Genomic DNA, 56611 nt, shown 5'->3' with positions numbered 1-56611 from the left:
GCCAGGGTTTCGTCGAACATGTTCTGCTCGTCCGAAAACAAAATCGGGCTGGCCTCCTGAAACTGCTTCTGGTCCGCAGCGGACTCGAAACCGATCTCCACCCCACCGTCCAGTTCGTAATCCTGAATCTCGCTGATGCCATCGGCGAGTGGCCAGAGGTGAGCATCCTGCTGCCGGGAAAAGTGGTGCTGGATGTACAAGCCCAAGCCCGGAAGCCGCGAGCACAGCGGGCCGTGGACGTCGCGCCAGTAATGGGCGAACACGTCATGGGGCACGCGCTCCCGTCGTTTGACGGTCGTGTAGCTGTTGATCTCGATCATGGGGCACCTGTCAGTCGGGAAATGTTCAGTCGTAGTGATCGGATGCAGGTGCCGCTGCAGGGTTCAACGTTTTTACCGGACGTCGTCGGCAGGCCTACTCGGAAGCGACCTGCGTGACGCGAATCTCCGTCAGCCCGAGCTGGCCGGCCTGTTCGATGATTTCATCCGGTTCGGCATCGGCGTTGGGCATGATCAGGCTGTTTTCGCTGTCGCCGAAATGCAGCTCAAGCAGGTGCATCGCGGCGTCGCTCGCTGACAGTTTCGGCTGATTCAGGTCGAAGCGATGATTGCGGGGTTCAGCGTTGAAGCGGTAGTCGACTGAATAGATGGGCATGCATGGCTCCATAGATGAGAAACGCTGGTCGGGTTACTTGCCGTTTTGTTTGTGCCTGACGTACATCACCGCCGTGCCACTGGACGCGGGTCTGGCTTGCAGCTCGAACGCCTGCGGGTAGCCCTTGATCAGGTCGCTGAGCTTTTTGTAGCCATGGGTGCGCGGGTCGAATTCCGGTCGCAGCTTGGTGATGTTGGTGCCGAGGGCGCCGAGCTGCACCCAGCCATCTTCGTCGGCGATGTCGTCGAGGATTTTTGCGATGAAGCTGATGGGCGCCTTGGGCCGTTTTGCCGTCTCGGTCGCTGCGGGTTTGGCCATTTCTGACTGCGCGGGAGCGTCGAGCGTTTGCTCTGCGCTGGCAGCGGCAATCACCTCTTCGCGGAGCAGTTCGATGTAGATGAATTTGTCGCAGGCCGCCACGAACGGTCGCGGCGTCTTCTCTTCTCCGAAGCCGATCACCGTCAGGCCTTCCTCGCGCAGTCGCGAGGCCAGGCGAGTGAAATCGCTGTCGCTGGAGACCAGGCAGAAGCCGTCGAAGCGGCGCGTGTAAAGCAGGTCCATGGCGTCGATGATCAGCGAGCTGTCGGTGGCGTTCTTGCCTTTGGTGTAGGCGAACTGCTGAATGGGCTGGATCGAGTGGTCGAGCAGGACCTTTTTCCAGCCGCCGAGCTGCGGCCCGGTCCAGTCGCCATAGATGCGCTTGACGCTGGCGACGCCGTATTTGGCGATTTCTTCGAACAGGCCTTCGACGATGGCGGCGGGGGCGTTGTCCGCATCGATCAGAACGGCGAGGTGTTTTTGAGCGTGGCTGGAGGGGTTCGTGGCCATGGATCTTCCTTGGCAGGGGAAAGCCACACCATACCTGCAAATCCTCATCGCAAACAGGCAACCCATTCTGTCTGCTGCGGCTCGGTTGTTCATTCATCGAGCCGCTGGCGACGTCGGACTAGTCCGGCACGGGCGTGGGCAAGTCTGTGCCGCTGTGCCAGGCGTGGAGGTTGGCCATGACCAGATCGGACATCGCCTGCCGGGTGTCCCACGTGGCGCTGGCCATGTGCGGCGTGAGCAGGACGTTGTCCAGATCAAGCAGCGCATCGGCGGGGTGGGGCTCGTTTTCGTAGACGTCCAGCGCCGCGCCGGCCAGACGGCTTTCGGCGAGGGCCCGGGCGAGGGCGTTTTCATCGACCACGCTGCCACGGCCGACGTTGATCAGGTAGCCCTTCGGTCCCAGCGCCTCCAGCACCTGCGCGTCCACCAGATGATGGGTGCTGGCGCCGCCACCGACGGCGACGACGAGAAAATCCACCGCCGCAGCCAGTTCAACCGCCGACGCGTAATAGGTGAACTCGACGTCCTGAGGCCGGCGCCCGGTGTAGGCGATCGACATGTCGAAGCCTTGAGCGCGACGGGCGATGGCAGCACCGATGCGGCCCAGACCAATGATGCCCAGTCGCGACCGGCTGACCTTGCGGCTGAAGGCGATGGGGCCATCTGCCCAGGCGCCCGAGCGGGTGAAACGGTCGGCCACCCGCAGGTTGCGCGCGATGCCCAGCATCAAGGCCATGGCGAAATCCGCCACGTCTTCGGTGAGCACATCGGGGGTGTGGGTGACGCGGATGCCACGTTCCCGCGCCGCCGCCACATCGACGCCGTCGTAGCCCACGCCGAACACGGCAATGACTTCCAGCGCAGGGAGGCTGTCGATCAACTGGCGGCTAACGGTGGATTCGCCATTGGCGACCATGGCGCGGATATCAGCGGTCGATTCGTCGACGCCGGTGCCGTCCTGATCGGCTTCCACCACTTCGTAGGTCGCGTTCAGCGCGTCATCGAGCATGGCCGGCAAGCGGGCAATTTTAAGGAGCCTTGGCTTCATCTAAACCTCTTGGGACAGGCGCCGCAGCGGGAGCAGTTGCGCGGGCGGTGACCGGTGCGGCACGGGGCGCGCGGGCCAGGAACAGTCCCAGCACACCGCCAGCGACCAAAGCTGCGGAGACCAGCAGCAGCGCGTAGTCGTAGCTTTGCGTGGCGTCCTTGATCCAGCCCATGACGGGCGGCAGGCCAAGGCCGGCGATGTTGGCGATAGAGTTGATCAGCGCGATGGACGCCGCAGCGGCAGCACCCGACAGGTATTCGGTGGTGGTCGCCCAGAACACCGGCGTGGCGGCCCAGTTCAGACCGACCGCCACCACCAGCAAGCCGTAGGCCAGCCACGGGTTGCTGGTCCACACTGCCAGCGCCAGCAGCACACCGGCCGCCATGAGCGGCAGCGCCAGGTGCCAGCCGCGCTCGCCCTTGCGGTCGGAATGGGTGCCGTTGAAATACATGAACACGCAGGCAAACAGGAAGGGCAGCGCGGACATGACGCTGACGGTGAACGATTCCTGGCCGGACACCGACTTGACGATCAGCGGCAGGAACAGCGTGATGCCGATGGTGCCGAACGCCTGCAACAGCCAGAACAGGCTCAACAGCCAGACCTGACGGCTGCGAAACGCGGTCTGCCAGGCGGCATGGTGGGAGATCGGCGAGCTCGCTTGCTCGGCAGCAATGGTCCGGCTCAGCCATTCCTTCTGATCGGCGTGCAGCCAGTGGGTGGTCTGCGGCGAATCCGGCAGGTAGCGCAACACAACGATCCCGAGGATCACCGCCGGCAGGCCTTCCAGCAGAAACAGCCAGCGCCAGCCGCTGACGCCGAAATACCCGTCCAGGTGCAGAAATGCGCCCGACAGCGGCAGGCCGATCACCGACGCCAGCGCGGCGCCGATGTAGAAGAACGACATGGCTTTGGCCCGATCGGTCTTCGGGTACCACTGCGACAGGTAGTAAATGATCCCCGGCGTAAAACCGGCCTCGGCGGCGCCCAGCAACAGGCGCATGCCGTACAGCTGATTGGCGCTCTGCACGAAGGCCATGCCCGCAGCGACGATGCCCCATGTGATCATGATCCGCGCAATCCAGCGCCGCGCGCCGACCCGCGTGAGGATGACGCTGCTCGGGACTTCAAGAAGGATGTACGTCAGAAAGAACAGCCCCACTCCGATGCCATACATGCGAGCGGTCAGGCCCAGCTCGGCATTCATCTGCAACGCGGCGACGGAGATGTTCGACTTGTCGATGTACGCGACCATGTACAGCAGCATCAGGAAGGGGATCAACTTGAGGTTGAGGCGCTTCATGGTGCTGACGTGCAGGCCCGAATCCATTAATGGCTGGGGCATGGGATTTCCTGTTGTTTTTATATAAGGAGCTGCGGGAAGCGAAGACGTCCCACCATAGACGACATATCCTGATACCTCAATATGTGATTATTCGTCCCATATAGTGGGATCTCTCGAGTTGAGGCTGATCCGAGATCTCGAGCCATGCTCTAAACGTGTTGGAGTCAGCTTGCTCACGAACGGGCCGGGACATTGGGCCACTTTCTCTGCGGACTGAAGATAGCTTTCGCGAGCAAGCTCGCTCCCACAAGATCGAGGAACGGCTTGAGATTTCGAGTGATGGGCAAGGCGTGTGGGAGTGCTCCCACGGGATCGCGGAACGGCTTGGGATTTCGAGTCATGCGCAGGACCTGTGGGAGTGAGCTTGCTCACGAAGGGGCCGGTACATTTGGCCACTTTCTCTGCGGACTGAAGATAGCTTTCGCGAGCAAGATCGCTCCCACAAGATCGCGGAACGGCTCGAGATTTCGAGTGATGGGCAAGGCGTGTGGGAGTGCTCCCACGGGATCGCGGAACGGCTTGAGATTTCGAGTCATGCGCAGGACCTGTGGGAGTGAGCTTGCTCACGAAGGGGCCGGTACATTTGGCCACTTTTTCTGCGAACTGAAGATGGCCTTCGCGAGCAAGCTCGCTCCCACAAGATCGCGGAACGGCTTGAGATTTCGGGCCATGCGCAGGACGTGTGGGAGTGAGCTTGCTCACGAAGACGGCATTTCAGCCGCTGAAGATTTAGCGGTGGTTGAGGGCGTTCTTGTTCAGGAAGCGGCCGGGATGATCCGCAGCAGGCAAGCGACATGCGTCATAACGGCCAAACAGCTTGTAGCGGTTCAGCGCGATTTTGTCGTACAGCCAGTCGCGCAAAACCCTCGGGAAAATCCGCGCCAGGAGCAGCCAGTGCCATCGGGCGGGCAGGTGGGCCAGGATCTTGAACATCGCGTCCGAACGCACATAAAAGCGGTCGTTTTCCACCAGCACGATGGTGTTGAAGTTGTCCTGGGGCAACCCGGCCCATTTCAGCAGCGCCTGACCCTCGGGCGACTGCACGGCCGCCAACGTCAGGCGGTGCTCGCGGTCCTGGCTGATGATGAAGGTCGCCCAGCCATTGCACAGCTTGCAGGTGCCGTCGAACAACACGACGGCCCGGCCGGTGGCAAGCCCGGAGTTACCGTTGGGCTTCACGCGAAACCCGTGACAGCATGGGGAACGTAAGGCGCTTCAAGGCGTTTCACTTCATCATCGCTGAGCACCAGTTCCAGCGCCGCGATCGCATCGTCCAGATGGTGCGGCTTGGAGGCACCGACAATCGGTGCCGACACGCCCCGCTGGGCCAGCACCCAGGCCAGCGCGACCTGCGCCATGGGCACGCCGCGCTCGCCGGCAATCTGCTCGACCACATCAATGACGCGGCCATCTTCGACTTCCGTCGCCTCGTAAAACGACTGGCCAGAGATGTCGGTTTTCGTGCGTTCGGTTTGCTGACCGTGGGGCCGGGTGAGCCTGCCACGGGCCATCGGGCTCCAGGGCATCAGGCCGACGCCCTGATCCAGGCACAGCGGAATCATTTCGCGCTGTTCTTCGCGGTACAGCAGATTGAGGTAGTTCTGCATGGACACGAAGCGGCTCCAGCCATGGGCTGTCGCGACCTGCTGAGCCTTGGCGAACTGCCAGGCGAACATCGACGACGCGCCGATGTAGCGCGCCTTGCCGGCCCGCACCACCTCGTTCAGCGCTTCCATGGTTTCTTCGATGGGGGTGTGATAATCCCAGCGATGAATCTGGTACAGGTCGACGTAATCGGTGCCGAGCCGCGTCAGGCTGGCGTCGATGTTGGCCATGATGGCTTTTCTCGACAGGCCCTGTTCGTTGGGTCGCTTGGAGCCTTCCCACATGTTGGCCGGAAAAAACACCTTGGTCGCGATGACGGTTTCTTCGCGACGGGTGAACTCCTTCAGCAGCTTGCCGACGATGACTTCCGAGGTGCCCGCCGAATAGCTGTTGGCCGTGTCGAAGAAGTTGATGCCTTGCTCGACGGCATGCTTGATGATCGGCCGGCTGGCGTTTTCATCCAGCGTCCACGGGTGCGTGCCGGCATCCGGGTCGCCAAACGTCATGCACCCCAGGCACAGCCTCGACACGTCCAGACCCGTGGAACCCAGCTTTACAAACTTCATGCTTTACCTCCGAAATCATCTGATGCCGCCATCAGGCGGCTCAATGTTGCGATTCCGCGGATGCCATTAAGTTCTGAATTGCATCACCAGACCGTTCAGGCCCACCGCCAGTTGCGACAGTTCATTGCTCGCCGCCGAGGTCTGATGGGCGCCGGCAGAGGTCTGCAGTGACAGGTCGCGGATGCTAGTCAGGTTGCGATCGACTTCCCGCGCGACCTGGGCCTGTTGTTCAGTGGCGGTGGCGATGCTGACGTTGCGCTCGTTGATCAACACGATGGCAGTTTTGATTTCGGCGAGGGCACGACCGGCGGCACCGGCCACGTCCAGGCTGACCCGGGCGCGCTCGCTGCTCTGGCCCATGGCCGTGACCGCCTTGTGTGTGCCGCCCTGAATCGAGTCGATCATCTTTTCGATCTCGGCGGTGGACTGCTGGGTGCGGTGGGCCAGTGCCCGCACTTCATCGGCCACCACCGCGAAACCACGTCCGGCTTCGCCTGCGCGGGCCGCTTCGATGGCCGCGTTGAGGGCGAGCAGATTGGTCTGATCGGCGATGCCGCGGATCACGTCCAGCACGCCGCTGATGTTCTGCACTTGGCCGGCCAGGCCATTGATCTCATCCGCTGTGCTGCCGACCGAGTCATGCAGCTCGTTGATCGCCGAGATGGTTTCGTTGACCCGCAGGCGGCCCTGTTCCGCCGAGTCGCTGGAATCCCGCGCCGCCGTTGAGGCCAGGGAAGCGTTGTGGGCGACTTCTTCCACCGCTGCGCTCATCTGATTGATGGCGGTGGCGGCCTGATTGATTTCGTCATTCTGACGCTGAACCCCGCGCAGGGATTCTTCGGTCACGGCGGTCATTTCTTCAGAAGTCGAGGCCAGCTGATTGGACGAATGGCCCAGCTCCGAGAGGGTGTGGCGCAGGTTCTGCTGCATCACCGACAGCGCTTGCAGCAGGCGGCCCGGCTCATCGGAACCGTCCACTTGAATCGGCTTGCTCAGGTCGTTGGCAGCGATGTTCTCCGCGACGGCCAGGGCCTTGGCGATGGGCGCGACCAGGCTGCGGGTAAACAGCGCAGCCAGGGCGAGGGTGGCAGCGAGGGCGATCACGATGGCGCCAATGATGACATCGCGGGACTGAGCGTAACTTTCATCTGCCGCGACATCCGAGTCCTGCATTTTCTGGTTGCCCAGGTCGGCGATGGTCGCGATGTCCTTAGCGAGGGCGTCGGCCGCGCGGGTCTGTTCCCCGGACGGCTCGGTCAGCGAAACGATGATGTCATCCCGTTTTGCGCCACGGCGTCGAGAAAGCGCGTGTGCACGGCGAGGTAGGCCTGCATGTCGCGCTCCATCTCGCGGTAGGCGTTCAGGCCACGCTCGGTGATCAGCAATGACCTCAGGCCCTGCACGTCTTTCTCCAGTTCGGCACGGCCCTGACTGACGCGCTTCATGGCGGCGTCGGTGCTGGCGGGGCTTTGTGCGGCGCGCAGGCTGGTGTTGCCGAGGCGGATGGTCAGCAGGTCATTTTTGATGTCGGCGATGGCGAGGAGGGTGGGCAGCACGTTGTCCTGCAGGGCGTCGCGGGCGTCTTTCAGCCTGGACGATTGCATCAGTGAGAACAGTCCGACGGCGGCGATCAATACGGCGAAAAAGCCGAAGCAGATCAGCGAGCGGGGAGCAATGTTGAGGCGTCTGAGGTTCATCTGGGGGCTGTCCGTAGAAAGAGGAATCCCCCTGTTATCGACCTGAATCGGTTCAGCTTGATGGCGGATTATCCTCTTTTTGGCAGAAATGCAGTGTCTGGGCCATCCTTTTGGATGGATTCGGTTGCCGTCGCAGGCTCGGACGGCAACCCCGTTATGTCAGCCTCGTGTCGGGAAGGCGTCATTTGTCTCGACGTAAATGGATGGCGCACACGCTGGCCTTCCCGGCTAAAGCCGGTCCCACTAGCACAGCGCGTATCGATAGTGGGACCGGCTTCAGCCGGGAAGGCGTCGGATGGCACGCCGCGAAATTGATGGTGCTCGCGCTGGCCGATTCCCGGCTGAAGCCAGTCCTACCAAGCAGCAGCGCGTGTATGCTTTCGGCCGCGCCCTGCTCGAGTACGTCCCATGCTCCATAAAAACCTCATCCGCCGACTCGACCTGATTACCCTCAAGCTCTTCGTGGCGGTGTACGAAGAAGGCACCCTGACCCGGGCGGCGGCGCGGGAGGCGATTGCGGTGTCGGCTGCGAGCAAGCGGCTGATGGAGCTGGAAGAAGTGCTCGGCATTGGCCTGTTCCTGCGCAATGCCAAGGGCATGCTGTTGACCGCAGCAGGCGAGACCATGCTGCACCATGCCCGGCGGATGCTCTCCGATCTGGAAAAAATGGGCCTTGAACTCGACGAGCACCTGCAGGGCATGCGCGGTTATGTGCGCATGCTGGCCAACCTCTCGGCCATCATTCAGTTCTTGCCGGAAGACCTGCACGCTTTCGTGGCCACTCATGAGTTGGTCAAAGTCGATCTCGAAGAGCGGCCCAGTAACGGCGTCGTGCAGGGCTTGGTCGACGGTGTCGCGGACATCGGCATCTGCTCTGAAGACACCGACACTCAGGGCCTTCACAGCGCACCGTATCGCCGCGACGAACTGGTCGTCGTGATGCGTGACGATCACCCGCTCGCCGGGCTGCAACAGGTGGCGTTCGAGGACACCCTCGGCAGTGACTACATCGGCTTGCACGCCGCCAGCTCCATCAACATGCGTACCCAGAACGCCGCTCGCGCCCACGGCAGGCCGCTGCGGGTGCGCATCCACGTGCCGGGTTTCGACGCCATGTGCCGGATGGTCCAGGCCGACATGGGCATCGGCGTACTGCCGCGCAAGGCGTTCGACCTGCTCGGTCCGTCGCTGGGCCTCAGGGCCGTAGGCTTGAGCGATGCATGGGCCCGGCGCACGCTGATTCTGGTGGTGCGCGACACCGCGGTGCTGTCGCCGGTCAGCCAGTTGCTGTTCGAGCATCTGCAGAGCCACGGAGGCTGAGCGTTCGCGTTTTGCGAACGGTCGTTGCCAACTGACGGTTGGATTTGCCGAACCCGGTTCCTCTAGTCTTGGCGACAAATTCCAAGAAAGACTCGAGGTAACCGCTATGACAGGCCCCCTTCAAGGCGTGCGCGTCATTGAAATCGGCACACTGATCGCTGCACCCTTTGCCGCCCGCCTGCTGGGCGAGTTCGGTGCCGAGGTGATCAAAATCGAATCCATGGGGCAGGGCGATCCGCTTCGTAAATGGCGAAAGCTGCACGAAGGCACCTCGCTGTGGTGGTACCTGCAGTCGCGCAACAAGAAATCCCTTTCGCTGAACCTCAAATCTCCCGAAGGCATCGACATCGTCAAGCGGCTGGCTGAAAGCGCGGACGTGCTGATCGAGAACCTGCGGCCCGGAGCCCTGGAAAAACTGGGTCTGGGTTGGGACGTGCTCCACGCGCTGAACCCCAAACTCACCCTCGTGCGCATTTCCGGCTACGGTCAGTCCGGTCCTTACCGCGACCGTCCCGGGTTTGGCGCCATTGGCGAAGCCATGGGTGGCATCCGCTACACCACCGGCACGCCGGGCTCGCCACCGGCGCGGGTCGGGGTCAGCCTGGGCGATTCGCTGGCGTCGATGCACGCGGTGATGGGCGCGCTGATGTCGCTGTTGCGGGTCAAGACCGGCCAGGGCGATGGTCAGGTGGTCGATGTGTCCCTGGCCGAAAGCGTGTTCAACGTCATGGAAAGCCTGGTGCCGGAATACGACATGCTTGGCCACGTCCGTGAGCGCAGTGGCGGCGCACTGCCGGGCATTGCGCCGTCCAACACTTACCCGACCGCCGATGGTGCCTACGTGGTCATCGCCGGCAACAGCGACCCGATCTTCAAGCGCCTGATGCAGACCATTGGCCGCGCCGATCTGGCCGAGGATCCCGAGTTCGCCCACAACGACGGCCGCGCCGCCCAGAGCGACATGCTCGACGGGGCGATCAGCGCGTGGTCGTCGGCCTTGCCCATCGACAACGTGCTCAAGGCGCTTGAGGCGGCCGAGGTGCCGGCGGGGCGGATCTACAACGTCGCGGACATCGTCGCCGATCCTCACTACCAGGCGCGCGGGATGATTCTCGACGCCGATCTGCCGGGCGGGGCCACGGTGAAGATGCCGGGCATCGTGCCGAAACTCTCGGAAACCCCAGGCTCGGTGAACTGGCAAGGCCCTGCGCTGGGGCAGCACACTGACAGTGTGCTCGGCGAGCTGGGCATGAGCGCCGATGACATTGCGCAGCTCAAGCACAGTGGGGTGGTGCAATGATCACCGACTTTTCCCAGCGCCTGATCGTGCAGGAAGTGTCGCCGCGCGACGGCTTGCAGATCGAGCCGACCTGGGTGGACACCGCTGACAAGATCGCCTTGATCGACCAACTTTCTCTCGCCGGTTTCAGCCGAATCGAAGCCGGTTCTTTTGTTTCTCCCAAAGCCATTCCGGCCTTGCGTGACGGGGATGAGGTGTTTCGCGGCATCCGGCGCCAGCCCGGTGTGATCTACGTCGCCCTGATTCCCAACCTGCGCGGTGCCCAGCGGGCCATCGAGGCGGGTGCCGATGAGCTGAATCTGGTGATGTCCGCCAGCCAGACCCACAACCGCGCGAACATGCGCATGGGTTGCGAGCAGTCCCTGGCGGGCTTCGCCGAGGTGGTCTCGCTGGCCTCGGGCACTGGGCTGAGCCTGAACGGCTCCATCGCCACCACGTTCGGTTGCCCGTTCGAGGGCCGCATCGATGAAGACCGTGTACTGCAGATCGTTGATGCCTATCTGGCGTTGGGCATGCACGGCATTTCCCTGGCCGACACCACCGGCATGGCCAACCCCCGTCAGGTGTTTGCGCTGGTGCAGCGCGTGCTGACCCGTGTCCCGGCATCGGCGCTGACGCTGCATTTTCACAACACCCGCGGCCTGGGGCTTAGCAATGTCCTCGCCGCTTACGAAGCGGGGGCGCGGCGCTTTGATGCCTCGCTGGGCGGTCTCGGTGGCTGCCCGTTTGCGCCGGGTGCATCGGGCAATATCTGCACCGAGGACTTGGTGAATATGTGCGATGAGATGGGCATCGAGACAGGCATTGACCTGGCGCATCTGCTCACGATGTCCCGCCGCTTACCGGAGCTGCTGGGCCATGAAATGCCGGGGCAGGTGGCCAAGGCAGGGCGCAACCGTGATCTTCACCCGGCGCCGGAAAATCTGCCCGGCTGACGCGGCGCCCGTCCCGGTTTTCCCCCACAAACGCGCGCACTTCGCTGCGTGCGCGTCCAGACAACAAAAACAATAGGGCTCTCTCAGAGAGTCCATCTGGAGTATTGCAATGACCGTCTCTGTTCTGACCCCGAACAGCAGCCTCGCCGAGGTTGTAAGCGCCGAAAAGGCACTGATCCGCAAGGTCGCCTGGCGTTTGATGCCGTTGATCATGGTCTGCTACCTGTTCGCGTTTTTTGATCGCATCAACATCAGTTTCGCCAAGTTTCAGCTGCAGACGGATCTGAGCCTGAGCGACACCGCGTACGGGCTGGGGGCGAGCCTGTTCGTCATCGGCTACGTGCTGTTCGAAGTGCCGAGCAACATCATGCTGTACAAGGTGGGCGCCCGGCGCTGGATTGCCCGCATCATGATGTCGTGGGGCGTTGCCACGGCGCTGATGGTCTTCGTCACCGCCGAATGGCAGTTCTATGTGCTGCGTTTCATCATCGGCGCCATGGAAGCGGGTTTCGCACCGGGCGTGCTGTTTTACCTGACGCTCTGGTTCCCGCAGACCTACCGGGGTCGCATTACGTCGATTCTATTCTTGGCGTCGGCCTTCGCCGGGTTGCTTGGCGCGCCGGTCTCGGGGCTGGTACTCGGTCATATGGACGGCGTGATGCAATTGCGTGGCTGGCACTGGCTGTTCCTCCTCGGTGGGCTGCCTTGCATTGCCCTCGGTTTCGCTGTGCTGAAGCTGCTCAAGGACCGTGTCGCGGATGCCCACTGGCTGACCGACGACGAGAAGACCTACCTCTCCAGCCGCATCGCCGAGCATGAGCCGAACAAGCAGGGCGGTTCGCTGCTGACCGCGCTGAAAATGCCGGGCTTCCTGATGCTCGGGCTGATTTATTTCCTGATTCAGGTGGCGTCCTACGGCCTTAACTTCTGGGCGCCGCAGCTGATTCGCAGCGCCGGCGTCGAAAGCCCTGTGATCATCGGGCTGCTCACGGCCATTCCGTATATCTTCGGCGCCGTCAGCATGATCGTTGTCGGACGTCTCTCGGATGCCAGCGGCGAACGCCGCAAATTCGTCTGCGGGCTGATGGTGCTTGGGGCCATCGGCTTCTTCAGCGCGGGATTTTTTGCCCAGCACACCAGCCTGCTGATCGTCTCCCTGGCCATGCTCGGTGGCGGGATCGTCGCCGCCATTCCGGCATTCTGGACCCTCCCGCCCAAGCTGTTGGCGGGCGCAGGTGCCGGCGCTGCGGGCGGTATCGCGCTGATCAACACCCTGGGGCAGTTTGGCGGCATCGTCAGCCCGGTGATGGTCGGCGGGATCAAAGACCTCACCGGCACCACGACGCCCGCGCTTTACGTCATCGGCGTGAGCAGCCTGATCGCGGCTGGCCTGTTAATGTGGGCATTGCCGCAGAAGCTGAGAACGCTGGACAAGAACGAACACTGAGGTCCGTCAGGACTGCCTGACGGTCGACCTCATTAGCCCACGGAGCGCACGCAATGATTGATCACCTCGACCATCTGGTCCTGACCACCATCGATGTTGAGGCCTGCAAGGATTTCTACGTCCGCGTCATGGGCATGCAGCTGGAAACCTTCGGCAGCGGCCGCCTGGCGTTTCGCTTTGGCAACCAGAAGATCAATGTTCACGAGCGCGGTCACGAGTTCGAACCCAAGGCTCACCTGCCGGTGCCCGGCGCGCTGGACCTGTGCTTCATCGCCAGCCAGCGCCTCGACGCGGTGATCGCGCACTTGCAGGCGCAGGCGTGGCCTATCGTGGAAGGGCCGGTCCAGCGCACCGGTGCCACAGGCCCGATTCGTTCGGTTTACGTGCGTGACCCCGATCTCAACCTGATCGAGATTTCCGAACTGATGGGCTGACAGCGCTGGTCGATCCCACAGATCTTCATCCACCTGTAACGGCGGCGGCGTCTTTTTTGATGAGCGTTCGGTTGCCCGTCAGGGTTTCGTGTCAGCCCTTCGGCTCTTTCGTCCCCAGTACATCACGAATGCTGTCGACCACGTTGCTGTCCTTGATCACGTCGTTGAGCCAGCCTTCCAGCGGCATGTTGCCCCATTTGATCGCGCGTTCGATCAGGTACGGCACCGGGCTCTGCGGCTCGGTCTGTTTGAAGAACTGGGCGACGCCGGCGAGCATGGTGAAGGCTTCGTCGCGGGTCAGCGGCGTGGTGCGCAGTGGCGCCGACGCGGTGTCTTTCACGGTGATGGTCATGGCAGGCCCCGCAGCAGGTTGATCGGCCGGTTCGGCGACAGGTTCGGCGGTCGGCTGGGCAGGCGCGGGATTGATTTCCACGCCACGGTCCTTGAGCAGTTTTTCAGCCAATTGCGCGGCGCGGGAGAGGATCTCGCTCAAACCGGCAAAGCTTGGCGCCTCAACACCGAACAGGCGATCGGCCGTGGCTTGCAACTGCCGGCAGGCCTGCAGGCTGTCGGTGATTTCCGATGCCTTGCGCAGAAAGTGCTCGGTGTCGGTCAGCACCACCGAACGCTGGAAGATTTCCGCGTTGATCTTGCCTTCGTCCAGTGCGACGCGCATCGCCTGCGGATTCTGCAGGGCCAGGTTTTCGATGTGCCGGGATTCGTCGTAGCGCAGCAGGCCGAACTGATCGCCCTGGGTGATCGGCAGCCCGCCGACCACATCGGCCAGGGTGGTTTTCAGCCAGGCCAGGCGTGCCGCGCGCTCTTCCAGGCCTTCGTCCAGCGCCGGGTACAGGTCATCCCAGAAGCGCTCAAGAATCCGCTCGGCCAGGGTCAGGCCGAAGGTGATGCCGAGAAAGTGGTATTTGTGCGCCAGGGCTTCACTGAGCCAGGCGACCAGCATCAGATCCTTGCTCTGCTGAGCAAGGCCTTGTGCAGCCAGGGTGATCGTCAAGTCCCAATCCGAGGATTTCAGATCGGTCTGCCAGTCACCCTGGGTCAGGTAATCAGGGTCCGCTCGACGAGCTTCCTTGACGTTGTCGAACAGCTTGGAAAAGCTCAGGTCTTCGCCGCTTCCTCCATTGATCGGCGCTGTCAGTTCGGTCAGTGAAAGGTCGTTGAGAAATTCAGACATGGTCAACTCGGGATAAGAAAAAAGAACACCGCGCCGATCCAGCCGACGCGGTGTTGAATACGGCCCGCTGCGCCAGGCAACGGACCGCTGTGACTACTCGATCAAGCGAAAACCTTGTTCGCAGTACGGTCCCAACCGCCAGTGACGTTACCGCCACCCTGGCCATCGGCACGGCTCTGCTGGGTGTACGTGGTCTTGATGCGAGCGAAGTTGAAGCTGATTTCTTCGATCGGCAGGTCGCTGACGGCTTTGTCTTCGCCATCCTGACTGCCACCGGCAACGGCCTTGACCGACGACACCACAACCTCTTCCAGGTTGATGGTCAGGTAGGTCAGCTTGTCGCCGCCCGCACGGTTGACGTTCAGCTGGATCTTGGCGATGTGAGTGCCTTTGCAGCACGCTTCGAACAACTTAGCAGACGCTTTGTCGACTGCTTTGCGGATGCTGAAATCGCTCAGTGCGACACGCTCGGAGGACGCACCGCCCGAAGAGCTGGCAGTCGCCGACGTCGCTTGGGTGGCGCCGTACTCGTAGCCGAGTACTTCGATCCAGTCCTTGTGCTTGTCATCCAGAACTTCGCCTGGAATGCCGTCGATCTGAATATATGCGTCAAATGCCATTTCTTGATTCTCCTTACTTACAGGTTGAGGCTAGCCGCCCAGCGGCCAGGTCACGCCCCTTGATTTGACCCCTCTGAAGCGTCAGAGGAATCGGTTGCCGCTGCCCGGGCCTTCATGCAACAGGGCCCTGGCGTCGGGTTCTTCAGATGCCTGCGCCCAATCAGTTGAGCGCACGCACCTCGATTTCTACGCGCCGGTTCGGCTCAAGGCACTGGATCAACTGCGCGCGCGGCTGCTGCATGTCGCACTTGACCAGCGGCTTCTCGCTGCCTTCGCCAATGGCTTCCACCAGCTCGGCGGGCACGCCCTTGCCGACCAGATACGTCTTGATGGTTTGGGCCCGCTGCCTGGACACCTGCAGGTTGCCCTGACGGTCGCCGAGCTGGTCGGCGTGACCGGCGATCACGATCTTGCCGATGTTCGGCGTGCTCAGCAGCTTGCCGGCGATGGCGCTCAGCTGGCTCTGGCCCTCGGTTTTCAGGCTCTGGAAATCGGCACGGCCGAAGGCGAACAGGGTGTCCGATTCCAGGGTGATGGTCTCGATGGAGCGCAGTGACTGCGAGAGCAGGCTGTTGATGTAATTGCGCGAACTGGAGGTCAGGAACGCGTTGTCGAGAATCCTCGGCACGTCCGGTTCGTGGATCTGGTCGCTGTAGAAATTGACCTGGCGACTGGCAAGCTCGTAGTCCGTGCCCGAGTTGGTCGCAGCGCCCGTCGCGCCGATGGTTTTGCCGGTCTGTTTGGCGATGGCCGGGTACCAATAGTCAGGAATATTCGCCTTGAGGAACGCCGGATCGGCTTTTTCCCGTTGTGACCGCGAGAGCTGAACGTAGGTCTCCAGGGTGGCCTTGCCAAAGTCGGCGATCGACTGCGCGCGGTTGTCGTTGGGCAGGGCGCGCGGCTCGACGCTGTCGACGCCGGTGACCGGCATCAGGTCTTTGGCGTTGCGCTGGTAGACCTTGATCGTGGTCAGCAGGTACAGCGAGCGGGTGAGGTTGTCGGCAGTCGGCTTGAGCATGACCGTTTCCAGCCGGTTGAAGTAACGCGCCCGCACCAGCGGCTCGACGTTGTAGCCCTGATAAAGGCCCAGACGCAGGCGCAGCGGCACGCCCTGATCATGGTGGCGGACGTAGTAATCGGCGGTCCGGACACGCAAGTGGTCAAGGGTTTGCCAATCGGTGTACTGCCCCGGCGTCGCGTTGTCCTGGGCTGCCGCAGCGGTCAGCTCGGAAGACAGCGTCTGGATCTCGGTCTTGTTGTTCCAGAACGACCAGCCCCACGCGCCGCACAGCAGCAGGGCAATAAGGCTGGCACCACCGACCCACGCGGCCTTGCGACGGCGTTCGCGAACGTTGCTGGTGTACAGCGCCACCAGATGCTGGTCGGGGATGATCACTTTGCGGAACAGGCTGTTGATGAACAGCGGCTGAGGCTGGGCCTGGCCGTGAGCGGTTGCATGTTCGGCTTCCAGAGAGAATCGCTCGCTGACCTGACGGGTGTGGCCCCCCAGTTCCGGCGCGTCGGCATCCAGTGCGCTGGTGAAGTAGAAGCCGCGCAACAGCTCGGCGTTCTGATACGGATTGGCGCGCAGCAGGGCGTCGACGAACAGTTGAAGGCGGGGCTTCAGCGCCGCGAGTTCCAGCGGGAAACGGTAGACCGCCGAGTCGCGACGGGTGATCTGGATGTCCTGCATCACCAATTGCTGGCTGGCCACTTCCTTCCAGTAGTTGACCAGCTCGTCCATGGCCACGCCGAAACGCTGGGCCCAGTCGGCTTTTTCATAGTCCTTGTGGGGGAAGGTCTTGCCCATCACTTCGCCACGGCCCACCTCGTCGAGCTGGCGATAAAACGGCGCGAAACCGGGGACCAGGTCGCACTTGGTGAAGACCAGATAAATCGGCAGGCGCACTTCCAGCAGCGAGTAGGTTTCCTGAATGCGCTCACGCAGGCGCTTGGCCAGACGTTCCTGGTCTTCCAGCGAGGCCTGCAGGATGTCGTGGATGCTCACCGTCACGATCAGCCCGTTGAGCGGGCGACGCTGGCGGTGCTGGCGCAGCAGTTGAAGGAAACCGCGCCATTTGCCCGCTTCTTCCTGATCGGTCATGTAGCGCCCGGCGGTGTCCAGCAGCACCGCTTCGGAGCTGAAGAACCAGTCGCAATTGCGGGTGCCGCCCAAGCCAGCGACGCGCACGCCTTCACGCTCGGCGTAGGGAAAATTCAGCCCGGATTGATAGAGCATGGTGCTCTTGCCGGCGGCTGGTTGACCGACCACCAGATACCACGGCAGGGCGTACAGCGCGTCTTTGGCACGGGTGCCGCGCGGGGTGTTGCTGCGCAGGCGATCGATGCTTTGCAGCAGGCGTTCGCGCAGCAGGCTGACCTCTTCGCGGTCCGCGGGGCTGGCGTTCAACACCGCCTGATCGGCGTCGTCGCGCAGCAGCCCTTCGAGGTTGTGCTGCCGCGAAGTGCTCCGGTAGAGATACAGCACGTAGCCAATCGAAAGCAGCAAAAACACGCCGATGCCGGTCAGCAGGCTGCCCAGGGAACTGAAGTCCAGCGCGCGGCCCAGCCCCCAGACGATGAAGATCGTCAGAAAGAAGCACACCCCCAAAATGTAGGGTTGGTAACGCAGCAGGTAATACTTGAGCTTGTTCATACAGACTTCACATCCAGCGCGTCGACAAAACGGTCGATGACGTCATAAAGGGGGCGTTCGGTGTCGGGAAACTGAGGCGGGCGGTGGTGTTCGTCGAATGCCGCGAAATCCGCCAGCACGTCGTAATGCTCCGGCCGTTCGGCCGGGTCGGTCAGGGCCGTGTACAGGCCGGTGTTGCTGCGCGACGGGAAGCACAGCAACTTGGGCCGCATGAAGTCATCGGCCAGCACGCTGACCTGGGGCGACACACGGCCGGTTTTCATCCGCGTCAGCCAGTCGACCCACAGATCCGCCGTCGGGTTCTTCAAGCCGCGTTCTGCCGGCAGCGGCAGGCTGATGCCCGGCGCCTGTGCCTGATTCAGCGGGCGGCGCAGCGCATGCAAGCGGGTCAGCACGGCATTGGTGACGAACTCCGGCCAAGAGTGACCCAGCGCCGTGGCGATGTCCCGCAGGTTGAAGTTGCGCAGGAATTTCTCGTGCACCTGGCGGAACAGGGCGAAATCCTGCCCCTGCAACGGGCGCAGGGCCTTGATCCGCTCGAACAGCACTGCCGATCGCTCGCCCTGGGCACCGAGGTGAAGCAGCGGCTTGATCTGCGCGCAGAACAATTCGCTCAGGGTGAACGGGTTGACCAGCGGCCCGCCATCCCCCGCCTTCACGGACTGGAAGATGAACAGCGGGTAACGGCGCTGGCTGGAATCCATCGAACTGACCAGCCCGCCCAACAACCAGTTGCCCGAGCGCGCGCGGTACGAGAAGAAGCACAGCGGCAGGCGATCGAATTGCGCCCGCCAGTCGTCACCCGCATGAATCGCCGCCAGGGACGCCTGCAGCCAGCCGTCGAACTCGCAGACGTCATCCGCCGCGCCGTGCAGGCTGACGAAGTCCGCGCTCGATGGCAGCTTGCCGAAGCAGCCGATCATCGACGGCGCTCCCGGCCGCTCACGCCGCAGCGTGCAAAGAACAGCGCGCCGCTCATCACTTCGCCGATCCTTGCGCCACGTCCTTGGACGGCGTGTTCAGCGCGCTCAAGGATTTGACGTTAGCGAGGTCCGTCAGCTTGACCCCGCCGTAGTTGCGCACCGCGAGGCTGACCTGACCGTTGGCGGTGTTCCAGCTGAAGCGCTGCTGGATGCCGTCGAGGTCATCGACCCGGGCGCTGTCGTTCATGCGCAACAGGCCCCAGCGACCGGGGTAGTCGAACACGGTGATGCGCTCGCCCGTCAGCGTCACGACGTCCAGTCGTGCGCCCGGCGCGGTGGTGGTACCCGGCCAGGAGAAGCGGCTCCAACTGGTCTTGCCGTTGCGGTAATGCTGAACCTGACCGTCGAGGGTGAAGATGATGTCGGTGAAGAACGCCGACGGTTCCAGCATGATCTCGAAGCCGTTTTCCTTGTCCGACAGGCTGGCGATGACCTGGCCGAGGGAGCTGGCTTTGTCGATGCTGGTGACCATGTTCGGGTTGACCAGCGGCGCAGTCTTGGCGCCGCTGCTCATGCCCAGGCCTTCACCGCCGGACAGGTTGCCGATCTCGTTGCGCTTGAAGTTCGGCAGCAGGCCGGACTCGGGATCGACAAAACGCTGCAGGTCTTTGACCGACGCTTCGTTGCGACTGCCGGCGGCGATCGGGTAACGGTGCGCCATGACTTGCTCCCACGGCTTGGCAATCTGCTGCGCCCAGGCCTTGGCGATCTGCTGGCCGGCCGGATCGCGCAGGGTTTCCCAGGCGAACTGGATCGGCAGGCTGAACAGGCCCTGCAACGATTCGGACAAGCCGCCCTGGCTGGTATCGACCGTGGTCTCGACGTAGTTGCGCACGTTGGTGACTTCGCTCGGCTGACCTTCCAGGGTTTCGCTGATCAGCTGCTTGCTGCTCTTGCCGACATCCTGGGAGCGCTGGATATTGTTCATCCGCACCTTCAGTTTGCGCAGCGCCGCCAAGTAGCGATCCATGATCGTGCTGTCGGCACCCTCGGCGTTCTGCGTCGCGAAGACCCGCGACACCGGTTCGAAGCGCTGGGCCAGGCTGCCGTCATCCACCGCTGGCAGTGGGGAAAGCATGGCAGCAGTCGGCACTTGCGGGCCGCTGACCAGTCCGGTGACCTTGCTCCAGAAATCATCAGCCTTCGGCGTGCCGGGCTGTTGATTGACCTGGGGCGCAGGCACGTCCCACTGGGTATTGTCGTTGACCCCGGACAACAGGATTTTCACCGGCGAGTTCTGCACGTCACTCAGCAGCGACAACTGTTGCGTGGCGTTGGCCATGTCGGTGAAGTGGCGCACGCCGACGCTGCTCAGCAAGGTGTACCAGGACTGGGCGTAGTCACGCTTGTAGCGCGCCATGAACTCGCGCATGAAGTTGGCTTTCTGGATGATGCTGTCGCCGCCGTCGCCGTCGAGCACCCAATCGGACTCGTTGCGCAGGTTGCTCGACATCAGCTTGATCAGCTCGGGTTTGACGAAACCGTCCCAACCCTGGCGGGTGAAAATCGCCGGCACCGCTTCGCTGCCGTAGAGCAACTGACGGCCGGGCAACGGCACCAGCTCGTTGAGGCCCACGGCCGGGAATTGCCGACTGGCTTCCAGTTGCAGGCGCAGGTATTCACGGTCCACCAGCGAGCTGGAAATCATGAACGACTTGAGGCTCTTGCGGGTTTCTTCGACCAGCTGATCGTTGCGGGGCAGGGCAGGGGCCTGACCGGTTTTGAGCAACTGCACGTACATCGGCACGTTATCGGCGATCACCTCGTCGCTGACCGGGCTGTCCGCCGACGCCGTGTTGCTCCAGGCGACGGGCAAGGCAGCGCTGACGAATTCCGGGTCCGAATGGGCGTTGGGTTGCGTCAGCATCAGGTACAGCTTGAGCGAATTGTAGGACTCGATGATCGACGCGACTTGCTGCTCATCCAGACGGCCGAGCATTTCTTCGGACAACGACAGGCCGCCGGTGGTGGCCGACAGTTCAGCGGCGTCACTGGCCGTGGCGGGGTTGCGCAGGTCGGCCAGGGCCGCTTCGCGGGTTTTGGTCACGTTGCTGCGCACGGCGCCTTTGAGGCGGCTGCCGACATCGCCGACGCTGCGCGGAATGCTGCTCAGGCTTGGCTTGCCGGTGTTGGCGGCAAAACTGCGCACGCCGCGATCGACCAGCTTCTGGCCCTTGTCGTTTTTACCGCCAGCCTTGCCGCTTGATTTACCAGCAGTGGCAGCGAGTTCGTTCTGCGGGTCCACGGATTTGGTGAACTCGTTGAACGCGCGCATCTGCATTTGCAGCTTCAGGGCGACTGGCTCAAGGGCCTGGCTGCGCAGTTGCTGCAGATAGGCCGTTTGCGCGGCAGCAAAGATTTCGTCACCGCGATACAGGCCGGCACTCAGTTGCAGCGGCACGCCCTTGGCGCGGTGCTTCTCGATTTGCGCCAGTTCATGGCGCAGCAGTTCCAGGCCTTCGCCTGCCGCCATGCGCTGGGCGCGGTCGGGCGCATCCTGCAGCTCGGTCAGCTTGTCTTGCAGGGCGGCGATCCACTCGCGGTTGTGCTGAAACGACAGCGCCTGCCAGCCAATGAAACCGAGACCTGCGAGCAGCGCGGCGGCAATGACCACCGGGGTCATCGACCTGTCGCGGCCGTCGCGGGACTGATACGAGATCAAGTCGCGATCGGGAAAAATCACCCGGCGGAACGTGTCAGTGATGAAGTAGCTGCGGTCGCCAGTCTTCCGGCCATTGGCCTGCGCGGCATTCGCGCTGTCGCTGGCCGGCTGCAGGGCAAAGTCTTCGGCCAGATCGTCGTCGAACACCTGGCTCAGTTGCTCGGCGGTCTGCAGCGCGCTGGTGAAATACAGGCCGCGCAGCAACAGCGGGCTGCCGTGGCTGGCGGGCTGGGTGAAGTGCTCGAGGAAGGGCACCAGCACGCCTGACAGATCGGCAAAGTAGTTCGGGAAGTTGAGCAGCTCGCTGTTGGCGTCGGAACCGAGCCTGATCATCTGCGCGTCGACGTGACGCTGAACGCCGTTGTGCAGGTTCTTCAGTTTGCTGTCGAGGACTGTCTTCAAACCCTGTGTGCGGATTTCCGACAGCGCGAAGGTCATGCCCAACGGCTGCTGGCGCTCGTTCAGGTCCAGACCGTCGAAGGCCTGATTGAAGCCCGGCAACTGGTCGGTCTTGCTCAGCATCAGGTAGATCGGCGGATGGGCGTCGAGGCTGCGGCTGTACTCCTCGATGCGTGCGACCAGCTGGATCGCCATTTCCGCACGTTCATGGGCGGTGGCTGCCAGCAGCTCCGGCAGGCTGACCACCAGCACCAGACCATTGATCGCGGTTTTCTTGCGCTGCTTTTTCAGCAGTTGCAGGAAAGCGGTGAATTCGCTGGCGGCCGAGTCCTCGGCCAGGTAACGGCCGGCGGTGTCGATCAATACCGCCTCAGGGCTGAAGTACCAGTCGCAGTGGCGGGTGCCGCTTTCGCCGCTGCTCTGGCCACTGGCGGTGGTGGCCGAGAGCCCGGAGCGGGTGAGCAGCGAAGTCTTGCCGGCCGCCGACTGTCCGATGACCAGGTACCACGGCAACTCGTACAACGCCGACGAGCCACCGCCGCCTGCCGAGCGATCGGCGCGGAGCATGGTGATCGCGTGCTTGAGGCGGTCGCGCAGCACTTGCTGGTCGCGGAAGTCGCCGTCGGCCGGCAGTGAGCGGTCAACTTCGTGATGCACCAGTTTTTCGAGATTGCGCTCTTTCTGAATGCGTCGTATCTGACGGATAAAGCCGACGAAGATGTAAAACCCGCTCACGATGAGCAGGGTTTGCAGCAGGTATTCCCGCGACCATTGGCTGCGTGCCGCCATGACCACGCAGGCGACGAGGCTTATCAGCCACAGCGTGATGACGAGGAACCAGAAACTTTTTAGAGCGCGAAGTAGTGTTTTCATGTCTTCCTGACTCGCTTACCCGAGCAGTGCTCAGGCACTGAACAATTGGCTGATGTGTTCGGACAATAAGGCAACGTCCTTGCCCAGCAGCCAGTCCAGCGTCAGGTAAACCGCCAGACAGACCAGCGCGATCAGCGCCAGGTAAACCCACACCGGCACCTCGTGACGCAGCATCTGCGAAACCTGATCGGGCAGCGCCCAGTCCGGCGACAGCGCTTTGGGGGTCTTGCGATAGCGGGCGATGTCCTGACCGAGTGTGTTGGCCAGATAGCGCAATTGATCCTTGCCTTCACCGACGCTGAATTTGCCCTCGAAGCCCAGGGCCAGGCACAGGTGATACACCTCGAGCACGTCGAGGTTGCGTTTGACGTCGGCGCGCAGGGTTTCGATCTTGTCGAAGAAACCTTCGCCCGCCAGGTGCACGCCGAAGTGACGGAACTGCAGCGGCGACACTTCGATGTGCCGGCGCAGCTCGTTGACTTTCTCCGCCGGCGCCGCCAGTGCGGCGTTGGCTGAAGCGGGCGACTCCTCGGCTTTTGCCACGACCGGGGCCACAGGCATTTTGGCCCGCAGCACGCTTTCGTCGAGAAACGCGCACAAAGCGTATTGCGTGTCCTTGACCTGCTCGACGCTGTAATTTGAGGCGCGGGCTTCTCGCTCCAGGTTGGCGAAGAAGGTGTCGACGCTTTCCTCGAACGCGCTGACCGAGGTCACTTGACGGCCACGACGCAGGATCAGCGCCATGCTGATGAAATCCTGCACCAGGTCTTTGAGGGTCGGTTTTGGCTGGTCGGCGGCCATGGCGCCTTGCATTACGGCTTCGCTCATTTGAGTACTGCCATCAGTTCAAGCTTGAGGTTGGTGAAAGCGCTGGGTGCGTAGAACGAGATCGCCTGGGCGCTCATCATGCGTTCGTAGACCCGGCCATGGGGTTCGATGGAGAAGTAGTGATTGTCCAGACGCACCGGAATGGCGTTGGGCAATCGTGTCGAATGGTTGAGCGTAGCGCCGGGCATCGCGCTGTTGACCACCACTTCGATGTCTTCCGGGGAGCCGACCTTGACCGCGCGCGGCACCAGTTCCAGCAGGCTGGAGCCCGGCATGTCGGCGTGCACGGAAATATAGAAATCGGCATCGACCAGTCGCGGATCGTGCAGCTGGCCCTGCCAGTACGACGGCTTGGTCTGGGTCAGGTTGATGACGATGCACTGGTTCGGGATGACGTTGTCCAGCAGCGTGCGGATCATCTGGTCCAGCGTGACCAGCGACGCCGCCGGGTCGTGGTGGTTGTACTCGGGGATGTCGTTGAGCTCGACCTCCAGCGAGAAGGTCAGCAAACCACCGGCCAGCTCTGCGAGGAACAGGTACAGACGCTCCGGGTGTAAACGCGGGTGGGCGAGCAAGTGCGCCAGATTCGGGTACGCGCGGTTGACCGTGTTGAGCAGCCAGAACAGCGTGACGTCGCTGGAGCCGAATTCGGCGATCTGGTCGGCACGCTCGCGGCGGCGGCCCGACAGCGCCTTGCTCTTCGAATGCAGGGCGCCGAGCAGACGCTTGCCCAGACCGATCAGGGTTTCGTGGGTGCCCAGGTGCAAGGTCGGGTGCACGAAGTGGGTGTCGAGGCTGAAGCCGCCAATGTTGTTGCGCGACAGCCGCGCGATCGGGCAGTAGCTGTAGCCGTCCAGCGAGTCGCCGTCGATCAGCATGACCACGTTCAGGCGCAGGCTGGTGATCTCGTTTTCCAGATCGCCCTCGTTGAGGTCGGGCAGGGTGTCGAACTGCTTGCGGAAACGCCGCGCGCTTTTCTGTTCCTGGCCGTCCTCGACGTAATTGAGGCCGAACGGCTCCGGCAGTTTCAGGGCGGCGTAGACCTTGAAGTCATTGCCCTTGAGCAACTCGCGCAAATCCCGCGCCTCCGGCAGCGGATCGTGTGACGGCGCGTCGAACAGGCTGCCGTCGGGAAATACCAGTTTCAGCCGCTTGAATTGCAGGGATCCGCCAGCCAGCGCTTCTTCGTCGATCTGCATGGCCTGCACGCCCCAATGGAAGGGCGTGCTGCGCAGCGTCGATTCGGCCAGCTGGTGCTGATGGAATTCATCCTGATACTGGAAGTGCTGCGGCAGAAGAAACATGCCTTCGGACCACATCACGCGGCTCTGCTTACTCATGAACGCCTTCCACTAATGAATCGAACTTTGACTGCACGCCTTTCTGTGCGCTCTGTTGCGCAGAGTCCACGGCGGTGTCCTTGGCCTTTTGCACCATCGCGTCCTGCACCTGTTGGCTCAGGGGCGGATTGCCTGCATTGGCGGCGGGCTCGGCCGTGGGCATGACGTTGCTTTTGGCGAACTGCGCCTCGGTCTGCGGCTTGTTCAGCACGTCGTTGCCACGCACCGCCAGCACGTGGTTGTTGTCGACCAGCACACGCAGGCCGTCGGAGGAAAACCAGATGCCGTCCTTGCGCAGGGAGTTGGCATCGAAGGCGACTTTCCAGTGGCTTTTCTCGTCGGAGCGGAAGAACGCAGCGATGCCGACATAACCGGTGGCCTTGTTCAGCGGCCACTGGTCGATCTGGCCCATGCCCGGCAGCAACGTGATTTCCTGGCTGTCGATGAGCGTGTTGCCGAGGGCCTGCTGCGGGTTGTCCCACAGCGAATCGGCGTCGATGGACGCAAACCGCTCCAGCGCGGTGAGCTGATAGACCCGCAGCACAACCGACAGCGGCCGGCCGCTCTCATCGGGGTTCAGCTGGTTGCCGCCGTCGGCCGTCAGGATGACTTTTTCCTTGTCGCCGAACAGCATGTCGCCGGCCCACGTGTCATCGACGCGCTTGCTGGCCCGGTCGGTGATGCCGCAGGCGGTGAGCGCCATCACGACCGTCAAAAGGGTCACACGGGTGGCCCAGCCGGCCCCGGCGCAAAGACGTTCCCTGTTTCGCATGTTCATGACTGCTACCTATGAATGCTCAATCAAATCAAGCCGGATCACGTGAGGCTGTAGGCGAAATCGCCGTCGCTGCTCAGTTCGATGTTCAGGCTCTGAATCGGTTTGTCCTGGGCCATGCGTTCCAGCACGTGCTGGGACAGTTCCGGCATGAGGGTCTTGGACAGAATGTTGTCGATGTTGCGTGCGCCGCTGTCGACCTCGGTGCAGCGCGCGGCGATGGCCTTGACCAGCGCCTCGTCGTAGCCGAGCACCGCCTGATGGTTGCGCTCGAAGCGTTTGCGAATGCGCTCCAGCTTCAGCGCAACGATGCGCTCCAGAATCTCGTCCTGAACCGGGTAGTACGGCACGATGGTCAGGCGCCCCAGAAAGGCGGGCTTGAACACCTGGTTCAGCTCGTCGCGCAGGTCTTCGACGATCTCGTCCGGCGTCGGCTGCTCGGTGGTGTTCAGGCAGCGCTGCATGATTCGATCGGTGCCGGTGTTGGAGGTAAGGATGATCACCGTGTTGCGGAAGTTGATCTCGCGACCTTCGCCGTCATCCAGTACGCCCTTGTCGAACACCTGAAAGAACAGCTCAAGCACGTCCGGGTGGGCTTTCTCCACTTCGTCCAGCAGCACCACGCTGTAGGGTTTGCGCCGCACTGCTTCGGTCAGCACGCCGCCTTCGCCGTAACCGACGTAGCCGGGAGGTGAACCCTTGAGACTGGAAACGGTGTGGGCTTCCTGGTACTCGGACATGTTGATGGTGATGACGTTACGCTCGCCGCCGTACAGGGTGTCGGCCAGCGCCAGAGCGGTTTCGGTCTTGCCGACGCCGCTCGGTCCCAGCAGCAGGAACACGCCGATGGGCTTGTTAGGGTCTTCCATGCGCGCCCGGGAGATCTTGATGCGTTTGCCGATCTCCGCCAGGGCGTGATCTTGCCCGAGTACGCGTTCGCCCAGCAGTGCCGGCAGGCGCTGCACGGTGTCGATTTCGTTGCGCAGCATCTTGCCCAGCGGGATGCCGGTCCAGCCGGAAATCACCTCGCCGATGGTGCCGCCGTCGACCAGTGCGTGGACCAGCGGCTGCTCGCCCTGAACGGCTGACAGCTCGGCGCGCACGGCGGAAATCTCGCTGACATCGGGTGTCTCGACGCTGCCCAGTTCAGCGAGTTTCTTGACCAGATCCAGCTCGCGCTGCCATTGCTGCTCCAGGGTCTCGCGGGTGTTCTGGACGCTCTGCAATTCTTCGTTCAGCGCGGCCAGACGGCGGGAGTGGTCGCTGCCTTTGGCGGCTTCCTGCTGCAGCACGGCGATCTCGGCCTGGACGTTGTCGATCTGGCGCTTGCAGTCTTCCAGCGGGCCGGGCTGCGCCGACTGCGCCAGGGCTACGCGGGCGCAGGCGGTGTCGAGCACGCTGACGGCTTTGTCCGGCAACTGACGCCCGGTGATGTAGCGGTTGGACAGGCGCACGGCCTGCACCAGCGCTTCGTCCATGACCGTGACTTTGTGGTGCTCCTGCATTTTGCCGAGCAGGCCACGGAGCATGTAAATGGCTTTGTCTTCGTCCGGCTCCTCCACCTTGACCACCTGGAAACGGCGGGCGAGGGCGGCGTCTTTCTCGAAGTACTTTTTGTACTCCGCCCAGGTAGTCGCGGCGATGGTGCGCAGCTCGCCACGGGCCAGTGCCGGTTTCAGCAGGTTGGCGGCATCGTTCTGCCCGGCCTGACCACCGGAGCCGATCAGGGTGTGGGCTTCGTCGATAAACAGAATGATCGGGTGCAGGCTGCGTTTGGTTTCTTCGATGACCGACTTCAGGCGGTTTTCGAACTCGCCTTTGACCCCGGCGCCGGCTTGCAGCAGGCCCAGATCGAGGGTGTGAATCGCCACATCCTTGAGCACCGACGGCACGTCGCCCTGAACGATGCGCAACGCCAGGCCTTCGACGACGGCGGTTTTACCCACGCCGGCTTCACCGGTGAGGATCGGGTTGTTCTGCCGGCGACGGGTCAGAATGTCGACCATCTGCCGCACTTCGAACTCGCGGCCCAGCACCGGATCGATGCGACCGTCGCGGGCGCTCTGGGTCAGGTTGATGGTGTATTGATCCAGCCCCGGCGTTTTGCCGTTGCCTTGAACAGTGCGGCCATTGGCGGCTTTCGGGCTTTCCAGCGGACTGGCCAGCCCCGATTCCGGGCTGCCTTCCACCAGCGCCGCGAGGTTGACCCGCAGGTCGTCGGCGTTGATTTTGTCCAGCTCTGGCGCCGAGGCGACGACCACGCGGTGCAGCTCGTCATCGTCCAGCAACGCTTGAATCAGGTAGCCGGTGCGGATCTGGCTCTGGCCGAATTCGATGGAGGCCAAAACCCAGGCCTGCTCGATCATCCGAGTGATGTGCGGCGACAGGGCCGGCGTGCGCGTGTTGCCTTTCTTGAAGGTGCCGAGGGCGGTGACCAACTGCGCCTGCAGGCGCTCGGGGACCACGTCGTAGTGACGAAGGATCGCCGGCAGATCGTTGTCGTTGTTTTCCAGCAGCTGCAGCAGCAAGTGCTCGACTTCAACGTCGTAATGATTTTCTGACAAGCACAGGGCGGCAGCGCCTTCTGTGGCTGTGCGACTGGTTTCGTTCAGTTTGGCGAACAGCGACTTCAGGTTCACAGTGATACCCCATCAAAAGGAATATGGAAAAGAGCACAACGGGCCGGCTCGACATCGGCGCCCGGACGTTTCAACCAGCCCAGCCAGCCCAGCGCGACGTTGCCCTGCCGGCCGATTTTCGCCAGCGGCACCGCCTCGCGCTTGAGGGTCGGCGCGATCTGGAAATCCAGGTGCGCGCCAACGTAAAAACGCACCAGCTCCACCAGCTTCTGGTAGTCCTCGGTGCCGGGCTGAAAACGCTGATAGTCGGCCAGCGTCAACGGGCCGATGTCGATGCGCACGGTGGACTGGTAATCCCAGACCCGGTTGCCGACCCCGGCGCTTTGCCCGAGGGCGGCATTCTTGCGGCCCAGCTGGGTGCACTGGCTGACGTCGAGCTTCAGCCAGCGCCCGGCGAACTGCCGGACCTTGAACGGCAGCGAGAAGTAAAAGCTCAGCATCACTTGCAGGTTCAGCGCGTTGCGCGGCTTCTGCGCGAACATCCCCGAGAAATAGCTGAACAGCTCCCGACGCAGCGGTGAGCCTTCAGGGCCGAACTTCTGTTTCTGCGCCTGCGGGCCGAGGCCCACCAGGTGCAGCAGGTAGCGATCAAAGTCGGACGTGCCGTTGCGCTCGTACTCGATGTAAAACTTGTACTTCTGCCAGGCCTCGTAGAACAGCGTGGTCATGCGGTGCGAGAACACGTCGAGAAACGCGTGAGCAGCGTCGTCGCGGTACTGAATGTGGCGCTCCAGCAACAGCTCGGTGTACGGGCGCGGCAACACGCCGGACGGCCCGACCAGCCCCATGAACGTCACCTGCACTTCGGTCAGCGGCAGCCCGGCCGCAGACACCTTGCCTTCACGCTCGAATTTCAGATCGCTGACTTCGCTCGCCGGGAAATTCAGCGACAGCTGCGAACGAAAGCGCAACGGGTCTTCATGGGGCCGCGTCTGCAGGTCCATTTGCCCGTTCCTGCTGTAATGCAGGCGGAGCAAACGCACCAACTGAAAGAATTCGAATCGGTGCGGCTCAGCCCGTGCCTGGTCGATCAGACCAGGGGTTGATCGCCGGTTCGCGGGGGCCATCGGACCACTCTCTTTTCGCGCTGCAAGGTGCGCAGGGTTAATTGGGTAAAACTGTTGATCGAGCAGTACTGGCCGAAGAAATGGTCGAGCACCATGCCGAACAGAAACACGCCGCTGCCGGTGTACTGGCTTTCATCGAACTTGAGGGTGATGCCCACGCCGCGCACGAAGTTCGGACGCGGGTGGCCGATCCGCGCGACCACCGGCTCGCTGCTGACCGAGACAATGCCGTTGATCTGCTTACGGATCGCCGAGGTGTTGCGGTAGTTGTAGAGCGACAGCAATTCCAGCAGCACGTCGCGGCCTTTGCTGACCAGCGACATGTGGTTCAGCGACAGGTGCGAGACCAGGCGCCAGATCACGCCGTTGCCCAGTGGCACGCGCACCGACGCGGTGGGTTTGCGCAGGCAGCGGATGTCGTCGATGACCGAGCCTGCCGGGACGCTGAAATCCCCGCGCGCGCCACCGAAGGGCAGCAGCGAAGGCAGGTCCCGGTTGCTGCAGGTCAGGCGGATGCTCAAGGTATCGCTGGCCGAGTTGATCAGCTCCAGATCTCGGTCAACCACACGAATGAACATGTCGGTGCCGTCCCGTTGTCGGCTCTGGGAGGGGCGTCGGCGGGCGATCCAGAAGCTGTTGCCCGGACCCTGATCGGCGCGCGGCTCGAAGAACGGATGACAGCTGCTGACCTGCTCCAGGCCGCCGACTTTCTTGACCCGGCGCACGCGGTCAATGGACACCACCTCGGCTGTGTTTTGCATGCGCACGTCCGGGATGATGGCGTATTCATGCTGAGCATGGGTCAGGGTGATCGGCTCGGCCTGCTGGCGGAACAGGTTGATGATCGGCGTGCAGTTGAGCTTGAAGTTGGCGCGGCCGATGTTCTGGGTCAGACGGGCCAGGCGGTCGTGCAGGTCGTAGTCGGAAAAGTAGAAATTGATCTCGACCTTGCCCAGCTTCTTGCCCGCCAGAATGCGGCGGAAACCGGACAGGTCGAAGAACATGAACTTGTCCGGGAAGGTGAAGTATTCGTGCAGCAGCCGGTAGCCGAGGAACGAACGCTCCGAATAATCCACCAGCCCTTCATCCAGACCGTAACCAACCGCCTTCAGCGCGTCGGCCGGCAGGGCCACTTCGCGCATGCGGCCGTCGTCTTCAAAGGTCAGCGTGGCTTTGGCCAGGTTGTTGAAGAGCAACTCGTACAGCTGCAGCATCAGCGTGCTTTCGCCATCGAGGAAGAAGCGCAACGAGTCCAGCTCCATCTGGCCGAACAGCACGTCGGAGGTCGCCGTCAGGCCGATGCGCAAACGCGCCACCAAGTCCGCGCTATGGCCGTTGAACGCCGAGCGTTCCATCTCCACGAACGAGGCCTGCTGCACGCTGATCGGCCACAGGTCGACCGGGTAGCACGTGCGGAACTTGCACACCACGCTGTCGATGGGCGTGGCATGAATCTCGGTGTGACGGGCGACGCGATAGGCGTCGGTGACTTTCTCGTTCTTGCCCAGGGTGAACTCGACGATGGACATCGACGGGGTAGGGCGCAGGTAGTGCGGGTACAGCACCTCAAGGAACGACTCGACGATTTCCGGAAACTCGTCATCGAGCTTCTTGTGCACCCGTGCCGCGAGAAACGAAAACGCCTCGATCAACCGCTCGGTATGCGGGTCCTCGCAGTTATCGCCCTCGATGAGCAACCGCGAGGCGATTTTCGGGTACTGGCTCGCGAACTCCTGGCCCAGAAAGCGCAGGTGCGACAGTTCCTTTTCGTAATAGGGGAGCAGGTCGTCGAGCATCAGTTGAGGTTCTGTACTGTGTATTCCTGGGTATTGACCTGCAACACCGCGTCAAAGGAAACCTGACGGGAGATGTCTTGCAGGCGCAGTACGGCGTCAACGCGAAAGGTCAGCATGCGTTGGCCGGTTTGTTGTGCGAGCAGTTGAACCTTGACGCTGCGAAAGCGCCGGTCGCCGTCGGAAATCGCTTTCTCCAGCTGCTGCTGAATCAGGTAGCGGTCCTGCGGGTCGAGCACGCTTTTGCTGGTGAAATCGGGCATGCCGTAGTCGAGGATCGTCCCCGGCAGTTGCGGAAAACCGGCGAGTTCGCCAGCCACCAGGGACTGACGGGTGTTCACCAGGATTTCCAGGTCCCGCACGATGCTGGCCTTGTAATCGGCCAGCGAACACAAGCGTTGCGCCGAGGCTTCAACGGACTGGTGCGGACGGTCGTCCAGCAACCGGTCCAGCAGTGACGGCAACAGCTTGTGTTGGCTACTCATGTTGCCTCCCTGGCAGACCCGATTCGGTTAACCGCGTGTGGATTGCGGCAGTTCGGCGACCAGTCGCAGCGACGCCGTCAGTTCATCCAGTTGGTAGTGCGGACGCAGGTACGTCACGGCCTTGTACACGCCAGGCTTGCCCGGCACTTCGAAGACTTCGGCACGGGCTTCACGCAGCGGGAACTTGGCCTTGGCTTCCTGACTGGCGGTGTCGTCGAGCAGCACGTAGCTGGACAGCCACTTGTTGAGGAACATCTCGACGTCTTTGCGCGAAGCGAAGCTACCGACCTTGTCGCGCATGATCGCCTTCATGTAGTGAGCGATGCGCGAGGTGGCGAAGATGTATTGCAACTGCGCCGAGAGACGGGCGTTGGCATTGGCGATGTCGGTGTTGTACTGCTTTTGCTTCTGCGTCGACTGGGTGCCGAAGAACGCCGCGTAGTCGGTGCCCTTGCAGTGCACCAGCGGAATGAAACCGAGGTCGGAGAGTTCTTTCTCGCGGCGGTCGGTAATCGCGATTTCGGTCGGGCACTTGAGGGCGATTTCGCCGTCGTCGGTCTTGAACGTGTGGGTCGGCAGACCTTCCACCAGACCGCCGCCTTCCACGCCACGAATCGCCACGCACCAGCCGTAGCGGGAGAACGCGTCGGTGACGCGAGTGCCGAGGGCGTAGGCAGCGTTCATCCACAGGTATTTGTTGTGGTCGCGGCCATCGACGCTTTCGACGAAGTTGAATTCCTCGACCGGCGTGGTATCCGGGCCATACGGCAGGCGACCCAGCACGTGGGGCAGGGTCAGGCCGACATAACGGGAGTCTTCGGAATTACGGAAGGACTTCCACTTGGCGTATTCGACGGTGTCGAAGATCTTCGCCAGGTCACGCGGGCCGGACATGTCGGTGAACGAGTCCCAGCCAAACAGCTCAGGCGACGCCGCCGAAATGAATGGCGCGTGGGCCGCGGCGGCGACGTGGGAGATCTCTTCGAGCAGGTACATGTCTTCCGGGTTACGGTTGAACTCGTAATCACCCAGCAGCATGCCGAATGGTGCGCCACCAAAGGTGCCGTACTCTTCTTCGTAAATCTTCTTGAAGAGCGCGCTCTGGTCGAATTCGGACGAGGCCTTGAGGTCACGGACCAGGTCTTTCTTCGACGCATTGAGCAGGTGAATCTTCAGCGTGGTGCTGGTCTCGGTCTGGTCGACCTGGTATTTCAGACCACGCCAGGACGCTTCCAGCTGCTGGAATTCACGGGCGTGCATGATCTCGTTCATCTGCTCGGAGAGCATCGAATCGATCTCGGCGATGCGCGCATCGAGCACGGCGATCAGGTCTTTGCTTGGCGTCATTTCGCCTTCGAGCACCTGGCCCACCAGCTCGCCGATCAGATCACGGGTACGGGTGCGTTCGGTTTCGGAGCGGGCAACACGGCTTTCGGAAATGATGCTGTCGAGCAGCGAAGACTGCGGGGCGAAGTTTTCCACTTCAACCAGATCAGTGTCCTGCTGGGCCACGGTTTGTTTGTCGTTCATGGTCGTGCTCCTGCTTACTCTTTGGCGTCGGTGGCGGGAACGGCGGCTTCACGACCGAATTCCTTGCCCAGCGTTTTCAGCTTCTCGGTGTTCTGCAACACGTCCATCAACAGCTCTTCAAGCTTGTCGTTGCCGCCCATCTTGTTGCGCAGATCGGCAAGCTTGTTGCGCACTTCCAGCAGCTTGCGCAGCGGCTCGACTTGCTTGACCACGTTCTGCGGTTCGAAGTCTTCGAGGGCGTTGAAGTTGAGCTCGACGCCCAGCTGCGTGCCGTTCTTGGCCAGCGTGTTGTCGACGCGATAGGCCAGGCGCGGCTTGATGCCTTTGAGCACGCCATTGAAGTTGTCGCGGTCGATGAAGATGAATTTGCGATCCTTGAGCTTGGGCAGTGGCTCAAGGGGGTTGCCGGAAAAATCGCCCAGCACGCCGACGACAAAGGGCAGCTCTTTCTTTTCCTGAGCATCGCCGATGTCGACGTCGTAGGTGATGTGGACCCGAGGGGCGCGAACGCGGTCGAGTTTGTGCTGGGTACTTTCCTTCTTCGCCATCGTGTTCTCCTGTGCGAGCAACTCGCTGCAAGTCATTTTGCGTGTCGGCTCGACGTTGAGCCGAGTGCTTTACAGTCCTTCGATCGTCATCAGCAGGCGCTGACGAATCTCATCTTTCATGTCCATGATGCTGTCCTGGCCCACCAGTTCTTCAAAACTGGCGTTCCCGGCAATCTGCGTGCTGCTGCGAATGACCGAGTCGTCCGGCAGCGTCGAGCGCACCGGGGAGCTGATCACGCAGAACGGCAGGTCGCCAAAATCCTTCAGTCGCTCAAAACTCACCGGAAACCGCAGGCCGTCAAACAAACGCCCAAGGCCCGGTGATTTGCTGACGCAGTAAAACAGCACCAGGTAGTGCACGACGAAACGGTACAACTCGGCGCTGCTGCGGTTGGGGTCTTTGATGACGCTGCGAAAGCGCGCCAAGTCAAAGGAGTTGAACCCGATCACCCAGCGCGTCGGGCTGGTGATGCGGATGGTCTGACCGCTGTCGGCCAGGACCTTGTCGTATTCCAGCGGAAACAGCTCGGGTGTGGTGCTGATCAGGTTCAGCGGCACTTCCATCTCATTGACCAACTGGAACGGAGACGCCGAACCAATCCTGTCGTACAGCTCTTTGAGTTCCTTGAAGTGATGCTGGGTCTCCCGACCACTGCTGCGCTGGGCACCCTGGAGGTACTCACCAAACAGATTCTGCGGACGAATCAGCAGCGCCAGCGTGGCCAGGTAATCGGACGCCTGTGCTTTAAGCACGTCGGAAATAGCCCGGGTCTGGCTGCGCAGCTTTATGAGTGCTTCTACGTCAAACGTTTGAGTCATTGGTACATCGTCCCTGAACCCTTCTCAACAATGCGGCGAATGCGGCGAAACATAGTGAAGAGATCGCGTCGCCCGGCTGGCACACCTTCTCGAAAAGCTGATTCGGATGAAAGTCATCCCGAAAACTCAATGCGAAGGTTAGGCACATGAAACGTGGCCGAACACCGATAGCTAGTAGCCAGCAGTGTCAGCTCAGGCAGTTAATTGTGTGGGAAAGTTCCTACAGACGCGAAGTTTTTCTCACATTTGATACAGCTCGCAATGATGTCTCAAGGCTACTAGGGGACTTTATGGGGTGGTCGGAATGGCTCTAGCCCTTGTGGATCAAGGGCTGCAGGGTTTTATTGGATCCCTTCGGCAGGTGTAAAGAAAAGCGCGGAAAGGTGAACCGGTTCACCTACTGATCTGAACTAAGCGGGCAACTAAGGAAAATGAGTGGAAACGAGTGGGGCGGAGGGGGTGGCAAGTCTCGGGATTTTTTTGCGGAAATTGGATTTTTTCGGGGGAGGGGTGATGTAGTTTGCGCAGGTTCGGCTTGAGTCTTTGGCTTGGGTCGAACGTGTTTTTGTGGACGTTATTTATCAAGGAGCGGGGCTATGGAAATGCGAGGTTGGTTGAGGGCGATTCTGGGTCGCGAGGGGCGGGTGGAGGAGGTTGTGCCAGGGCCGAAGTCAGAGTCAGCTTCTGCCGACGGCAAGGAGCAGGGGCAGGAGGAGCCGTTATCGCGGGTGCAGCAACTTCTCAGCGGGTTGCCGGTTTGTCAGGCGCCTGGTGCGTTCGCGACGCCGCCGCCCGTTTGTCCTTCGGTCTGGGAAAGAGACAAGGCATTACTCGCCAGGTATCACGCCTATGTGGACGACGCCGAGAAGATTGGCTGGCGAGCGCTGCCGGACCCTACTCAGGAAGAGGGACGTGCGCTTGCAGCGCAATGGCGGTCCAGGGCGATCGACCTTTCCAACGCCAAAGCCACCGAGCAATGTGACGGAATTTACTGGTACTTCCAAAGCGCAGCCATCGCTTCACTGTTCGCGGACGGACCGGAATCGGAAGCCTTTGCCCGCTACAGGAGAGATGCGGAATCGTATCGGGGATGGCGCAGGGTGAGCGGTCAGGTGCGGTTGTTTGATGAGTATGTGAGCGTGATTGCGTCTGGCCCATAGCTCAAGCCGGGCGCTGAGTGAAGGGCTGACTGGACCCTTTGGGCTAGACCGCTTCGCGAGCAAGGCCCGACTGGTCTCATGTGGGCCACGGATCCGGGACACACTGCAGATTCTGTGGGAGTGAGCTTGCTCACGAAGAGGCCAGTGCACTCAGCAGATATCCGTCGGCTGGAATACCATTCGCGAGCAAGCTTGCTCCCACGGGATGGTGGGGTGAGCCGATATGTTGGCCAGTTTCGGAAAACTTGTGGGAGTGACCGGAGTGGCGCTTCACCGTGCTCACGAAGAGGTCTTCAGATGTCCCGCTGCTCATCGACGTACAAGGATTTGTAGCGCGCCATGGCATCGTTGAGTCGGCGCTTCAGGTAATCATTGGTGTGCCCAAGCGCCGCCAGGATCTGCGCAGATTCCTCGTGATAAGACGCGCGCTTTTCCAACGACCACGTCGATGGCGCGGATTGGAGATTGGTGATCCGGTCGCACAGTTTGATCGCTGCCGCTTCCCGGGAATGCGCGGCGATCGCCTGGAAATAGCGCTCGTCCGAGAACGGCACGATCAGGTTCTTGCTCAGGCAGGCGACAGTCGATGCGACAACGGCGCCGAACACTTCAGCCAATGCCTCCTCCGAGATCGCGGTGTCCTCGATCACGTCGTGCAGCAGCGCGGCAGGCATGGCGATTGCCAGATCACCGATGTCACTTTCCCGGTCCGCGAAAATCAGCTCGTTGGCGACCATCGCAACATGGGTGGTGTACGGCAGATTCGATCCCTTCATCATCTGCCCGACGTGGGCGTGAGAAGCGAACAGCCAGGCTTTGTTGTAGAGATGCTGCAGATCGGTGGACGTCAATCAATTCACTCCTGAGATCGGGGAGATGGGCGGTGAAGGCTTTCCAGGGGCTGGCCGTCGGGGAGCTTGATTTTTAAACCGCGACCGATCTGGATGCCGATGTAGTAAGCGATGCCGAGTGCATGGGCAAGCTCCGGATCCGTCTCCTCGAACTCCTTCCCGGCCAACGCGCCAATGGTCAGTCTGTGCAGGCGGCTCTTGTCTCTTTCGGTGCCCAGCAAGACGTTTCTGATGAAGTCGAGCTGGATCAGCGCGCTTGCGTAAAGGGGGAACGCTGGACACGATGCCTCCCTCTGGCGCGTGATCGCTATGGCTTCGTCGATGTAGTCGATGGCTTTTTTCAACGGGTCGTTTCCCTGTCGTACGGAGGCGTTTGCTAGATCGCGGTGCCTCTGTTCCAACCTGGCTTTTGCATCAGCAATTCGTCCAGCTCCCTCCGGCGGCAACGGTTGACGAATTCAAGCGCTGAGGCGAGATCGTGGTGGAAGCGTTCGAACATTTGTTGGTCTATTGCGTAATATTCTTCGTAGTCCACAAAGCCGCTGCTTACCGGAAATGATACGTAGAACTGGCCTGAGGTTTCTTCGACTCCCAGGGAGAACATTTCTTCTCGGTTTACGTGGATCCGGGTGAATTTCATGCTGAGGTACCTAACGATGGTCTTTGGATTCGCCGCAATGCTAGCAAGCGAAGCCTCGTTTCGAGCCTGGCTTTTGCATCAGCAACTCGTCCATCTCTCGCCGACGGCAACGGTTGACGAATTCAAGCGCTGAGGCGAGATCGTGGTGGAAGCGTTCGGACATCTGTTGGTCTATTGCGTAATATTCTTCGTACTCGATCAAGCCGTTGAAAACAGGGAAAGCCACAAAGAACTGGCCTGAGGTTTCTTCGATGCCAAGACAGAACCTTTCTTCTCGGTTTACGTAAGTGTCGCTGAATGTCATCGTTCGTAGGGCTCCAGTTTGCTTGCTAAAGCAGCTTTAGCGCTGCCTCATTATGCAATATCTGATAAAGCTCGCTGCGCAAAGCTTTACACAGGTTGGTTGTCGTTGAGCAAGGCGGTGCGAATGAGGTCGAGTTTTTGTCTGGTCAACCGTCAGTGATCGACGATGAATGTATGTGCTTATGGGCTAGGGAACGGTAATGATTGATGCGCATAATCTCAAGAAGGTCAGTTGGACATTGCTAACATTCCTTTTATCCATGATGGCCCTAGGTCCATCAAATCTTGAATATTTCTGGCGTCTGTACCTCGTGGTGGCCCTACTAGCGATTCTGTGGACCCTCTACCTGGTTTATTTTTGTGAGAGATTTACCGTTTATATGATTTCGCTGGTCGTGGCGTTTTTAGGCGCGTTTTGTTTACCAGTCTGCTCGGTCGCGTATCTCGCTGCAGGAAGCATCTGGGGCAAAGAGGGTCTTTTGCCCTTATTGCTAGGGTGCGCGCCGGTTGGTATCACGCTGCTGACCTACTATGCACTGGCCAGAGGTAGATCATCCTTTCATCCGTTCGAATATGACGGGCTAAAAGTTCAGCCGAGGTATGAGAATAGACAGCGATCAGTTGCCTCGTATAATCCCGTGTTAGTTGCCGGGGCTACAACCTTGGCGGCAAGTATTACTATAAATTCACTCGGCCATTTAACTGCTGCAATGGTCGCTATGGTTGGACTGCAGGCGTTTTGCATCGCCGCGTTGTTTCACGCTCGGCACATCATCAGGGGGCTACGCGCGCTCCGCCTTCAAGAACAATCAATGCCTACGCCCTACACGTTCATGCAAATTGACCAAATCCGTGAAGCGCGGAGTCGTTGGTATTTGAGCAGATGGTTCACGTCGATCGCGTCTTGAGGGTGTCGCAGGATGACTGATTGCTCGATGATTCGTCTCGACTTGGTTTGGTGGGTATTTCGCATCGCTGATTTGTGAACGGTTATAGCGACGGAAACGGCGCGGTGTGGGTTGACCTCATCCGATAGCCCGGCGGGATGGAGCCGGAAGGCATTTGCAGGCCACAGTTAGATCGCTTCGAAGGCTTGCTCAGCCTCGATAATGATCGAACCCAGTCTCAAGTTGTAAGGCCACTGATCGGTAATGACTCTACCCATTCCGAGTTTACGGTGGCTGATCAGTTCCGGGATCTCGTCTCGCAAAATCAGGTGCAAAGCCTTCAGTAATTCTGCTTTGAAACGATTGAGCTGATCTACGGTGGTGATCTCAACAATCGCCTGCGTCCGCTCGGTCAGTGCGCAATCAATGGCACGAATGGCCGCTTCTATTTTTTGTTTGGCGGTTTCGCTGCGGTTCATGGTGGTGGCGTCCTGCATGACTTTTCTTCCGTTTCCAGGATTCAAAACATCCCCGCGCACGTGACCAAGACTGTCGGCAGCATACCGGTGATGTGCGCCGGTTGGGGAGGGCGGGCGTTGCTCAAGCCAACCAAACGCCATCAGCGCCTAGTCGTTTTGAGACATGAATTCACGCATCCATTTCAGGGCCGGCGTTTTTCCTCCCGTGAGCTCAATGCAAAAAGTAGCAAACGCCAGCTCAAGCGCTTCGTACGCCTGGAGGCCTCGCTCACTAAAGCGGTATCGCCCTGGAATCTGGCCCCACTCCCAAGGCGTCGTAATCGCCCCTTCCATGACGAGCTTTAGCAGAGGCTTCAGTTCAGCGTATAGCTCCGCTGCCTCAGCATCGAGATCGGCATAGGCCTTGAGCTCGGTTTCCAGGTTGAGTGCTGCAGCTTTAAGCTGGATATTGCTCATGGTGAATTCCTTCGCATGCAGCTGGGCGCTATTCAATGCGAAGCCAGCGCAACGTGGACGCAGAAAAGGGGGGCCGCTGAAGCAACCCTAGTGGGGCCGATCGAGATGTCTACTACGCACCCTCGCATAGTGGAGAGAGCAGTCGGGATTGCCTTTACTCAGAATTCTGGGTTTTATTCCTGGATTCGATCCATAGTTTTAGCGACGTTGGTTCGCCGCCGGTCACTTCCATCGAAAAATCAGCGTACGCGTCTTCAAGCTCGCCGTACTGTTGAAGGTTTTTCTCGGTAAAGCGATAGTGGCCAGGTACTGCTCCTACCTGAATGGGTTCGGATAGGTTGCCTGCTTTCGCCAGCTCCAATAACGGCTTTAAATCGGAATTGAGGGCAGCGGCTTCGGGATCTATTTTTGAGTATTGATCGAGCTTATGCTGGAGAACCAAGGCAGTGCGTCTTAGTCTGGTGATATTCATCGCTAATTCCCTACCATCCGGGTTGTCCGGCTGTGCGCCAAGCCCGTTCACTTTCATGCCCGCAGGTTGGAGCGGAGACAGATGAGCGTTGCCGCTGAGGCTAGCACGCATTGGTTCAGGCAACAGGGTGCGAATTGTCGGCCCCTGTTTCCTCATTAGCAGATGTCGATCCAGTCTCGCGTCTTTGATCCAGAAGGGTGTCATATCGCGACGTCAGGCTAGCACAAAACGTGAATAACCAAATGACCCAGGCGCCGGGGTGAAGCTAATGACAGTGGTCTGGGGAAGGTGGGTTGTCACTTCATCTGTTCTCGAAGCCACTTCAAAGCTGGCGTCTCTCCCCCTCTTGCCTCAATCGAAAAGTCCGCGAATGCATTTTCCAGGTCGCGATATTGCTGGAGGTTTCTCTCTGTAAAGCGATAACGCCCCGGCACGTCTCGCACTTCTAGCGGGGTCGTGAGAGTGCCAGCTTTTGCTTGTATCAATAATGGCTTCAAGTCAGCATGAAGAGCCGCGGCTTCTGGATCTATCTTGGAATGTATCAACAGCTGGTATTCAAGTGCAATGGCTAGTTCTTTGAGTCTTGGGATGTTCATGGTTAATTCCTGATTGGACCTATAGGTTTGACGGATGACCAATCTCCGCGATTTGGAATAAAGTAGAACGCCGTGCTGCTGGGTACCGGAGGTTATCCATTTCCAGCAGCTGCTGCCATCACTATGTTTGGCTTGAGAGTGTCAGTCAGGCGAACCTCTCACATCTCCAGGCTTTTGGATAAGCAACTCGTCCAGTTGTCTGTTTCGACATTTCGTGACAAACGCTAATGCAGCGTTAAGGTCCTTTTTAAATAGTTCGAGCTGTGCATGACTAATCTCGTAATACTCTTCATAGTCAGTCATACCGTTAGTCACCGGAATTGAAGCATAAATTTTCCCAGAGGACTCCTCAATACCTAGGGAAAAGCGCTCCTCGCGATTAAAGTAAATGTCTGTAAATTTCATAAGGTTCTTTTCGGTAGTAGAGTGGTCATAAATCGATCCGCGGATAATTTGCCGGGATCAATAATGGAGTGAAAGTTTTCAACTAAGGTCACAGGTCCTGAAATTACAATCAGCTTTCACGGGCCCGGCATGCCTCTGTCAAAGCTTCAAGCGAAAGTGCCATGTGGCGAAGGCATCGCTAAAGATTGTTAGGCACGAAATTCGGACCTTCAAGCTTATCTCGGACCCATGATGCCAAGCGCATCAATGGCTCCCAGAGCCCTTGCTTACTATTCCACGACGCGCCTCCCCACCGAGTATCGGTAATCAATTCAGCTTTGTTAACCTCCAACTCCTGCTTAAGCATACCTGCGACGACGTCTGTGTCCATTTCAAAAAGCTCACGATACTTGCCATTTGGATTTAGCCTCTTTTGGGCCAAACAATCGTGGTAAAAACAGATCCAGTCAGATACAGCATAGATCGCTCGATTTTTGTCTGGATAGGTTTTCAGAACTATCAACATTGCTGTTACTAATTCGCCCGGAAACGTTTTATCTTTAGTCTTTGTCCAATAGTCGAGCACCAGCAAGTTGAAGGCCGCTCTCACGTTTTGCGGTTCGTCTGTGTCTCTCTTAGCTTCTTGAAAATAGAAAGGCTCGCCGACGATAAATTTGTCGAGTGCGCCGTCCGCTAGCGCGATCAGCAACACATTGTCCAGGTTATCTGTCATTGGGTTCACGTCCTTGCGCAGTCAATTGCACGGATGGCCACCTGTTTTTTTTGGCGGTTTCCCTGCGGTTCATAGTGGGGGTGGCATCCGGCATGATTAATCCTTTCGTTTCCAGGGCCCAAGGCCTACCCGGGGCACGTGACCACACTCCCGCTAGCATACCGGTGATGCGCGCCGGCCGGGTAGGATGAGCTCCTCAGCTTGAAGCTAGATATTAGCTATGGTGAATTTGCTCCGCACGCAGCTGTGTTTCCAAGCCAAGCGCGTGTTCGCTGATCGCCATGGAGATGTGCCGATTTATGTTCACCTGGATGAGCAATCCGCCATTTTTTTACTCGATTCAAGTAGCGTGCAAGAATGCGATTAAGCAATCACCAAGGATGCGTTTATGACTCTGCCCCACTTTACCTACCATCCCGATCCCGTCGGTACCGGTTCGGTGCAACCTTCTTCCGTCACGTGCGTGAGTTGCAATCAGGCCCGCGGCTACATATACGCAGGGCCGGTATACGCCATTGAGGAATACGAAAACTGCATCTGCCCTTGGTGCATTGCCGACGGGAGTGCGCACCAGCGCCTGGGCGCGACGTTTGTCGATGACGAGAGCGTTGGCCTGGATGGCGATGACACGCTGAGCGAGGCGCAGATCGCCGAAGTCTGTCAGCGCACGCCTGGTTTCAGCGGGTGGCAGCAAGAATGCTGGTTCACTCACTGCGACGACGCGGCCGAATTCATCGGTAAGGCCGGCCACAAAGAGTTGATTGAAATGGGCCCGGCAGCCATCGCCGCCGTTCAGGACTCAACGGGATTGGAGGAGGGGCCGCAGTGGCAAGCGTTTTTAAATGCTCTGGATAAGGATCATGGCCCTACCGCCTACCTGTTCAAATGTCGTCACTGCGCCACGCTGGGCGCTTATCAAGACAACCATTGACGCCAAATGTTGAAGTCTATGAATAAAACAGAATGGCAAGCTCTCAAGCTCAGGCTTAAAAAGTACTTCGCGATTTTCTTCCTGGTCTGCCTCGGAGGGGCACTTATCTATGGCTACATCCACAAACCTGAGCTTCCTCCTCAAATAGTCCTGAAGCAAAACTTCATACCAGGGGAGTGGCTTTATATCGTGGAGGAGGGGAGGGACCCTTCAGATCCCAAGTGGCTAAAGTTCTACATGGATCATCGTGAATCGACTGACGAAACCATGAAGGTGTATTTGGGCAAGACCCCGCCCTTCCTGGTCTCGGACACCGACTTGAAAGACGTGGAAATCCAACGTGTCCCCAACGGCCTGCATATCAAGCTGAAAGGAGCCATCTCGGATTACAGCAGCGACCTTTACCTGAAAGACGGGGACACTTACACCACTTACCGTGTAAGCCTTGAACAGGTCGAAACCCGACCGCCTTTGCTGAGCGGTCGGTGAGCTTATTTCAACAAGGCGATCACTGCGCAGGCCAGCATGATCAACAGCGCCGGCCATTGCATCGGTATAAAAAAGAAGTGGTGGCGAACGCCATCGGGGTGAAGCTCGCGATTCAACACAAAACCCAGCACAACGTTGATGGCTGAACCAATACCCAAGCCCATCAAGAGTTGCATGAGCGATGTATTTCCGGGCTTAACGCTGGAATCCGGCCATAACCACATCATTAACATCAACATCGCTAATGGTGTGAACAACGTCATCCAGCCTGCGCCCCGATAGATCATCATCGGACGTTCATCTCAAAAACATTAGCGGCTGGTTTGCGTGCCTGCTCTTCAACTGCCAACACGACATCAAGCGTGTTGAGGAACAGGTCATGGCTCAGGATGCCGGTGGCGATGGTTGACAATACGGGTTTGCCGTTCTCATCCTTGATCACTACATTTTCGGTCCAGGCGCTGAGGTCTACCGTGCGCAGCGACGACACCGGCACTTTCTTGCCTTGGTACTCGAAGAAGTCCCGGCTCACAAGAATTGGCGCCGTTGTCACTTTAAGGAAGTTGCCGGTTACTCGCTTGCCCCAGACTTGCTTTGAACTGATGCAGTTGAAGGTGACCGACTGGCCCGCCTCCAGCGCTTCGGCCACAGCCGGCAGGCGTGCGCGGACGTGTAAGTCACGGACCAGTTCCTGAAATGCCTGGAAGCCTTTCAATGTATCAACCACTCGATGAAAGGGCTCTGAGGCATTACGACGATAGGCCAGGTTTGTGATCAGGCCGGTCAATACAGTTTGCCCGGAGCTGAACAGGTACAGGTCCTCTATCTCGGCAAACGCCGTGTAGTCGCGCTGGTCTTTAGTAATGCGCACGATGCCGTTTTCAAAAACTTCGTAGTCGGTACTGCGCAGCTTCTTGTGCCAAGCGGTGGTACCCAATAGGCATAGACCGATAAGGGCCAATAAGCCGGTCGTGAAACTAAATACGACGTCCTGGCTGGCGAAATTCATGGTCATCCCGCGGGAGGTGTGAAGCGTGACCGGGCCGTTATGGCCCATCTGCACAATCGTGCTCAGATAAAAGACGAACGCGGCGAGGCCCAAAAATACAACGGCCAATATCAGGCCGAAAATCAAAAAGGCCTTGCCCTGGCGGAACGTTGCGATCAGCTCGCCGGTGTCGGAAGAGGTGTGGGGGTTGTTTGGTTGCATGAGTGTTTGCGTCCTTGTCTTTGAATGGGTGCGCGGCCTTAGGCGCGGGGCAGGGTAGGTGGTGCTTTTTCTAGAGAGTGGAGCGGTGTAGCTGGATTCATGGCATACCCGGCGTGATTACTGTCAACGCTCCCTGTGCCCGTACTGCTTTTTTGAGCTGCCCCCAACCTTGCTGCTCGGCGGCGGATGCGACAGCGATGGGGTATAGGGATCGCTAGTGTTGCATGCAGAGCTCATATAACCGGGTGCGTAATTCGGCAAACTCATTGTTCTCGTCGATCAAGGGCTGGTCGTCATAGTACAAAACCATGTCAGTCAGGGACCCCATTCCTCCATACAATCCGATTATCTGTGAGAGGGCGAAGTCGTAGCCGTGGGGTAGATCTGCTCGATACTGATCGAGACGCTCAGCCCATTCGTATTTATTCCCGGCGCGTAGTAACGCGGACATGCGGATCATCGTCGCGCTTATCGAAATGCTCTTTGTCATCCCAGAGGCCCTGAGCCGATGACGCGAGCTCAACTCAACTACCGGGGATTACAGGCTACGTTTCCCGGCAAGTCCCTGGTCCGAAGGTGATTTCAGTAATAGGCTCGGCCTGGCTGCTGGAGTAGCTGTAAGTGATCTTGTTTCCCAGCTCTAGCATAAGCAAATAGGCAGTCTGGCTGCACAGCGCCTTCTGGATCTGTTGAGTCAGGTAACTCTCGTAGTACACCCGTTCACCTGGGCGATTTGCATAAACAGAAAGCGTGATCTTGTAGAGCACGGTGTGATCGGCATAGCTGATATTGTCGATGCGGGTCATAGGGTCGAGCATGATGGGAAGCTGTTTCTGTTGCTCGGCAATCACGGCTTCAAGTGCTTGCTCACTGTCCTGAGCGTAGGTCGGTGTTATGCAGCAGAAGGCTATCGCTGAGGCAATCAAGCATCGGATTAAGCGGCTCAAAATAACGTTCCTTGTTGTCGTTTACACGATTGGTGATTCAGGTGTAAATCTTTCTGCATGGAGGTCTGTATTGTGAATCAAGCACAGGATGACTCGTGGCTCATAACGGCGATTACTGTGAACCATTCCGCGTGCCGTTGACTTACTTACCTCGATCGTACTCAGCTTTAGTCATCTCCTCACCATACCGAAGAGCGTCATTGAAAAGACGGTTCTCGTGGGGAACGGGCTCGCGGCTTTCCTGCTCTCCATAGAACCGCACAAATACCTGCTGTGAAGCGTGATCCCATCGGTAAGTGACGTCCTCGAATGGGTAATCTACGTAAACATCTTCCTTTGCAAAGCGCTCCCCCTTGTTGATGCCCATTACAATCCCCTCACTGTGTCGTAGTAAGCCTTGCTTTTCGTGGCAATAGCCTCGGCACCGCTGGAAGTTGGACTCATTGTTCGCCAATCCTCATAGTAAGCATGTCCAAGACCGCCCGGCACACCGGCCTTGGAGGCCACGGCGTCATAGGTGTCGCTCCCCAACAGGTTTCTGGCCAACGCCTCAGGCTCTTTAGCAAAAATCATTTGGGGAGAGTTCACTTGAATTTCACCGGGTATGCCGGCTTTGGTCATGAACGATGAATTGACCCCACTGTAGCCAAGTGGGTCTGCAGCACCATCGATGATTTTCACCTTGGCACCGCGTTGCGCCAACTCCTGAGTAACTGACGCAATTTTGTCTGCGGGCACAATGATCGTGTTACGTGCCAGGTCCTTGATCTTTGTAGGGTCACCGCCGTAGTCATTGGCGATCTTTTCCAATGCTCGCGCCCTTGATTTGATCGGTGCTTTTGCAACCGTGCCGCCGTACTTGGCAGCGATCTCATCAGCCACGGCGTCTATCTCGGCCTTAGCTGCACCGGCTTTTGCATAGATTTCTTCGAAGGTTGGGCGTGTTTTGGGTGGTTTGGTAGATTTGGAGCTCTCGTTGGGCAGCGGTGGTTCAGGCTCAGCCTTTTTCAATGGCGTCACATCTCTCGCCTGCAATTCCGGCTGAGCCAGAATCTTCTGCTCATTGCGCGCTAACCACGCCGCGAATTCCTTGTTCGAAATATCGGCCTGTAGTTTGGCGCTGCGGGTAGCGATGCTCTCCAGACTGTTCATCACGCCGGCCTTCATCTGCCCGCGTGTCAGATAAGTCACGATGGCCGTTAGCAGCAGCATCACCAGTTGCTCTTGCCCGCGGGCCAACTGCCGAGCGGCGCGTTCGGTGCGCTCCTGGACCTGTGCAGCCGAACCGCCACTCGGGTCGAGGCCTACGGGTTTCAAACCATCTTCGGCGTGCCATGCGGTGGCGAGCCCTTCCTGCAACGTCGACAAGCATGCAGGCAGGCCCTTGTAGAAATACTCCGCAATGGCCGACAGACCCAGTGCCATGAGAATCACGTTGCCCACTTGCAGGCCGATCCCCGCGCCAGCGACGGCCCCGGGTGCTGCACCAATACCAAAAGCCCACGCGCCTGCAGCGCCGCCAAGAGCGCCACCCACTGCGACGCTGCCCCCAAGGATCATCACCACTTGCTGCACCAGCTTGATCAGTACCGGCAGAATTTCCTTGATGTTGATCGACGCCCATTTGCGGGTGAGATCGGACTGCATGATCGGGTAGGAGAGGGCCATTGCCTGCCGGACGTGATCGATTCGGGCTCCGCCCATGTAGCCGTAAGCCTGGCTGACGCCGTTACTGAGCCGGCGGCTCATACCGTCCCAACCGTCGTTCGCGCTCTGCAAGCCGCTGCTGACGCCTTGGTTGAGGGCGTTGAATTGTTCGTCGAGGTTTCGCTCGATGTCGTCCCAGCTTGGCACGTTGGCTAATAGGTCCATTTACACATCACAGTCCTTGAGGGGGAAGCGCTGTACAGCGTCCCGATGAGCGTGTCTATTGCGGCTGATCGTTATGGCTAGCACGTCGCCATCAGTAGACGTTAAGTCCGCTATCGACCGCTAACGTACGATTTAATTTCCGGCGATGCGCATTTTTCTCAGGTTTTTTACACTCGGCAATGATGGCAGAACACTCTCACTCAACCAACTGATGTCTATAGCCCCTGGCCAGCGCCTGTGATTACGGACACTTCGACATATTCGCCCGCCGTATAAGAAATTTCAAACGGGATCCACAATCCTGCACAACCCTTCGCAAAATCGATTCACCGGGTTGACAGCGGGAGGCGCATAAGTGTCTCCTTTGCCGCTGTGAAACATCTGTAACGATTCTGAGACTGTGATGTCGTTCGCGATTTACAGTGCCTGGTGGCACTTTCGTATCGCTGCGCGGTCGCAGTGTCCAGCAATTGAATTTTTACCCGGAACCTGCTGGCGGCGCTGCCGATTGCGCACATGCGCGCGGACCCGACCGTCGATTCCGAGACTGTTGTTTTAAAGAAGCGTCTGTAGCTCGGGTCCTACGTGATTGTAGGAATGCCCCCACGGCCGATGGCGAACCCGCCCCATGGCGCGTCATCCATCCGATAGCGACGATGCAACAAGGGCTCCGGCCCCTTGTCGGCTCGTAACCTGTTGTTGCTGAGCATGGCGGTAGCGTTCTACCCCGTGCCATCCAGGAGATTTTCATGATGATGGACCTTGCCGCGTTGCTCTCGCCCCAGAACCGGCGCCTGTTCAAGTTCAATAACCTCGCCAGTCCGGAACAGCAACTACTGCTCGAGTCCTTCAAAGGTCGGGAAGCGCTGTCCCAGGCGTATAGCTTCGAGCTACTGCTTATCTGCGAAGATTCCGGCGTCGAGCTCAAGTCGATGATGGGGCAGTTGGTCACCATCGAAATCGAACTGGCCGACAGCACGCCGCGCTACATCGCCGGTTACCTCACGCGCTTCGCCAGCACCGGCAGCGACGGCGGCATGGCCCGCTACACCGCGACGCTCAACCCCTGGTTCTCGATGCTGAAAAACCGCTTCGACACGCGGATCTTTCAGGGCAATACCGTCGAGGAAGTGGTGACCCAGGTGTTCGCCCTGTGCCCGGCATTCTCCCGACATGAATTCCGGCTGACCAAGCCGCAAAAGCGCTACACCTACATCACCCAGTACCGTGAAACCGACTTCAACTTCGTCCAGCGTCTGCTCGAAGAAGAAGGGATGTTTTACTACTTCGAGCACACCGCCGAAGGCCACACCATGATCATCTGCGACGACTCCAGCATGCTGCAGCCGTTGCCGGAACAACCGCAGATCCGCTTCCACACCGCGTCCGTCACCGAGACCGCAGACTCCATCACCAAGTGGAGCGGCAACCGCCAGTTGCAGGCGGGGAAGATGGCCGTGCAGACCTTCGACTACCGTCAGCCCAGCAACCGTCTGCCCGTCGGGATGAACAGCCTGAACAAGCAGGGCGACGTAGAGACGTTCGAGATCTACGACTTCCCCGGCCAGTACACCCACGGCACTTACGACGAGGGCGAAACGCTGTTGCGCCTGCGCATGGAAGCCCTGGAAATCCGCGGCAAGAAGTTCGAAGGCGCGAGCAACTGCCGTGCGATGAAGCCCGGTTACACCTTCGAGCTGGTGCAGCACTACGACCACGATCAGGGCTCGGCCGACGATCGCCAGTTCCTGCTGATGGGCGTTGAAAGCGAAGGCCACAACAACTACCTCAACGGCCACCAGGCGAGCTACTACAACACCTTCTCCTGCGTGCGCAAAAAGATTCCCTTCCGCCCGCAACTGTCCACGCCACGCCCGACCATCGCCGGGCCACAGACCGCCATCATCGTCGGCCCGCCGGGCGAAGAAATCTTCACCGACGAACTCGGCCGCGTGAAAGTCCAATTCCACTGGGACCGCAACGGTAAGTACAACGATCACAGCTCCTGCTGGGTCCGCGTCGCCCAATCCGGCGCCAGCGGCGGTTTCGGCAGCATTCAGATTCCGCGTGTGGGTGATGAAGTCGTGGTGGTTTTCCTGGATGGTAATCCGGACCGGCCGCTGATCATGGGCAGCGTCTACAACAGCAAGAACACCCCACCGTGGTCGTTGCCGGCGAACAAGACCCAGAGTGGTTTTCTTACGCGCTCGACCAAGGGCAGTGCGGCCACGGCGAACTTCTTCCGCTTTGAGGACAAGTCCGGCGCCGAGCAGATCCATATGCACGCCGAACGCAACTTGGACACCGAGATTGAGGTGGATGAAAAGCACGAGGTGGGGAATAACAGGACCATCACCGTAGGCGGCACCCACACCGAAACGATCAAGAACGACACCCGGATGAAGATTCTAGAGGGTTCGTTGGCGATTGAGGTCGACAAACAGTTCGTTCATATCACTGCCAACACCGAAATCGTCCTCACGGTCGGTGAGAGCAGCATCAAAATCATGGATGGCCGTATCGAGATCACGAGCAATTCGGTCGATATTTTTGGCAAGAATGACACCTTCATTCACGGCAAACGGGTCGATATAAACAAATGAGAAATTCGTCGATTCCCAGCACCAGAACCAGCATGTACGACCGCATCTCGGAAAAGCGCCTGGCCGCCGAGGCACTGGCCCGGCAGCAGGCGGAGGAGGCGGCCAGTGCTCCAGCGATCGTCATAGAGCCTGAACCCGCAGCGGTGGTACCGCTGCAACCTTCGCGCAACGAATTGAAGATCGCCGGCTTGGCGTTGCTGATGCCTCACGCGCTGACGTTTCGCGACCTTGACATGACCCTCGACAGAGAGGGCCAACCTGTCACGTTCAGCGCGAAGCGTCGCCCGGCGCCGGAGGGGCTGACACTGCAGCGCTCCGCCGAGCTCTACGTGGACAACCTGCGCAAGCATCATGGCGATGTCACCGTTGTGCGCCAGAGCGACTGCCTGTTGGCGGGCAGCCCGGCGGTTTCGCTGGATTATGCGTTCGTGGCAGGGGAGGAGCGCCGCCACGGTCGTGCAACCAGCGCCATCATCGCGCCTGCCCACGATAAAGAGCGCCAGTGGTTTAGCGTGTCGACTGTGATCAATCCAGAACATGCCGCGCTGGCGAGCTGGCTGATCGAGTTCGACGAAATGCTCGAGAACATCGCGGCTTTCTGAATCCCTTCTTTATAATTTTACGGACACACCTCAATGGACTATCAGCTTCAAGAAGGATCGATCACATTGCCGGAAGGCGTTCAGGACCGCACTGTCAATATGTTCGTGGTCGGTAACAGCGTTCCCGCTCCGCTGAACATCACGGTCGGCCGTGACAACATGCTTCCAGCCGAAGATCTGAACGCTTACATCAGCCGCCAGATCAAGCTCATCACATCGAAGTTGCGCGGTTACACCTTACTGGGCAAGAAGGCGGCGGAACTATCCACCGGCCAGACATTTGCCGGAATTCAGGTCGATGCCTATTACATGAACGATGGTCGGCCGGTGTACCAGCGGCAGGCAGCGTTCGAGATTCAGCCAAGGCGCATTCTTGTTTTTTCCACGACCAGCCAGGCCGACTTCAGCGCTGTGCAGGATGAAAACTGGCTGAAGCTCCTTACGAGCTTTCAGCCGCGTGAGGGCATTGTTGCCTCAACCAACACCGAACAGGAATAACCCATGTTCGAAGCGGCGCGTTGGGGGGACGGAATAGAACACACCGGGTCTTTGGGCGGTTTCCTGGCGGGTGCGGTCATTGGGATCGCGATGGCAGTTGCCGCTGGCGCGTTGATGACCTGCACGTTAGGCCTCGGCACCATCCTCCTGATAGGCGTACTTTCGGTGGGGGCCGGCGTAGTGCCTGCTCTCGGAGAAGCGTGGGGATCTTCGCGAACATCTCCTGCCGGGGGCATCCTGTTGGCAGGTTGTTCTACAGATGTGTATATCAATAGCCGCAATGCCGCTCATGCCATATTAAGCATGGCCACCTGCGATAAGCATCCGCCTCCAGTGAAGGTCGCTGAAGGTTCCAGTAACGTGTTCATCAATAACGTCGCGGCTTCGCGTAAAGGCGATAAGGTGACCTGCGATGCGAGAATCGCAACCGGGTCAAACAACGTCTTTATCGGCGGCGGCACCACGCGTTATCTTGATGTGGATGAGGAAATATCTGACGAGCTGCGCTTTGGTGTCGACATAGCGATCATTGCAGCGGGCGGGTGGCGGGCAATGGGTAATGTTTTCCGCCTCGGTCTGACCAAGGGGCTGAAAGCTGCTGGCCCTTGTGCTTTAAAATTTATGGGCTGGGTGACGGGTACTTACCTGGTCGGTCGCTTCATCGCCGGGCCAGCGATTGGAGGCGCACTAGGTGCTGCGACCGGCAATCCGGTGGACCTCACCAGCGGTCGAAAATTACTGTTTGAGTCAGGCGAAACCGATTTTGTGTTCCCGGGCCTGATGCCAATCGAGTGGTCCCGCTTCTACGCGAGCGACCTGACCGTCGACAGCGTGCTGGGCCGAGGCTGGGTGCTGCCCTGGGAACAAAGCCTGCGCAGAAGCGGCAGTTTTGTGTACCTCACCGACAACCAAGGTCGCAGCGTGCCCTTTGTCGACATCGAGCCCGGCGAAAGTGTCTACAACCCCTACGAACAGATTTATCTGGTCCGATCGCCCGGCGGTCACTACCTCCTGCAAACCCTCGATAACACCTTCTTCTACTTCGGCGAAGTGCCGGACGACAACACTTCCGTACCCTTGCAACGTCTGGAAAATGCACTCGGGCATTACCTGCATTTCTCCCGAACCGCCGACGGTGCGCTTACCGACATCAGCGCCCCCGGCGGCGTGCGGGTGCATTTGCACTACGACAATCCTTTGGGCCGCCTGACTGACGTCAAGCGCGTAGTGGGCAATGAAGCCGTCGAAACCCTCGTTCAGTATCGCTACAGCGACGACGGCCAGTTGAGCGAAGTGATCAACCGCAACGGCGATACGATGCGCCGCTTCAGTTATGCCGAAGGCGTGATGATCAGCCACAGCAATGCCCTGGGCTTGAGCTGCAACTACCGCTGGGAAACCATCGACGGTCAGCCGCGTGTGGTCGAGCACTGGACCAGCGATGGCGAGCACTTTCATTTCCGCTACGACTTCAAGAACAGAACTTCTTGGGCGGTAGACGTCCTCGGCCGTGAGCTTGAAGTGCATTACAACGAGGATCGCCTTGTCATCGCCAGCCGCGATTATGGCGGTGAACGGTACGCCATGGACCTGGACGAAGCCAGTAACCTGACCGGCATCACGCTACCCGATGGCAATAAGCTGGCCTTCAAGTACGACGACTTCTCCCGCCTGATCGAAGAGACCGATCCGCTGGGCCGCAAGATCCGCTACAAACACCACCTCGGTACGACGCTGGTGACTGAAACCACGTTCCCCGATGGTAGTGTCTGGAAAGCCCGATACGACGATAAAGGTAACCTGATCGCTGAAATCGATGCACTCGGCCACAAAACCGAGTACCTCAACAGCGACGATGGCCTGCCGCACACCATCATCGACGCCACCCACAAATCCAAATACCTGTGGTGGAACGAGCTGGCGCAGGTCGAGCGCTTTCAGGATTGCTCGGGCAAAAACACCTTCTACACCTACGACGATCGGTCTCATCTGGTTGCCGTCACCGATGCCCTGAATCAGACGACAAGACTTGAGCGCAAACCCGACGGTGAAGTGGTGCGTATCGAGCACCCGGATGGAACGTCCGAATCGTTTACCTACAACGCATTGGGTCAGGTGCTCACGCACACCGATGGCAAGGGTCAGATTACGCGTCTGCTGCGCACGGCGCGCGGACTGCCTGCCAGCCGCCAGGACGCCAAAGGCCAGCGCATCAGTTACGAGTACGACAAGGCGATACGCCTGACTGCCCTCGTCAACGAAAACAACGCGGCTTATCGCTTTGCCTACGATGCCTCGGATCGGATGATCGAAGAGAAACGAATCGACAACCTGACGCGTCGTTTCAGCTACAACCTGGGCGGGCATCTGACGCGGGTTGATGAAATCGGCTACGGCGAACGGGCAGAGCGGCCGCAGCGCAGCACCGAGTTTGAGCGTGATGTAATTGGCAGGTTGCTGGCCAAAGTGAATAAGGATGCGCGTCAAGATTACAGTTACGACGAAGCAGACCGGTTGCTCAGCATCCACCGCCAGCCTTCAAGCATTGGCAAGAAGCTGGGTGTTGAGGAAGAGACCCTCGACTTCAGTTATGACCTGTTGGGTCGCCTGATCAAAGAGACCACACCGCAAGGTGCGCTTGCCTACGAATACGATCCGCTCAGCAACCTGACCACGCTGACCTTGCCGACGGGTCAGCACCTGAATCATCTGTATTACGGCAGTGGCCACCTGCACCAACTGAACCTGGATGGATTGTTGATCAGCGACATGGAACGCGACGACCTGCATCGCGAGGTGTATCGGTCCCAAGGCAAACTCACCAGTTGCTTTGGCTATGACGCGATGGGCCGCAAGAGCTGGCAGTTCGCGTCGACATTGCCTGCGGAAAAGCTGTCGCAGATCCAGAACCCAGGCATCAACACGTCGTTGCTGGTTGATCACGCATATAACCCGATTCATAGGCGCTACGAGTACGACCCAGCAGGTGAACTGACCCGCACGCTCGACAAGCTGCGTGGCGAGATCAAGTACGAATATGAAGCCAACGGCCAATTGCACAGTCGTGATACTGGCCGCTTGGTTGATAGCGAAGAGTTCCGCTACGACGCTGCGGCGAACCGCCTGAACTTCAACACCAGCCAGTTCGACCAGGTGAAAGACAACCGGATCAAGCAATGGCGCGACCAGGAATATAGCTACGACGCGTGGGGCAACCTGATTGAAAAGCGAGTAGGGCTGGGCAAGCTGCAGACCTTCAGCTACGACTGTGAAAACCGGTTGGTGCGTGCCGAAACGATGGTTAACAGCCAAGTGCACAGCGTCGGCACGTATCGGTATGACAGCTTGGGTCGGCGGATTGGCAAGACGTCTGAGATCGACGGCCAGACCGAGCACAAACATTTCCTCTGGCAAGGCTTGCGGATGCTGCGTGAGGAAACGCCGGGGCAGAGTAGCGTCTACATTTATGAACCGGGTAGCTATGCGCCGCTAGCCCGGGTTGACCAAAACGAATGTGAGGCAGAGCAGAAGCTTTACTACTTCCATACCGACCAGATCGGCACGCCGCTTGAGATGACGGATGTCGACGGCCAGATCGTGTGGCAGGCGACGTATAAGGCGTGGGGAGAGGTCGAAACGCTTCCCGTGAGTGAGGTTGAGCAGAACCTACGTTTCCAGGGACAGTATTTCGACGACGAAACCCGCCTGCACTACAACACGTTGAGGTATTACGATCCCGAGGTAGGGCGGTTCCTAACGCAAGATCCAATTGGCTTACTGGGTGGATTCAACCTTTATCAATACGGTCCCAACACCACTGGCTGGATTGATCCAGCTGGTCTCTGTAAGAGCTCTGCAAGTGGAGTTAAAGGTACAAATAAAGCTACTCATGATCTAGAGCAGAATGGATACAAAATCGTCTCGGAAGAGGTGACGATGAAGGTAAATGGTAGCAGGGTGCGGGCCGACATTGTTGCTCAAGACGCACATGGTAACTACCATGTATTTGAAGTAAAACATGGCTCTGGAGGCCTTACCAAAAACCAGAAAGCCGCAGGTGTTTATAATATGTCCACCCCTAGTAACACTACGCAACATTTAGGTGGTGGTACTATAAAACCATCGCAAGGCACCCCTGGAACCTTCAAGGTAGATACAAAAGGTCCGCCTGGTCAAGTTTTGGGTGGTAAGGGAGCTATACATGACGCGACTTTTAGTGTTTTAAAGTATCGGTGATTTATGAACAAAGAAGAACGGATTTATTTCGAAAACGAACTTTTGGCAAGCCTTAGAAGCCTCGAGTGGCCTGGATTGACGCTTACGGCTGTGAAAAAGGGATTGAAATTTCGGCTTGGCAAGGAGTTAGTTGCTCAGCTTGACTTTCAATATTTGGTTAAGGCTCAAGCATATACTCTAATTGGTCGTGTCTTCGGTGGGCCAATTTTTGAATGCTGCTCAAAGACTATTCCTCCTTATAAAAGTAATTTGGGAAGCGATGCTTGTTTTTCGTTTACAACGTCTGGACGGCAGGACAAAAAGTTCAGCACAAACGTTTATGGAACCATCAGTGCTCCAAAAGTTGAGGAGGTCGGGGCGGTGTGCACGCATATTCGGTGCGCGCTTGAAAACTACTATATTCCCTTGGTCGCAGGATGCATACTGCCTAGTCAGCGCACCATTGAGGATGTGTTGGCATCTCCTACAGACTACGCATACCCCGCACTGTTTGTTCGATGCGCGATTGCTTTAAAGCCAGAAATTATCAGCAAGGAAAAGCTCAAAGAAGTTATGTCCAATAAGAAAATTATAAAAAATAAGAATTTTGATCTGGGCCTTTTAAGTGTCTTTGAAAATTTAAATGCTGGGTAAAAACTTGGGTATCGGTATTAGTGCGCTTGATAGTGCTTCAGCTCTAGTTTGTTTAAGGCTTTTTGAGTTCATTCAATGATCTAGGTTGACAGTGACTGGAGAGCTATTCCAGCCACTGCCTTGGCCACTGACCAAAACCTCAAAAACCTTAGTCCTGCAGATAGGGTTCAGTTGGCCTCTATGCCTACCCAAACGACTAAGACAAGGCGGTTAGCGGGACTGGCACTGTTCAACTAAAATAATGCTGCTTACTAAGACGAGGACCGCCTTGCCATCGCCAGCCGCGATTAAGGCGGTGAGCACTACACCATGGACCTCGACGAAGCCGGCAGCCTGACCGGTATCTCACTACCCGATGGCAATCAGCGGGCTTTCTAGTAAGACGACTTCTCGCGCTTGGCTGAAGAAATCTATCCGCTCGGTCGAAGCATCACCTACAGCTACCACCTCAGTACCACCTTGATCAGGGAAACCGCCTTCCCGGACGGCAGCGTCTGGAAAGCCCGATACGACGATAAAGGCAACCTTATCGCTGAAGTTGATGCACTCGGCCACAAGACGGAGTACCTCAACAGCGACGACGGCTTGCCGCACACCATCATCGACGCTACACACAAATCCAAATACCTGTGGTGGAACGAGCTGGCGCAGGTGGAGCGCTTTCAAGATTGCTCGGGCAAAAACACCTTCTACACCTACGACGATCGGTCTCATCTGGTTGCCGTCACCGACGCGTTGAATCAGACGACAAGACTTGAGCGCAAACCCGACGGTGAAGTGGTGCGCATCGAGCACCCGGATGGAACGTCCGAATCGTTTACCTACAACGCATTGGGTCAGGTGCTCACGCACACCGATGGCAAGGGTCAGATTACGCGTCTGCTGCGCACGGCGCGCGGACTGCCTGCCAGCCGCCAGGACGCCAAGGGCCAGCGCATCAGTTACGAGTACGACAAGGCGATTCGGCTCACTGCGTTGGTCAACGAGAACAATGCGAGTTACGAGTTTGCCTACGATGCGTCAGATCGTCTGATCGAAGAAAAGCGCATCGACAACCTGACGCGTCGGTTCAGCTACAACCATGGCGGGCATCTGACGCGGGTTGATGAAGTCGGCTACGGCGATCGGGCAGAGCGGCCGCAGCGTAGTACGGAATTTGAACGGGATGTGATTGGCCGCTTGCTGGCTAAGGTCAACCAGGATGCGCGGCAGGATTACAGTTACGACGAAGCGGATCGCTT

54 protein-coding genes and 2 pseudogenes (2 of these 56 cut by a window edge) are annotated in these 56611 nt (G+C 59.3%); 15 read left to right on the top strand and 41 right to left on the bottom strand.

The annotated features are described in order from the left end of the window. The 10 genes and pseudogenes from IFT47_RS19435 to IFT47_RS27980 all read right to left on the bottom strand — a co-directional run. On the bottom strand, positions 1 to 320 hold the 5' end (the start) of the coding sequence (locus IFT47_RS19435) for an EthD domain-containing protein (protein ID WP_192173509.1). The gene continues 556 nt to the left of window position 1, outside the view; the window shows 320 of its 876 coding nt (coding positions 1–320); the start codon lies at positions 318 to 320; its stop codon lies beyond the left edge, outside the window. 94 nt (positions 321 to 414) lie between these two features. Beyond that, positions 415 to 654 carry a hypothetical protein gene (locus IFT47_RS19430; protein ID WP_192173510.1) on the bottom strand — a complete coding sequence of 80 codons (240 nt, stop codon included), beginning with the start codon at positions 652 to 654 and terminating at the stop codon, positions 415 to 417. Between the two features lie 33 nt (positions 655 to 687). Beyond that, entirely contained in the window at positions 688 to 1482 is a 795-nt protein-coding gene (locus tag IFT47_RS19425) for an NYN domain-containing protein (protein ID WP_192173511.1), read from the bottom strand. Between the two features lie 118 nt (positions 1483 to 1600). After that, positions 1601 to 2530, bottom strand: a complete 930-nt coding sequence (locus IFT47_RS19420; protein WP_192173512.1) for a 2-hydroxyacid dehydrogenase — start codon at positions 2528 to 2530, stop codon at positions 1601 to 1603. Continuing rightward, positions 2511 to 3875: an MFS transporter gene (locus tag IFT47_RS19415; RefSeq protein WP_192173513.1), complete on the bottom strand. Its 1365-nt coding sequence runs from the start codon at positions 3873 to 3875 to the stop codon at positions 2511 to 2513. The genes IFT47_RS19420 and IFT47_RS19415 overlap by 20 nt, the downstream gene beginning before the upstream one ends. Positions 3876 to 4604: 729 nt before the next feature. Beyond that, complete coding sequence (locus IFT47_RS19410; RefSeq protein WP_192173514.1) at positions 4605 to 5054, bottom strand: DCC1-like thiol-disulfide oxidoreductase family protein; 450 nt, start codon at positions 5052 to 5054, stop codon at positions 4605 to 4607. Then, positions 5051 to 6046, bottom strand: a complete 996-nt coding sequence (locus IFT47_RS19405; RefSeq protein WP_192173515.1) for an aldo/keto reductase — start codon at positions 6044 to 6046, stop codon at positions 5051 to 5053. Before IFT47_RS19405 ends, IFT47_RS19410 begins: the two co-directional genes overlap by 4 nt. A gap of 66 nt (positions 6047 to 6112) precedes the next feature. Next, positions 6113 to 6817 carry a methyl-accepting chemotaxis protein gene (locus tag IFT47_RS28225; RefSeq protein WP_446731166.1) on the bottom strand — a complete coding sequence of 235 codons (705 nt, stop codon included), beginning with the start codon at positions 6815 to 6817 and terminating at the stop codon, positions 6113 to 6115. A gap of 201 nt (positions 6818 to 7018) precedes the next feature. Beyond that, a pseudogene (locus IFT47_RS28220) lies at positions 7019 to 7219 on the bottom strand (methyl-accepting chemotaxis protein); the annotation flags it as partial. An 83-nt stretch (positions 7220 to 7302) separates the two neighbouring features. Next, a complete protein-coding gene (locus IFT47_RS27980) occupies positions 7303 to 7743 on the bottom strand; it encodes an MCP four helix bundle domain-containing protein (protein WP_192173517.1) in 441 nt (146 codons plus the stop codon). A 408-nt stretch (positions 7744 to 8151) separates the two neighbouring features. Between IFT47_RS27980 and IFT47_RS19390 the strand changes: the two genes are divergently transcribed. From IFT47_RS19390 to IFT47_RS19370, 5 genes are all read left to right on the top strand, one after another. Continuing rightward, positions 8152 to 9063 carry a LysR family transcriptional regulator gene (locus IFT47_RS19390; RefSeq protein WP_192173518.1) on the top strand — a complete coding sequence of 304 codons (912 nt, stop codon included), beginning with the start codon at positions 8152 to 8154 and terminating at the stop codon, positions 9061 to 9063. Positions 9064 to 9169: 106 nt separating this feature from the next. After that, the gene (locus IFT47_RS19385; protein ID WP_192173519.1) at positions 9170 to 10363 is read left to right on the top strand and encodes a CaiB/BaiF CoA transferase family protein; all 1194 of its coding nucleotides are present in this window, start codon (positions 9170 to 9172) and stop codon (positions 10361 to 10363) included. Then, positions 10360 to 11298 (top strand): hydroxymethylglutaryl-CoA lyase, encoded by a 939-nt coding sequence (locus IFT47_RS19380; RefSeq protein ID WP_192173520.1) that lies wholly within the window; start codon positions 10360 to 10362, stop codon positions 11296 to 11298. The genes IFT47_RS19385 and IFT47_RS19380 overlap by 4 nt, the downstream gene beginning before the upstream one ends. A gap of 109 nt (positions 11299 to 11407) precedes the next feature. Then, positions 11408 to 12745: an MFS transporter gene (locus IFT47_RS19375; RefSeq protein WP_192173521.1), complete on the top strand. Its 1338-nt coding sequence runs from the start codon at positions 11408 to 11410 to the stop codon at positions 12743 to 12745. A 53-nt stretch (positions 12746 to 12798) separates the two neighbouring features. Continuing rightward, on the top strand, positions 12799 to 13179 hold the full coding sequence (locus tag IFT47_RS19370) for a VOC family protein (protein ID WP_192173522.1): 381 nt from the start codon (positions 12799 to 12801) through the stop codon (positions 13177 to 13179). A 91-nt stretch (positions 13180 to 13270) separates the two neighbouring features. Here IFT47_RS19370 and tssA read toward each other — a convergent pair whose 3' ends face one another. The 15 genes from tssA to IFT47_RS19295 all read right to left on the bottom strand — a co-directional run bounded on the left by tssA (position 13271) and on the right by IFT47_RS19295 (position 34388). Next, positions 13271 to 14371 (bottom strand): type VI secretion system protein TssA, encoded by a 1101-nt coding sequence (gene tssA, locus IFT47_RS19365; RefSeq protein WP_192173523.1) that lies wholly within the window; start codon positions 14369 to 14371, stop codon positions 13271 to 13273. 101 nt (positions 14372 to 14472) lie between these two features. Next, positions 14473 to 14991, bottom strand: a complete 519-nt coding sequence (locus IFT47_RS19360; protein WP_065988935.1) for an Hcp family type VI secretion system effector — start codon at positions 14989 to 14991, stop codon at positions 14473 to 14475. A gap of 160 nt (positions 14992 to 15151) precedes the next feature. Then, complete coding sequence (gene tssM / locus IFT47_RS19355) at positions 15152 to 17647, bottom strand: type VI secretion system membrane subunit TssM (RefSeq protein ID WP_192173524.1); 2496 nt, start codon at positions 17645 to 17647, stop codon at positions 15152 to 15154. Next, entirely contained in the window at positions 17644 to 18570 is a 927-nt protein-coding gene (tagF, locus tag IFT47_RS19350) for a type VI secretion system-associated protein TagF (RefSeq protein ID WP_192173525.1), read from the bottom strand. Before tagF ends, tssM begins: the two co-directional genes overlap by 4 nt. A gap of 55 nt (positions 18571 to 18625) precedes the next feature. Continuing rightward, positions 18626 to 22564: a type VI secretion protein IcmF/TssM N-terminal domain-containing protein gene (locus IFT47_RS19345; protein ID WP_192173526.1), complete on the bottom strand. Its 3939-nt coding sequence runs from the start codon at positions 22562 to 22564 to the stop codon at positions 18626 to 18628. 30 nt (positions 22565 to 22594) lie between these two features. Continuing rightward, a complete protein-coding gene (gene icmH / locus IFT47_RS19340; protein WP_192173527.1) occupies positions 22595 to 23392 on the bottom strand; it encodes a type IVB secretion system protein IcmH/DotU in 798 nt (265 codons plus the stop codon). Further along, the gene (gene tssK / locus IFT47_RS19335) at positions 23389 to 24732 is read right to left on the bottom strand and encodes a type VI secretion system baseplate subunit TssK (RefSeq protein ID WP_192173528.1); all 1344 of its coding nucleotides are present in this window, start codon (positions 24730 to 24732) and stop codon (positions 23389 to 23391) included. Before tssK ends, icmH begins: the two co-directional genes overlap by 4 nt. Next, the gene (tssJ, locus tag IFT47_RS19330; RefSeq protein WP_244655975.1) at positions 24725 to 25510 is read right to left on the bottom strand and encodes a type VI secretion system lipoprotein TssJ; all 786 of its coding nucleotides are present in this window, start codon (positions 25508 to 25510) and stop codon (positions 24725 to 24727) included. Before tssJ ends, tssK begins: the two co-directional genes overlap by 8 nt. A gap of 38 nt (positions 25511 to 25548) precedes the next feature. After that, positions 25549 to 28146 carry a type VI secretion system ATPase TssH gene (tssH, locus tag IFT47_RS19325; RefSeq protein WP_192173529.1) on the bottom strand — a complete coding sequence of 866 codons (2598 nt, stop codon included), beginning with the start codon at positions 28144 to 28146 and terminating at the stop codon, positions 25549 to 25551. Next, positions 28143 to 29213 (bottom strand): type VI secretion system baseplate subunit TssG, encoded by a 1071-nt coding sequence (gene tssG, locus IFT47_RS19320; RefSeq protein WP_192173530.1) that lies wholly within the window; start codon positions 29211 to 29213, stop codon positions 28143 to 28145. Before tssG ends, tssH begins: the two co-directional genes overlap by 4 nt. Further along, positions 29177 to 31009, bottom strand: a complete 1833-nt coding sequence (tssF, locus tag IFT47_RS19315) for a type VI secretion system baseplate subunit TssF (RefSeq protein ID WP_192173531.1) — start codon at positions 31007 to 31009, stop codon at positions 29177 to 29179. Before tssF ends, tssG begins: the two co-directional genes overlap by 37 nt. Beyond that, positions 31009 to 31491, bottom strand: a complete 483-nt coding sequence (tssE, locus tag IFT47_RS19310) for a type VI secretion system baseplate subunit TssE (protein ID WP_065988945.1) — start codon at positions 31489 to 31491, stop codon at positions 31009 to 31011. The genes tssF and tssE overlap by 1 nt, the downstream gene beginning before the upstream one ends. Positions 31492 to 31518: 27 nt before the next feature. Then, a complete protein-coding gene (gene tssC / locus IFT47_RS19305; protein ID WP_065988946.1) occupies positions 31519 to 33021 on the bottom strand; it encodes a type VI secretion system contractile sheath large subunit in 1503 nt (500 codons plus the stop codon). Positions 33022 to 33035: 14 nt separating this feature from the next. Beyond that, on the bottom strand, positions 33036 to 33569 hold the full coding sequence (tssB, locus tag IFT47_RS19300) for a type VI secretion system contractile sheath small subunit (protein WP_062387737.1): 534 nt from the start codon (positions 33567 to 33569) through the stop codon (positions 33036 to 33038). A 69-nt stretch (positions 33570 to 33638) separates the two neighbouring features. Further along, entirely contained in the window at positions 33639 to 34388 is a 750-nt protein-coding gene (locus IFT47_RS19295; RefSeq protein WP_065988947.1) for a hypothetical protein, read from the bottom strand. Positions 34389 to 34984: 596 nt separating this feature from the next. Between IFT47_RS19295 and IFT47_RS19290 the strand changes: the two genes are divergently transcribed. Next, on the top strand, positions 34985 to 35548 hold the full coding sequence (locus IFT47_RS19290; protein ID WP_192173532.1) for a hypothetical protein: 564 nt from the start codon (positions 34985 to 34987) through the stop codon (positions 35546 to 35548). A 293-nt stretch (positions 35549 to 35841) separates the two neighbouring features. On the opposite strand, the gene IFT47_RS19285 is transcribed toward IFT47_RS19290, so the two are convergent. Genes IFT47_RS19285 through IFT47_RS19270 form a run of 4 tightly spaced genes read right to left on the bottom strand, consistent with a single transcriptional unit; the run spans position 35842 to position 37343 of the window. Beyond that, positions 35842 to 36399, bottom strand: a complete 558-nt coding sequence (locus IFT47_RS19285; RefSeq protein ID WP_192173533.1) for an HD domain-containing protein — start codon at positions 36397 to 36399, stop codon at positions 35842 to 35844. A gap of 5 nt (positions 36400 to 36404) precedes the next feature. Continuing rightward, positions 36405 to 36743 (bottom strand): immunity protein Tsi6 family protein, encoded by a 339-nt coding sequence (locus IFT47_RS19280; RefSeq protein ID WP_192173534.1) that lies wholly within the window; start codon positions 36741 to 36743, stop codon positions 36405 to 36407. Positions 36744 to 36775: 32 nt separating this feature from the next. Beyond that, complete coding sequence (locus IFT47_RS19275) at positions 36776 to 37039, bottom strand: hypothetical protein (protein ID WP_192173535.1); 264 nt, start codon at positions 37037 to 37039, stop codon at positions 36776 to 36778. 40 nt (positions 37040 to 37079) lie between these two features. Then, positions 37080 to 37343 (bottom strand): hypothetical protein, encoded by a 264-nt coding sequence (locus tag IFT47_RS19270; protein WP_192173536.1) that lies wholly within the window; start codon positions 37341 to 37343, stop codon positions 37080 to 37082. A 199-nt stretch (positions 37344 to 37542) separates the two neighbouring features. Here IFT47_RS19270 and IFT47_RS19265 point away from each other — a divergent pair, with 199 nt between their 5' ends. Further along, positions 37543 to 38250, top strand: a complete 708-nt coding sequence (locus IFT47_RS19265; RefSeq protein WP_192173537.1) for a hypothetical protein — start codon at positions 37543 to 37545, stop codon at positions 38248 to 38250. A gap of 167 nt (positions 38251 to 38417) precedes the next feature. Here IFT47_RS19265 and IFT47_RS19260 read toward each other — a convergent pair whose 3' ends face one another. The 6 genes from IFT47_RS19260 to IFT47_RS19235 form a co-directional block, all read right to left on the bottom strand. Continuing rightward, positions 38418 to 38849: a hypothetical protein gene (locus IFT47_RS19260; protein WP_192173538.1), complete on the bottom strand. Its 432-nt coding sequence runs from the start codon at positions 38847 to 38849 to the stop codon at positions 38418 to 38420. 6 nt (positions 38850 to 38855) lie between these two features. Next, a complete protein-coding gene (locus IFT47_RS19255) occupies positions 38856 to 39164 on the bottom strand; it encodes a hypothetical protein (protein ID WP_192173539.1) in 309 nt (102 codons plus the stop codon). 154 nt (positions 39165 to 39318) lie between these two features. Continuing rightward, on the bottom strand, positions 39319 to 39840 hold the full coding sequence (locus tag IFT47_RS27695) for a hypothetical protein (RefSeq protein ID WP_244655976.1): 522 nt from the start codon (positions 39838 to 39840) through the stop codon (positions 39319 to 39321). A 92-nt stretch (positions 39841 to 39932) separates the two neighbouring features. Then, on the bottom strand, positions 39933 to 40232 hold the full coding sequence (locus IFT47_RS19245; RefSeq protein WP_192173540.1) for a hypothetical protein: 300 nt from the start codon (positions 40230 to 40232) through the stop codon (positions 39933 to 39935). A gap of 141 nt (positions 40233 to 40373) precedes the next feature. Then, positions 40374 to 40637, bottom strand: a complete 264-nt coding sequence (locus IFT47_RS19240; protein ID WP_192173541.1) for a hypothetical protein — start codon at positions 40635 to 40637, stop codon at positions 40374 to 40376. Between the two features lie 178 nt (positions 40638 to 40815). Further along, positions 40816 to 41349: a hypothetical protein gene (locus IFT47_RS19235; protein ID WP_192173542.1), complete on the bottom strand. Its 534-nt coding sequence runs from the start codon at positions 41347 to 41349 to the stop codon at positions 40816 to 40818. Positions 41350 to 41737: 388 nt separating this feature from the next. Between IFT47_RS19235 and IFT47_RS19230 the strand changes: the two genes are divergently transcribed. Together IFT47_RS19230 and IFT47_RS19225 are read left to right on the top strand one after the other, a co-directional pair. Then, positions 41738 to 42280, top strand: a complete 543-nt coding sequence (locus tag IFT47_RS19230) for a CbrC family protein (RefSeq protein WP_192173543.1) — start codon at positions 41738 to 41740, stop codon at positions 42278 to 42280. An 18-nt stretch (positions 42281 to 42298) separates the two neighbouring features. After that, positions 42299 to 42769 carry a hypothetical protein gene (locus IFT47_RS19225; RefSeq protein ID WP_192173544.1) on the top strand — a complete coding sequence of 157 codons (471 nt, stop codon included), beginning with the start codon at positions 42299 to 42301 and terminating at the stop codon, positions 42767 to 42769. A gap of 2 nt (positions 42770 to 42771) precedes the next feature. Here the strand turns inward: IFT47_RS19225 and IFT47_RS19220 are convergent, their stop codons facing one another. From IFT47_RS19220 to IFT47_RS19200, 6 genes are all read right to left on the bottom strand, one after another. After that, positions 42772 to 43059, bottom strand: coding sequence for a hypothetical protein (locus tag IFT47_RS19220; RefSeq protein WP_074887899.1), 288 nt, complete (start codon positions 43057 to 43059; stop codon positions 42772 to 42774). Beyond that, a complete protein-coding gene (locus tag IFT47_RS19215; RefSeq protein ID WP_192173545.1) occupies positions 43056 to 43979 on the bottom strand; it encodes a hypothetical protein in 924 nt (307 codons plus the stop codon). The genes IFT47_RS19220 and IFT47_RS19215 overlap by 4 nt, the downstream gene beginning before the upstream one ends. Positions 43980 to 44193: 214 nt before the next feature. Then, the gene (locus tag IFT47_RS28215) at positions 44194 to 44430 is read right to left on the bottom strand and encodes a DUF6966 domain-containing protein (RefSeq protein ID WP_446731165.1); all 237 of its coding nucleotides are present in this window, start codon (positions 44428 to 44430) and stop codon (positions 44194 to 44196) included. A 94-nt stretch (positions 44431 to 44524) separates the two neighbouring features. Further along, positions 44525 to 44926, bottom strand: coding sequence for a hypothetical protein (locus IFT47_RS19210; RefSeq protein WP_197983970.1), 402 nt, complete (start codon positions 44924 to 44926; stop codon positions 44525 to 44527). Between the two features lie 142 nt (positions 44927 to 45068). Beyond that, positions 45069 to 45293, bottom strand: coding sequence for a hypothetical protein (locus tag IFT47_RS19205; protein WP_192173546.1), 225 nt, complete (start codon positions 45291 to 45293; stop codon positions 45069 to 45071). Further along, positions 45293 to 46798, bottom strand: a complete 1506-nt coding sequence (locus IFT47_RS19200; RefSeq protein WP_192173547.1) for a DUF6861 domain-containing protein — start codon at positions 46796 to 46798, stop codon at positions 45293 to 45295. Before IFT47_RS19200 ends, IFT47_RS19205 begins: the two co-directional genes overlap by 1 nt. Positions 46799 to 47547: 749 nt before the next feature. Here IFT47_RS19200 and IFT47_RS19195 point away from each other — a divergent pair. From IFT47_RS19195 to IFT47_RS19170, 6 genes and pseudogenes are all read left to right on the top strand, one after another. Continuing rightward, on the top strand, positions 47548 to 49401 hold the full coding sequence (locus IFT47_RS19195; protein ID WP_192173548.1) for a type VI secretion system Vgr family protein: 1854 nt from the start codon (positions 47548 to 47550) through the stop codon (positions 49399 to 49401). A 32-nt stretch (positions 49402 to 49433) separates the two neighbouring features. Continuing rightward, entirely contained in the window at positions 49434 to 50003 is a 570-nt protein-coding gene (locus IFT47_RS19190; RefSeq protein WP_244655977.1) for a hypothetical protein, read from the top strand. A gap of 33 nt (positions 50004 to 50036) precedes the next feature. Then, on the top strand, positions 50037 to 50501 hold the full coding sequence (locus IFT47_RS19185) for a DcrB-related protein (RefSeq protein ID WP_192173550.1): 465 nt from the start codon (positions 50037 to 50039) through the stop codon (positions 50499 to 50501). 3 nt (positions 50502 to 50504) lie between these two features. After that, positions 50505 to 54737 carry an RHS repeat-associated core domain-containing protein gene (locus IFT47_RS19180; RefSeq protein WP_192173551.1) on the top strand — a complete coding sequence of 1411 codons (4233 nt, stop codon included), beginning with the start codon at positions 50505 to 50507 and terminating at the stop codon, positions 54735 to 54737. A gap of 3 nt (positions 54738 to 54740) precedes the next feature. Next, positions 54741 to 55370 carry a hypothetical protein gene (locus tag IFT47_RS19175; protein WP_192173552.1) on the top strand — a complete coding sequence of 210 codons (630 nt, stop codon included), beginning with the start codon at positions 54741 to 54743 and terminating at the stop codon, positions 55368 to 55370. Between the two features lie 261 nt (positions 55371 to 55631). Then, a pseudogene (locus IFT47_RS19170) lies at positions 55632 to 56611 on the top strand (RHS repeat-associated core domain-containing protein); its annotated part runs 1666 nt beyond the window's last position; the annotation flags it as partial.

Source organism: Pseudomonas sp. CFBP 13711 (assembly GCF_014842265.1).
Classification (GTDB): domain Bacteria; phylum Pseudomonadota; class Gammaproteobacteria; order Pseudomonadales; family Pseudomonadaceae; genus Aquipseudomonas.
The sequence above is the reverse complement of the archived record's forward strand: the minus strand, read 5'-3'. Positions and strand labels throughout refer to the sequence as shown.

Bases quoted from the DNA above. Each gene is read 5' to 3' on its own strand.
- tssM (WP_192173524.1), bottom strand. From the start codon at position 17,647: ATGAACAAGCTCAAGTATTACCTGCTGCGTTACCAACCCTACATTTTG.
- IFT47_RS19220 (WP_074887899.1), bottom strand. From the start codon at position 43,059: ATGATGATCTATCGGGGCGCAGGCTGGATGACGTTGTTCACACCATTA.
- tagF (WP_192173525.1), bottom strand. From the start codon at position 18,570: ATGATCGGCTGCTTCGGCAAGCTGCCATCGAGCGCGGACTTCGTCAGC.
- IFT47_RS19215 (WP_192173545.1), bottom strand. From the start codon at position 43,979: ATGCAACCAAACAACCCCCACACCTCTTCCGACACCGGCGAGCTGATC.
- tssB (WP_062387737.1), bottom strand. From the start codon at position 33,569: ATGGCGAAGAAGGAAAGTACCCAGCACAAACTCGACCGCGTTCGCGCC.
- IFT47_RS19200 (WP_192173547.1), bottom strand. From the start codon at position 46,798: ATGGACCTATTAGCCAACGTGCCAAGCTGGGACGACATCGAGCGAAAC.
- IFT47_RS19205 (WP_192173546.1), bottom strand. From the start codon at position 45,293: ATGGGCATCAACAAGGGGGAGCGCTTTGCAAAGGAAGATGTTTACGTA.
- IFT47_RS19420 (WP_192173512.1), bottom strand. From the start codon at position 2,530: ATGAAGCCAAGGCTCCTTAAAATTGCCCGCTTGCCGGCCATGCTCGAT.
- IFT47_RS19430 (WP_192173510.1), bottom strand. From the start codon at position 654: ATGCCCATCTATTCAGTCGACTACCGCTTCAACGCTGAACCCCGCAAT.
- IFT47_RS19375 (WP_192173521.1), top strand. From the start codon at position 11,408: ATGACCGTCTCTGTTCTGACCCCGAACAGCAGCCTCGCCGAGGTTGTA.
- tssJ (WP_244655975.1), bottom strand. From the start codon at position 25,510: ATGAACATGCGAAACAGGGAACGTCTTTGCGCCGGGGCCGGCTGGGCC.
- tssC (WP_065988946.1), bottom strand. From the start codon at position 33,021: ATGAACGACAAACAAACCGTGGCCCAGCAGGACACTGATCTGGTTGAA.
- IFT47_RS19290 (WP_192173532.1), top strand. From the start codon at position 34,985: ATGGAAATGCGAGGTTGGTTGAGGGCGATTCTGGGTCGCGAGGGGCGG.
- IFT47_RS28215 (WP_446731165.1), bottom strand. From the start codon at position 44,430: ATGTCCGCGTTACTACGCGCCGGGAATAAATACGAATGGGCTGAGCGT.
- IFT47_RS19390 (WP_192173518.1), top strand. From the start codon at position 8,152: ATGCTCCATAAAAACCTCATCCGCCGACTCGACCTGATTACCCTCAAG.
- IFT47_RS27695 (WP_244655976.1), bottom strand. From the start codon at position 39,840: ATGACACCCTTCTGGATCAAAGACGCGAGACTGGATCGACATCTGCTA.
- IFT47_RS19240 (WP_192173541.1), bottom strand. From the start codon at position 40,637: ATGAAATTTACAGACATTTACTTTAATCGCGAGGAGCGCTTTTCCCTA.
- IFT47_RS19180 (WP_192173551.1), top strand. From the start codon at position 50,505: ATGTTCGAAGCGGCGCGTTGGGGGGACGGAATAGAACACACCGGGTCT.
- IFT47_RS19190 (WP_244655977.1), top strand. From the start codon at position 49,434: ATGTACGACCGCATCTCGGAAAAGCGCCTGGCCGCCGAGGCACTGGCC.
- IFT47_RS19175 (WP_192173552.1), top strand. From the start codon at position 54,741: ATGAACAAAGAAGAACGGATTTATTTCGAAAACGAACTTTTGGCAAGC.
- IFT47_RS19425 (WP_192173511.1), bottom strand. From the start codon at position 1,482: ATGGCCACGAACCCCTCCAGCCACGCTCAAAAACACCTCGCCGTTCTG.
- IFT47_RS19270 (WP_192173536.1), bottom strand. From the start codon at position 37,343: ATGACATTCAGCGACACTTACGTAAACCGAGAAGAAAGGTTCTGTCTT.
- IFT47_RS19405 (WP_192173515.1), bottom strand. From the start codon at position 6,046: ATGAAGTTTGTAAAGCTGGGTTCCACGGGTCTGGACGTGTCGAGGCTG.
- IFT47_RS27980 (WP_192173517.1), bottom strand. From the start codon at position 7,743: ATGAACCTCAGACGCCTCAACATTGCTCCCCGCTCGCTGATCTGCTTC.
- IFT47_RS19415 (WP_192173513.1), bottom strand. From the start codon at position 3,875: ATGCCCCAGCCATTAATGGATTCGGGCCTGCACGTCAGCACCATGAAG.
- tssG (WP_192173530.1), bottom strand. From the start codon at position 29,213: ATGGCCCCCGCGAACCGGCGATCAACCCCTGGTCTGATCGACCAGGCA.
- tssA (WP_192173523.1), bottom strand. From the start codon at position 14,371: ATGTCTGAATTTCTCAACGACCTTTCACTGACCGAACTGACAGCGCCG.
- tssF (WP_192173531.1), bottom strand. From the start codon at position 31,009: ATGCTCGACGACCTGCTCCCCTATTACGAAAAGGAACTGTCGCACCTG.
- icmH (WP_192173527.1), bottom strand. From the start codon at position 23,392: ATGAGCGAAGCCGTAATGCAAGGCGCCATGGCCGCCGACCAGCCAAAA.
- IFT47_RS19185 (WP_192173550.1), top strand. From the start codon at position 50,037: ATGGACTATCAGCTTCAAGAAGGATCGATCACATTGCCGGAAGGCGTT.
- IFT47_RS19380 (WP_192173520.1), top strand. From the start codon at position 10,360: ATGATCACCGACTTTTCCCAGCGCCTGATCGTGCAGGAAGTGTCGCCG.
- IFT47_RS19230 (WP_192173543.1), top strand. From the start codon at position 41,738: ATGACTCTGCCCCACTTTACCTACCATCCCGATCCCGTCGGTACCGGT.
- IFT47_RS19265 (WP_192173537.1), top strand. From the start codon at position 37,543: ATGATTGATGCGCATAATCTCAAGAAGGTCAGTTGGACATTGCTAACA.
- tssE (WP_065988945.1), bottom strand. From the start codon at position 31,491: ATGAGTAGCCAACACAAGCTGTTGCCGTCACTGCTGGACCGGTTGCTG.
- IFT47_RS19260 (WP_192173538.1), bottom strand. From the start codon at position 38,849: ATGGCGTTTGGTTGGCTTGAGCAACGCCCGCCCTCCCCAACCGGCGCA.
- IFT47_RS19345 (WP_192173526.1), bottom strand. From the start codon at position 22,564: ATGAAAACACTACTTCGCGCTCTAAAAAGTTTCTGGTTCCTCGTCATC.
- IFT47_RS19245 (WP_192173540.1), bottom strand. From the start codon at position 40,232: ATGAACATCCCAAGACTCAAAGAACTAGCCATTGCACTTGAATACCAG.
- IFT47_RS19370 (WP_192173522.1), top strand. From the start codon at position 12,799: ATGATTGATCACCTCGACCATCTGGTCCTGACCACCATCGATGTTGAG.
- IFT47_RS19275 (WP_192173535.1), bottom strand. From the start codon at position 37,039: ATGAAATTCACCCGGATCCACGTAAACCGAGAAGAAATGTTCTCCCTG.
- IFT47_RS19235 (WP_192173542.1), bottom strand. From the start codon at position 41,349: ATGACAGATAACCTGGACAATGTGTTGCTGATCGCGCTAGCGGACGGC.
- IFT47_RS19295 (WP_065988947.1), bottom strand. From the start codon at position 34,388: ATGACTCAAACGTTTGACGTAGAAGCACTCATAAAGCTGCGCAGCCAG.
- IFT47_RS19225 (WP_192173544.1), top strand. From the start codon at position 42,299: ATGAATAAAACAGAATGGCAAGCTCTCAAGCTCAGGCTTAAAAAGTAC.
- IFT47_RS19385 (WP_192173519.1), top strand. From the start codon at position 9,170: ATGACAGGCCCCCTTCAAGGCGTGCGCGTCATTGAAATCGGCACACTG.
- IFT47_RS19255 (WP_192173539.1), bottom strand. From the start codon at position 39,164: ATGAGCAATATCCAGCTTAAAGCTGCAGCACTCAACCTGGAAACCGAG.
- tssK (WP_192173528.1), bottom strand. From the start codon at position 24,732: ATGAGTAAGCAGAGCCGCGTGATGTGGTCCGAAGGCATGTTTCTTCTG.
- IFT47_RS19360 (WP_065988935.1), bottom strand. From the start codon at position 14,991: ATGGCATTTGACGCATATATTCAGATCGACGGCATTCCAGGCGAAGTT.
- IFT47_RS19195 (WP_192173548.1), top strand. From the start codon at position 47,548: ATGATGATGGACCTTGCCGCGTTGCTCTCGCCCCAGAACCGGCGCCTG.
- IFT47_RS28225 (WP_446731166.1), bottom strand. From the start codon at position 6,817: ATGAGCGCAGCGGTGGAAGAAGTCGCCCACAACGCTTCCCTGGCCTCA.